Here is a 57,671-nt window from a genome sequence, read left to right on the forward strand (position 1 = left end):
ACCTTCATTGATGCATGGCGCCGGATTAAATTGGAGCTAACTAGAATTTTATCGTAATTATCCAAAAACAACCCTTATAACTAACTATAGAAATCTTCAAAGAAATGTAACTTACACATATAAGGTTAAAATAACGTAATCGGTTAACACGTAAATAACATACACAATTCCATGAAAACTCCAATTTGAATTAGAACAAAACACTTAGAGTGGTAACTTGATTTCAATTCAATGCAGAGAAAACAAAGAAGTACCCCCGACGCCAACCAAATCACAAACTTAACATGGCTATCACATCGATAAAATCAATCAACTCAAAACAAAACTTAAAAAAAGCACTCAAGCGTGTAGATGAGCTTTGGGACGTTGCTGAACCTAACACTCCTAAAGGAGAAGAGCTTGTTATGCTTACTCAATTAATCGAAGATTACAAGTTAGCAAACACTGTTTCTCAAAGGTGAATCGCCCCGAGTTTGCCAGAGACTCAATAACTTGAGAAACTGGAACTATGAAAAAATCAAATCGATATACATTATAATTTCGTGAACGTGCAATTAGGCTTGTTACCACACAACAGCATGAATACCCTTCTCTTTGGGCTGCGCTAGTATCGATTTCAGATAAACTGGGATGTACCCCAGAAACACTTAGAGCATGGGTCAAGAAATCTCAAGCTCAACCGTCTAAACCCTCTTCTAATACGCAATCAACTGAAGAAAGACTTGCCGCCTTAGAGCGCGAGAATAAAGCGCTCAAGCGAACGAATGATATCCTGAGGCAAGCTGCCGCTTTTTTCGCCCAAGCGGAGCTCGACCGCAAACAGAAGTAATAGTGGATTTTATTGATGCTTGCAGAGAGCATTACGGTGTCGAGTCAATTTGCAAGGAATTGCCGATTGCACCATCAACGTATTATTCTCATAAACAGATACAAAGAGAGCCTGAGCGACTGTCTAACCGCAAAAAGCGTGATGCTGAGCTGATGATACTCATTCGCGAAGTGTGGGAGGGTAATATGTCAGTTTATGGTGCAAGAAAAGTATGGAAGCCGCTACAGCTTGACGACCATCAAGTCGCCCGCTTTACAGTCGAGCGATTGATGCGAGTTATGGGAATTCAAGGTGTTCGACGGGGTAAAGCACATAAGACAACGATACCTGACGAGCAACAAGATAAGCCACTGGATTTAGTTAATCGTCAATTTACTGCTGAGCAGCCAAATCAACTTTGGGTCGCTGACATCACCTATGTTGCCACATGGAATGGGTTTGTTTATGTCGCTTTCATGATAGATGTTTTTTCACGATACATTGTAGGTTGGCGTATATCAACGACAATGCACACAGAACTTATTCTTGATGCGTTAGAGCAAGCTATTTGGCATCGTGGCAACCCCGGGGGGTTAATTCACCACAGCGACAGAGGCAGCCAATATTTGTCTATACGATACACTGAGCGACTTGCTGAGGCTGGAATTCAAGCGTCTGTAGGGAGTGTGGGTGACTCTTATGACAATGCATTGGCTGAAACAATAAATGGATTATTTAAAACAGAGATTATTCGCAGAAATGGCCCGTGGAAGAATGTTGATGCTGTTGAATACGCAACGTTAGAGTGGGTTAATTGGTTTAATAATCAACGCCTATTATCTTCAATTGGGTATATTTCACCAGCTCAATATGAAACAGACTACTATGATAATTTAAACGAGTCAGGTAAGGTGGCCTGACTTAAACAAACTAGTCTCCGATGAACTCGGGGCGATTCATGAGTAACATCCGTATTCTTTTTTATATAAGCGGTATTGTAAAATAAGCTTTATTTAAGCCCATATTCCACTTGCTTGATCCTTAACAAACTTTTCATTTATCTTACTGGGTGGTCAAGTTAACTAACCACAATACCACTGAAAAACAGTAAAACTTATTCGACAAGCGAAAGCCACTGCTCAAATTGCTTAATAGTAGTTTCATGCTTTCTTTTTAAGCCCAGTTCAGAGCACATCTCTTCTACAGGGTTTGAGCTATTATTACTTTTAGCAAAAGTTGCTAATCCTAGAGCTTCCTCAAAAGCAAGCTCTTTCCAGTTTCTCTCGTATCCAAACGCGTTCACACCACGCCAATGTATTAACTCGCAAGTATCTTCTGGCGATAACCAAACTGTTGGCGAGAAACCCGAATTCTCTTTAATTCCTGCCCATGGCTTTAAAAGCTCATAAATGTAATCAACTTGCTTTTTACTCGTACGTGTTAAGCCGTGTAAGTTAGCAATCTCCAATGCCAAAGTATGTAATGTGATACCGGGTCTTTCTTTCAATGTTTCTTGAGCAATTTCGGTTAACCGTGGCTTATACTCTTCTTTAAAGTAGTTGCTTGCATCAAGCACATTACTGGTAAGCTGTTGAGTATTTGCTACAAGAGATGTTTCATGTTGAGCTGAAGATGTTTTGCAATTGGTATTAGCAGCCGTTTTTAGAACTTCTGCTTCTGCTTCTGCTTCTGCTTCTAACAAACTATCCTTTTCTCTCTCAGTAGCAAGTATTTCATTTAACTTTAAATCTAACTTTTTAAGTGCGGTTTCTGAATCTACAAAATAATCCGTAGACCAGAGCCTAACGATATTCCAACCTAAACTTTCAAGGATTATTTGTCTTACGCGATCTCTATCTCTAGCTGCTGGTGAGCCGTGATATGTAGCACCGTCGCATTCGACACCAGCAATGTAGCATCCGGGTTTATCTGGATGAAGAATCCCTAAATCAACTCTGAACTTACTGACACCAACCTGTGTTTGGACCTTCCAACCCATGTTGCGTAATTCGTTTGCAACGGCTTGTTCAAAATCACTATCAAACTGATCCACTCCGTAACGAGCCGACGTACTTTCCGCAAGTGAAATAGGCCCTCTTTCAGCAAACTCTAAATAATGTTTTAAATGTTCGATAGCAGTTGAAGAGGTACGGCTCAAATCAATCATTGAAGAATCAAAACTACTGAAAATGACGACTTCAGTCGTTGCTCTCGTAATGGCAACATTAAGTCTGCGCTCACCACCTTGTTTGTTTAATGGGCCGAAGTTCATACTCATCGTTTTCGCTTCTGGCTCAGTAGGACCATAACCTAAACTAAGCATTATGATATCTCGCTCATCACCTTGAACTGACTCTAAGTTTTTAACAAAAACAGGCTCTCTAGTTTCTGCTTCATGAAAATACTTTTCAATTTTTGGGTTATTCCTTCTAGCATCATCGAGTAAGTCTTCAATAGTGCGTTGCTGCTCTGTGTTTAAAGTAACGACACCAATTGACAATTTCTGTTGCTGCTTGTTGAGCAATCGCTTAGTGATTTCGTTTACAACAGCCTGTGCTTCTTTGATATTGTTCCGACCCTTGCCCTTTGCATAAAGGCCATTAACCCGATGTAAAGAAACAGCTGACTCTTTTGTCTCTGATGATGGGTAAGTTACTAATGAGTTTTCGTAGTACTTGCTGTTTGAGAATGCAATTAGAGTCTCATGTTTGCTTCGGTAGTGACCCATCAACCTTTTTAACGGTAATCGAGCAGCTAAAGCTTGATCTAAAATAGATTCAAGATCTTCTTCATCTGGGGCATCGGAAGTACCGGCCGCGAAGAAGTTGGTTGGAGGCATTTGTTTAGGATCACCAACAATAATTACATTGCGCCCTCTTGCAATTGAGCCGACAGAATCCCATGTTGTCATTTGAGATGCTTCATCAAACACAACTAGGTCAAATCCTCTAAAGTCTGATGGCAGAAATTGAGCAACAGATAACGGTGACATCATCATACATGGAGTAAGCTCCAGCAATGACTCACCAAGCTCTTTAATCAAAGCTCTAATTGGGATATGACGAGTTTTTTTCTGGATCTCTTTCGACAAAACTCCGAAGTGACGGTCGTTTTTAGCATCTTTGATTTCACTAGTTGGCACTCGACTTGAAGCCAGAGCAATAATGTAATCACTTGTTACTTCAGCTACTTTTTCATCTAATTTACGGAATGCTTCAATAGTAGCTTCATGTGTTGAAGCCTTAAATTCTCTTAAAATTTCACTGTCATCAATCAAAAGAGGTGCAAGCCAAGAAAAATAAGCTAATTCAAATTGCTCTAGTAATTCAAAAGATGAAATAACACCTTGGCTTAATGCCTGCTCAACAGAGTCTAAACCTACGCTATTAGCTTGATCTTTGGCGCTAACCCATTCACACCAGCTTTTAAGTTTCGCTTGATTGTTTTTTATTACACTTAAGGCTTGACTTAATTCAGTTAAATTTGAACCTGAAGTATCTGTAACATTGAAATCGAGTAAGTTATTGTGCGCCTGTTCAAATTCTTTATAACTAGAGGCGAAATCATCTAATTTAGCCTCTAGTTGAGAGTTTTCAATAAAATCTCTGCCGTCAACAAATTGCTTTTTAATTACTATTAAAGCTTCTGTTGGGTCATTACATAACGAAAGAGCGCTATTTAACTTAGCTTTTACTTTTCTTCCGAACTCCACGGTAGCTATTAAGTCTTTCGAAGTTGTTAACCAACCTTTCCAAATACCTAACGCTTCAAGTTCACCATTAGTTTCAGAAATATCATTGGCAAGCTGCTTTGCTTCTAATAGCTCAGCTAAAATAGAAAGATCACTAAACTTCTTAAACCCAAACTCATTTGCTTGTTTATTAACTTTCCACTTAGCAAATAGAGATTTAAGCCAACTACTATTTGCAGCTTCATATTCTGAGTACCACCTGCTTATTGGAGCTTTCAATAGCTGACTAACTTCAATATTGCTACCTAGCTTGCTAATAAGCTCATCTAACTTTTCTTTTTTGAGAGCTAAGTTCTCTATAAGCTCAAATCGCTCGTTAAAGCCTGATTTTAAGACAAAAGTTATATCACGGTACTTCACAAGTTCTTTTAATTCATAAAATGAATTCAAGGCCAAGAAATTCTTGTTGTTCAGCTCAGGTGCATCGATGCCTAGGGTAGAAAGAGCCGATTGGAATTTATCTGTAATACTTTCAAATTCAATAAACCAAGCTTCAACTTTATTTATTAGCTGGCTTTGCCAAACATTTGACCATGCAGTAGCATTTATATAAGAGAAGCTAGTAAAGTCGAGTTCTTGAATATCTTCAAAGGCAATTTTAAGCTGCAAAACGATTTCATTTAGTGTGTTCAAGTCACTTTTTAAGGTTTTATCTGCACTTAAATCTAATGGCCAATTTAAGTTAAGTTTGACTTTCCCCTTATGAAGAGCAAGCCTTGATATTGCGTCTCGAACGGATACTCCTGACTGTGATTTTTTATGTAGCTCTCTCACATAATCATTTAACTTATCTTTTTTATCCTTTAGCTCAGAAACATGCATAGACCACGCATTAGGATTTAATCCCTCTCTTGATTGCCAAGCCTGAGCTAATTGCTCTAAAACGACCTTTTTGTTCGCTTTATTACTGTGAAGCTCTAAACATAGATGGTCCAAACCTACTTTTTGCAATCGCTTGTATACTACATTCAATGCAGCCATTTTTTCAGCTACAAATAAAACCTTCCGCCCCTTACCAATATTATGAGCGATAATGTTAGCTATTGTTTCGGATTTACCTGTCCCCGGAGGTCCTTCAAGTACAAAATCTTGCTCTTTTGCTGAAGCATCAACAGCAACTAATTGCGAACTATCACAATTAAGAGGCGTAAACACTTCAGCAGGGTCTATAGCCTCATCAACTTGATGTTGTTCAACAAACTCAGCAGATTGAATATAAGCATCTTTTGGACTTTCTACTAAGTGCTGAACAAATCGATTTTCTTTTAAGTCATCCAATCTGTCTCTTAAATCTTTCCACATCAAATATTTTGCAAATGAAAATGAAGATAAAACTAATTCCTCAACTACCTCAAATCCCTTTTGCTCACTGACAGCCTGCCTTACCTGACTCCAAATAAATGGAACATCTATCCCACTTTCATCTTCAGGCAGCTCATCTTTAAATACATTTAAGTTGATATCGTGTTCAGATAGCAAAAACTCGATCAAAGTAAGATTAAAGATTGCTTCCTCACCTTGTAATTGCTCAACATAAATGGGAGCTCGAGCACTTTTTCGAGTGAGGTTAACTGGAATAAGAATTAATGGGGCTTTAAAGCTTCGGGTATCCTCTGGGTTCTCTTTCCACTTAAGGAAACCCAGTGCTAAGAAAAGTGTATTTGAACCACTTTCTTCTAAATCATTTTTTGCTTTCCGAAACAGCTCGATAGCATTTTTTTCTACCTTTTTAGGAGGCTGATTAGCTAATAAAATTTTATTATTTAACTGATTAAGAGCGTACTCTTTATGTATTTCCGAGCCGGTTTGGAAACGAAATAACTCACTGTCTCGTTCTGAATCAAAATATGGACTTTCTTGAGTTGATAAGAATTTAAACTTTGTCCCATCCGCCAACATATCTTCCATATTAGCTATATCAGGACAATATAACTTTATACATACCGACTTATCATTGAAATTTAAAAGTTTATTTCTCTTAGTTAAATCAAGAAGCTTTCGGCACCATGAGTCAATGCGTGTTTCAGGGCTTTCTTCGACAACACGCTCTTCAGCACGAACGGGAGGTAAAGGAGGAACTTCAGGTAAAGTAAGTTCAACTGTTTCATCTACTGATTCAGTTTCAGCTTTAGCCTCTTCTATAGTTGATAACGGTTTAATTGACTGAGCTCGTGCTTGGCCAATATCTAAAACCATTACAAACTCTTCTTCTTTATCCTCGGCAAGTAAATTTCTGGCATGATCTTTTGCTTGTTCAAATGTAACAGGGGAAGCATTTGTTACGAGCGTTGTTTCAAACAAGACTAAATCTCGGTTATCCACGCGCTTTCTTATATCCTGTGGATCATCATTACAAAGAATTGGCAACTTCTCATCAATTAACCAAGCACCAGCAAAAGCATGCCCACTAGTGATAGCCACCACAGGATTTAGACCCATAGCTTCTATACAACTTGCAAATAAGACAGAAGAATCTAAACAAGCGGCCATTTTAGATTGGCTGATATCCGCTGCTAGACGAATTCGTTGGCCTGTTTTTGCGAAGCCTTGAGGAGGGCTGACATATGCTAACTTTTCTTGAAAAATGACATTCCAAAGCGCAGCAAGCATCAAATATGGCTTTTCTCTAGTGTTCGACTGATATCCATCTACTGAGCGTCCATGGCCACTACTTTCTAAAAGTAAAGCGACTTTTCTAACTAAAGACTCTACGTATAAACCATTTGGCTTTACAAAAGCCGCTAGTAAATCTGGCTGACGACTCTCTCCACCCCAAAAATTGGCGGGGAGAATACTCACTTTATGCTCACTACTACACAGGAGAAGGTTTTCATCATCCAGTAGCTCAAATTTAAGCCCTAGAAGAACTTCTTCGGTCAGGCCAAAAAGTGTTTCAAAAGGAAATTTAAGTTCTTTGACTGGTAATTTAACTGACTGTCCAGAAATCACTTCATCAATAAGCCACTCAGAGGAGTCTAACCAACCTTCAATAGCATTCAATCTTAACTTTAAATTACGATGGACTGGTTTGTCGTAACATTCCGGTACAATGATTTGGATATTACGCAAAACTGAATATGAATTTTGCTGTGCAGCTAGTGAAAAAGTAGAAATCACATCAACTTCTAATTCAATATTGCCTTGGTTTTGCTTATTAACTTCTTCCATGAGAGATTGTAACCCTTTGTTCTTGCTTAAGTAGCAGTAGTAGTTTTAACCAATGTAACTAGAACATTAGGATTGGTCAAGAAACGGGCGGCACACATTTAATCTATGTCAAAAAGTTTTTGGTTAACCTACACAGTTGAGTGGCTTAAAATTGTTGTGCAAAGAAGTGGCCAATACAACGACCCTTCCAGAACAAGGTATAACCTTAATATAGAAGTTTCTGCCTCAAAACTATTCAAAATACGAGCTATAAAGGTCCACTTTGAGCTAAAACAGACGGTCGTTCTAGCTCATTTTTGGACATAAACGCGTTAAAATATTTGAAGAGTCATGACTAAATTAAGGCATAAAAGTATGCCACTACATGGTAGTATTTAGTAAGGAACGCTGTGAATTCATTTCAGCACAATATGGGCACTAAGCCTAATAACTTGTGGCGTTTCTTTTTAACTGTGACAAGATATTATCATTCAATTTTAACCAATTAGTTTCGTATTCCCATGTCTTTTTGAAGTCGTCATTGCTCCTTGAACTTTCAAGCATTTCTCTAAAATCGAAAACACCTAGAAAATTATCAGCCGTAACATCATACCTTCCATAACCTCGGTTTTCAGGCACAATATATTTTAAAAAATTAGATTTAAAATCAGATATAGTGCTTACTAGTTCCTTTGAATCATTTAGTTTTTCTTCTAAGAATTCTTTTTCAAAACCTGTAATTGTGCCTGTCGCTTCTAAAGCACCAGATTGGTTTATAGCGATTCCCCAATTTTTATAGGCCAATGAAGGGTTCTGCCGATTTATATCTGAAAGAAGTGAGTCATAGGGAGACAGCATTTTTTCTACCGCCTTAGGCACACTACCTCCCGGCAAATATAATTCACCAGTAGCAACAGCTAGCTCATGCATATAGTCATCAACTGTTTTAGTTATGTCTATCTGGCTCGATGTCATCGTCAGCGGTTTGGTATACGTTTGGTTTAGCTCTGGAGGCGCGCTTTCATGATATACGTCATCCGCCAATTTTTTAAGCTCAGTTTCTAAAAGAGCCTTGCCATTTATAGGTGACTCTAAAGTCACATTTTGAATATTAAGTGGTTGCGGTAAACTTCCAGAATTAACCTTCATAATACGTCCCTGATTTAGTGATGTAATTTATATCGGCCTATTCTGATGATTCTTTACATTCATCGTTTTTTAAAAAAGGCAGCCAAGCTAATTGTATTATTATTAGGGATAGATTATTCTTTAAAAACTTAGGGGAGTAGTCTCTTGCATTTAGCAAGGAAACTGTCAACAGTCTCCGAGCAACATCGCTCGTGGCAGTTTCGAACCGTATCAGGTTTTGACAAGACTTAAGGCAATGGGTCATTTCGGGCAGAGGTGGTTTATTGCCTTATTATTCCAGTCTGCCCTAAGGGTAAATAATGAAACTACGTCACTGCCAAAGCTCACTTCATTTTGTAAATAGACCTGCCATACGCCTTTCAGGTATTGCTATAGAGGGGGCTCAGTCATGGTTTTAGCTATGACAGCTATTATTGCGGGGTTTATCTTACTCGTATGGAGTGCAGACCGCTTTGTTGAAGGAGCGGCATCTACAGCTGGTCATGCTGGCTTGCCTTCAATTTTAATTGGTATGGTTATTGTTGGTTTTGGGACTTCGGCTCCGGAAATGGTTGTATCAGCAATGGCTGCAAGTGATGGAAACCCTGACTTAGCGTTAGGTAATGCACTTGGGTCCAACATTGTAAATATTAGCTTAATTCTTGGTGTAACAGCCATCATTGCCCCTATCACTGTTCAGTCTAAAATTGTTAAAAATGAGCTTCCCTTACTATTAGTTGTCGTACTTTTTTTGGGGTATTTGCTGTATGACGGCGCTTTATCAGTGATTGATGCAAGTCTGTTGCTGGGCGGATTAGTCTTGTTCTTAGCATGGTCTGTGTACTCAGGTATGAAATCACCGAGTGATACCCTTAAAACAGAATTTGATACTGAGCTTAAAAGTCACGCCATGTCCTTAGGAAAAGCAATTTTCTGGCTCATCGTGGGCTTAACATTACTCATTATTAGCTCTCGCATACTTGTTTGGGGAGCGGTTGAAATTGCAACTGCGCTCGGTGTCAGTGACCTTATTATCGGCTTAACTATCGTTGCATTAGGGACATCTTTGCCAGAGCTTGCAGCTTCTATTATTGCCGCTAAAAAGGGAGAGCATGACATCGCAATTGGCAATGTTGTGGGGTCGAATATGTTTAACATCTTAGCTGTAATTGGTATCGCTGGTATTATTGAGCCTATCCCTCACATTTCTACAGACGTACTTTACCGAGATTGGAGTGTGATGCTTGTACTTTCCGTCATGTTGTTGGTTATGGCTTACGGTTTTGGCCGACAAGGCAGGGTAAACCGTTGGGAAGGTGGTGTCTTGCTTACTTCTTACATTGCTTACAATGGTTACTTAGTTAACAGCATCATTAACTAGCTTTCGTTATCAAATCATTTAGAAACAAACGCGTATATTATTTATATTTAAAGGGAAATCACCGATGGAAACCATCATAAACTTTTTTTCTGAGCACCAATTACAAATCATAGCGATAGCCAAGAATACATTGCTTACTATTTTCATTTTAATAGGAGCTAGTATTTGCTCAAAGCTACTTAAACGAGCTGTACATAAAGGTGTTTACCGATTGAGCAAGCATGATGAAATCATTACTAAGCTGCTTACCACGCTATCAGGCTATGTGGTTTATTTAATTGCAATTGTGATTATTTTAGATTTATTTGGAGTCAATACGGCCAGTCTTGTCGCACTCGTCGGTGCCGCAGGCTTAGCGATTGGTCTAGCCCTAAAAGATACGCTCAGTAATGTGGCTGCGGGGGTCATGCTACTTTTCTTAAAGCCTCTAAAAAAGGCAGAGTTTGTTGAAGTGTCAAGCTATACAGGGAGTGTAAAAGATTTAGGTCTATTTACCACTGTCCTTGAAACCGCCGATGGTGTTTTTGTATCAATCCCAAATAGCACGGTTTGGGCAAATGCGATAAAAAACTTTACGAGAAACGAAAAGCGTCGCATGGATATAACTGTGGGTATTTCTTATGGTGATTCAATTGAAGATGGACTTGCGGCATTAAGGGAGCTTGTTAGTGAAGAATCTCGAATTTTGATTGAGCCAGCCCCTCAGTATTTAGTCCACACATTAGCAGATAGCTCTGTAAACTTGCAGCTTCGTGCTTGGGTCGCTACACCACATTACTGGGATATATATTGGCAAACACAGCGTAAAATTAAAGATAAAGTGGAGAGCAAAGGGATTACTATTCCGTTCCCTCAACGTGATTTGCACATAATAAACGGCGATAAAAAATAATGAAAAACCTCGCTCAGTCCTAGCACGTTTTTCTATGATAGAGTGACAGGACTGGGCCTTTGCTTGAGAGCATAGCTCGCGTGTAATAATTTAAAAACAGAATTTACTATGCTCAAATATTGGTATAAAAACATTCCAGCACACCACAATAGTCCTGAGCTATTTTGGCGAAGCCGTTTGATCGCCCATTCTTTATTGATATGTACTGTGTACTTCTTTGTACTGACTGTTATCAATATCTTTAAATTCAACAGCTATGAACTCGCTTTGCTTGATGCGGTTGGGCTAACTTTGTCTATTTTACTATATGTTTGGTTCATTAAAAGCTCAAAAATTAAAGCGGTTTCATGGGCTGTGGTGTTATTGATTAACAGTTTAATACTGACATTTATTATCTCAATTAACGGCGCGGCCTATTCATTATTTTGGGCAACATTAATTCCTCCATTTTCATTTTATTTAGTAGGTCGAAATTGGGGAAGTTTACTTAGTGCGTTTGCTTTTGCAGTGTGTGCTTTTATAGTTTATGAACACTCACAGAATCCGGAACCTCTTAAAATTGGCCTTGGCTCTGTTTTTAATATTATTGAAGTTGCCATTGCTCACATTGTCTTATTTCGTTTCTATGAAAAAACTCGCTGAAACCGATAAACTCACTGGATTGTTTAATCGAGAAAAACTAGATAGAACGCTTTCAAGTTTACTAAAAAGCTCGAATTTTGGTTTCATACTACTAGACATTGATTATTTTAAAGAAATAAACGATACCTATGGTCACTTGGAAGGCGATAAAGCGCTTGTCATTGTTTCAAATAAATTAAAGTCAGTATCTCCAAGTAAAGCGTTATGTGCTCGTTGGGGTGGCGAAGAGTTTGTAATCATCATTGAAGGGGCAACCTTAGATGAAACAAAAGAGGTTGCAACGACCATTATTACAGATATAAATGGTATTTATTTTCACGAAAAAAGATTGTCAGTCAGCTGTGGAGTGACGATTAATCACAGTGATGATAATACGCTAACAGTAATTGAACGTGCTGATTTAGCTCTATATCGTGCAAAGAAAAATGGCAGAAATCGAGTTGAATATAATGAATGAAACTTGGATTAATTTTGTGGTCATTACGTTCATTAATGACCACATTTTGAATGTTTAAAGTTATCTTGCAGAGTGCTTCAATGACGACACAATGAATTGACACTTTTCTTGCTCAATACTTAGAGGGTGATTATTCATTAATTTAGAAATATCATAAGCTAAAAGGAAACTTCTACCACCATCTTTATCTAGCTCACCATAATCAATGTCCGTTTCTTTATAAAAGTCCTTGCTATGTGCCACTTCATTTCGGAGTTTTATTAAGTTAATCAAAGTCTGATAAATTTTACTTTCATTGTCTGTAATGAGCTTACCAGATGATAAAAGGAACCCTAATACATCTAACTTTTTACTTAAGTTCATTGAAAGAAACGCTGTTGCATGTCTTTTGTGATCAGCTTTAGGGAAATGACGAAAAGCCCATGAGATGATGCCTTCATTAAGCAAGCTTTCCAATGAAGGGGCAGCAACTAAGATAAAGGAGTATTTATTTGAATTGAAGAATGCATCATCATCTTCAGTGTGTGCCGGCAGATATTCTGCTGATTCAATTAGTCCTCTAGAGGAAGTAAATACAAAATGCATTTCCAAAATTCTGATGCCTCGTTGCTTTATAGCGCCCCGCACTGCAATGGCTTGTTATGTTTCAACTCGTTGAGTTTTGCTTTTGGCAAATTCTAAGGTCTTTATTAGTAACGTAAAGCCTGAGGCCATTAATAAGCCACCTACAATGAAATAAAATAATACAGGATTTTCATTAAGTTTAACGCTAAATCCAAATGCTGAAAATTGCATTTCGAAAATACTGAACAGGCTATAAATAAAAACTATAACGGATAAAATAAAAAGTAGTTTATTTCCAAATCTATAACTCATAAGTCAACTTTTCCCTTTGAAACATGACATGTCTATAGCGAGCGAATCGCGCGTTTTTCTAACACAGTGTCGCTCGCTTTTCTGAATGACTCATTTGTAACAAACTTCTTAACTAATTGCCATTAAGACTAAAATGCAGTAGTTCTAGCTTTTGTCTCAGGACAAAAAAGAGCGATTGGGTCGCTTTCCTGACTATGCAAGCAATATACTTTGACGAAATAGAAAAGCAATTTTGAATGGCCGAAGTTCGCTCTTTTGAGTAATTCGCCTAAACACGTCTTGGGGCAAAGGCAGCTTAAATTGCCGCCTTTTCTTAATTAACAATCTGTTTCTCTGGATATCTTGATAGCATCTTCAATCTCAATTCCGAGATATCTAATTGTGTTATCGATTTTTGTGTGACCAAGTAGTAATTGAACAGCGCGAATATTTTTGGTTCGTGCGTAAACCAAAGTCGCTTTGGTTCTGCGCATTGAGTGAGTACCATATAGATCAGAATCAAGCCCTAACTGCTCAGCCCAACTCCTGATTATAGACCTGTAATATGAATAGCTTATTGGTTGATTAGTGCGACGTAAACTCCTAAACAAATATTCACTAGGTTTCAATTTACCTTCTTGAACCCAACGGCTAATACTTTGTTGTGTTCTCGGAGTTATCTCAAATTGAACTTCGATCCCTGTTTTCTTTTGTGTCCATTGAACCCTCTCGAAAACTTGATCTTGGGTTGCGACATCTCTAACCCTTAAAGACAGTAGATCACATGATCTTAGTTTGCTGTCTATCGCCAAGTTAAGTAACGCCAGTTGCATCAAGTTATTTTGAATTTCAATGCGAGTACGTATACGCCAAATCTCTTCAAGTTTGAAAGGACGTTTCATCCCAGTAGCATTGTGGTTTAGTTTTTGTTTCATAGTGACCTCCTAATTAAAAGTCACTATTGATAATAGATAGATTGCCAATGACTAAGGTTTGGACAGAAACAATTCAGAGTCAAAGGACCGCTCTGTGCCAATAACCGCCACTCAAATATTAATCACCAACGCTTCACATTTTCACATAGCAGACGCTGGGTAAAGTTCATATAATTGGCTGGTAAGCTCGGCTAACAAAGCCGAGAGTTCTAATTGTGGCTGTAGCTGTGGTCTAATGATAGTCTGAAGACTTTGATTATTAGAATATAGTTGAACTTATGAAGCAATAATCAGCGATATTAAGTAAAAATGGGTTTTAAGCATTTTATTACAGTTTTTTAGGGGGTTATTTATCTAAATTAGAATGTTTGTCTAAAAAGGTTTTTTGTTCATTTGTTAATTTGTCACCAATACTTAGCACCACCTCATCAAACCATTCATCTATATCGCCGCTATGGGTAGCTTTGTATGATTGACGACATCTTCTGACCTGTTTAACTATTTGTATCGTATTGAGAGTATGCATCCAGTCACCATCTGGGGCTAAGTGTGGTGAAGAGCCTTTGCCTCGCAAATGGGCATAAAATTGTTGATATATTTTTGAAATGTTTTCAATTGAACAAAATTCATTCCCTTCGATTTTAGGGTAACAAACTGAATTTGAAGAACCGCTTACCAGAGGCCTAACTCTCACATTGCTATAGCTTTTTTGCAATGAAATAGAGTCATCGTTGTTAATGTGATAATTTCTTTCTTTTAGAAAGTCGTAAATGGGTAGTGGAGTAACAAATGCTCGCCCCTTATTTTTATTAAGTAAATGAGCGAAATCGCCAACTAAATCGACAGAAGTAACATATTCTAATTGCGTACCATATTCAGTTTTCTTCAAAGATGCCACAATATAATTTCCAGTAGCATTTAAAAGTGTATTTCCTGATTTTTTCCAGTATCGATTCAACTCATAAATAATGCTACGGTTTGATTTTCCACTAGATTGCCACTTTTCATCAGGGTAAATTGCACTGACTTTAATTTTATTATCTAATAAAAAAGAATATAGTGTGTCCCCCCTCCTACTCGGATAGGCGTTAACATCCGTTATCTTAAAAAAATTACCACTCATAAAAGCCTTAAATGAAGTATTTTAAGCAGCTCGAATTCTAACAGATAAGAGCGTAGTTTAAACAATAGCATAATGCTATAGAGTCGTATAATGAAGGTCAAATAAGTTAACTGAACGCCTGTTTTATTGAACTAAATATGCAAATCATAAATACAGCGACAGTCTATTTAACGCTCAAAGTAGACCTTTAGTGGTTTTACGTTAACTCACTTTGGGGCATTTTTAAGTTACGAGACAGCACAAAAATGGCAGTTTTTTGATTAATCCAAACTGAGTTTGTATAACTCTAGGACTTTATATTTTCATTATGGTTTTTCTATAGCTTTGGGGCAAATATACAGCTGTCACGCCTTATCAGAAAACCCAAAATACCAAAATTCTCCTCAACCCTAAAGCCCTTGCCAGACAAGACACTCTATTCCAATCTTGTCAGAAACCATTCCAGTTTTGGAACAGAAAGAACAACTTTCCTCTGTTTTTGATATAAATAATCCGCAATATGACAATAGTCATAATTCTGTCATCTAACTGATCAATAATTGACGCTAATTTAATCACCTAACGTAATGAAGAAGTAATGGACAGTGCCTTGGTGCAACTTTCGTTTGCACTCCCATCTAGTGAAGACCCTTTATGTGCTGCGCTTGCGCATACTATGGAATATGAACAATTGCATTTTGCGGCTAATGAGCAAAAGCATGTTGTATTTTGTTGTGTGCTGCCAGATGATGCCCATGAAGGTGATGTGATCTCTATCAGTGCAACGCGCCCTGATGCACGTGAGTCTGCGTATTTTACTGCGCACACATTAACGCAGCACGATCTAGAGCAGCACGTTATTATGCTTACGTTAGAGGATGTTACTCACAGTGGTGAATTTGTATTGCAATTAATGCTGCACGGCATGCATGCAACACTTAAAGACAGCGCCCAGTTTGATGTCAGCATTGCAGCAAGCACATCACCAGAGCTGCTAACTGGCGATCAATCTAAAAACAATGGCTTACGCCATTACATCAGTAATCTTGGCGCAAGCTTTTTAGCTTTTTTTTAATCAGCAAAGCTAATTTTACCCATGGTAATATCGGGGATCCCTTGCTCGGTATTACCAAAGCGTTGTTGCCCGCCCGACAAACATTCGTTCGCTAAAATAGCAAATAACACGGCTTCTTTTGCATCTGGGTTTATACCCAAAGAATCGGTGTTATTTATCACAGAAAGTTCTGGGCAATTAGCCAAAATAGTTTTCATTAATAATGGGTTATGAACCCCACCACCACTGGCGTATACAGCCACATCGGTCAAACCTTCACTGCATTGGTTAATTGCTTTAGCTATCATTACCCCTGAAAACTGCACTAAGGTTGTCATCACATCAAAGTGCGATAAGCTCTGCGTATTCGAGCGTGCTTGCGCCGCTGCTAAATAGTCTAGATTAAATACTTCTGGCCCTGTGGTTTTTGGAAACCCTAAAGCAAAAAATGCATCATCACACAGCGCAGCTAGTAAAGCTTCATTTACCGTGCCTTTTGCTGCAATAGCGGCATCTTTATCATATTGAAGTGGAGCAAAATAACGCTGTATATAGGCATCCATAATGGTATTACCTGGGCCAATATCAGAACTAAAAACCGCTCGTGCATCTGCTGATTTTGGTAAGTAGGTTAAGTTTGCAATGCCGCCCATATTAAGCAAAATTCGGTTTTCGCTGGTGCTTGTGAAATACAAGTAGTCACCATATACCGCAAGTGGTGCACCTTCGCCACCCGCAGCAATGTGCTTTTGTCTAAAATCACCTATGGTAGTAATGCCAGCAGTCACGGCTAAATGATCGCTGTCACCAATTTGTAGTGTTGCATTACCATATTCTGCACGCTTGTGTTGGTTTTTAGGGCAGTGATAAATAGTTTGCCCGTGGCTAGCAATCACATCAACAAGTTCTTTTGCTACTCCCCAGCTGGCTAACGTTTTGGCAACCATTTCACCATGTAATTGGCCAATCCAAGGGTTGAGTAAAGTGACTTCTTCAAGATCACATTCGCGTTTGGCGAACACTCGCTTTACACGCGTTTTATAATCATCGTCGTAGTCGACCGTGGTAAACTTTAATACTTCTACATGAGTGTTCATGCCCTGCCCTGATACTTCGCATAGCGCGATATCAAGGCCATCTAACGAGGTACCACTCATTAGACCAATTATTAATTTTCTTTCTTTTTTTGCGCTTAAATACAGTTTTTCAATATGTTGATGCATAAATAAATCACTTAAAATCAGCTTATTAGATGTAAATAAGCGGGTTGATGACTTGGAATAGTTTATATTTTAAAATAATAGATTTAAAGAATAATTATTGCAAAGACTTTTAAATTGCTTTAAAACTGTACCGGTGAGCTCCCCAAAAGGAGAACACACAAGCATCATAACAAAAAGTATGACTCATTAAATTAACTAAATGGTCTAGGTCATTCACCAACCTGCGTTGATTTAAATGATAAAACGCAAGGGAATCATCATGAAAGCAAATACATCAACAGGGCATCGCTCACTATTGCTGCTATCACCTTTAGCTCTCGCTGTAAGTTCAGTAATTAGTTATGCCCACGCAGAAGAAACTACTGAAGTAAAAAAACCTGAAGTGATCACCGTAACGGGTTCACGTATTCAACGTACTGAGCTGGTTTCAAGTAGCCCAGTGGTGAGCGTTGATGAAGCACAAATTCACCTAGACCGTGCAGTGAACGTTGAAGATATTACTGCAAAACTGCCACAAGCTGCGGCGGGTGCAAACAGCACCGGTGCCACAGTCGGTGACTCATTTGGCTCATCAACCATAGATTTACGCGGCCTTGGCCAAAACCGTACATTAGTACTTATTGACGGTACTCGCGCAGTACCATTTAGTTTTCGTAACTCGGTTGACGTGAACACCATTCCAGCGGGATTAATTAAACGCGTTGATGTATTAACCGGTGGTGCCGCAGCGGTTTATGGTGCCGATGCAGTAGCCGGTGTTGTTAACTTTGTTTTAGACGATGATTTTACTGGCGCTGAGTTCTCAACCAGTTACGAAAGTGCCGACGGCGGTAACGAAAAGCTTAACTTTGAAGCAATTTTTGGCGGTGACATCGCCGATGGCCGCGGTCATGTAACAGGCTATATTGGTTATACAGAGCGAAAAGAGCTATTAGCCGGCGAGCGTGACTACGCGCTTGAAAACTCAACGGCAATGATCAACAGCGGTGGTTATTATACTGACGTTGCATCTGGCAATAGCATTGGTATTGCTGACTCAGGAGCTGTAACAAGTGATCGTCAAACAACTGATTTCACAGCTGACCGTTATTTAACTCAACCGATGGACCGTTTTTCTGCGGGCTTATTATTTGACGTTGATGTAAGCGACAGTGCCATTGCCTATGGCCGCGCAATGTATTCTAAAGTGACCGTAAATGGTGCGGGTGCCAGTGGTCAAACACCGATTTTTGTAAACGAGCAAGTGACCCTCACGCAAGACAATGCGTATATTCCAGATGAACTACGTGACCAACTCACGTTTGATAGCGAAGGTAATGCCCTTGTTAATGTTGAACGTAACCTAGGTTTAGGTGTACAACACACCGAAGCGGTGCGTGATTCAATGCAATTTCAACTGGGTTTAAAAGGTGATTTAACTGACTACTTACGTTATGACGTATATGGCCAGTATGGCAAAACTGACGAAGTAGCCACCATATACAACAACGCATACCGTAATGATAACAGCGGTAATAGTCGCTTTGCTGCCCTTGCAAATTCAGTGGATATTTTTGATCCAAACCTTGATTTCAGCGACTTTAGCGATCCGCTGCTTTATACCACTCGCGACCGTACTCAAAGTGTGATCTCAGCAACACTATCGGGCGATTCTGGGTTCTTATTTGAATTACCCGCCGGTGCTATCGATTTTGCAATCGGTTATGAATACCGTAAAGAAACCGGTAAACAAACTCCAGGCGATGCATTTAGAAACGGCACCAGCTTTGCGTCTATCAGCGCATTTGATATGGATGCAAGCTTTAGCTCTGAAGAATTCTACGCCGAAATTTTAGTGCCTATCTTAGTTGATCAACCTTTTGCTGAAGAGCTTAGCTTTGAAGGTGCCTACCGTATTTCTGATTACTCAAATACCGAAGCAGAAGACACTTACAAACTAGGTATCAACTGGGCAATAAACAGCGACATTCGTATTCGCGCCAACCGCTTAACCGCATTTAGAGCACCTAACTTAGGTGAATTTGCCAGCCCAATCACAGCGCTATCGTTATCGTTATTTGACCAAAATAGTGACCAGTTTGTGCCACGACTAGCAGGGCGTTATAACGGCGATCCATGTTTACTTGGTACCGGTGATGCGACCCAATGTGCTGCGTTTGGTGCACCGCCAGTTGGTACTGAATTTGATTCAAGTACCGCAGAGTACACCTATGGTGGTAACCCGAATATTAAACCTGAGCAAGCTGAATCAGATACACTAGGCATTGTTTATACACCTAGCTATTTAGAAGGCTTTGATTTATCACTTGATTACTACAGTATTCGTGTAACAGATGCGGTAAGCCAAATTCAACCTGGTGCTGCACTGCAAAGCTGTTATGTTGATGACCCGAATCCAAATAATCCATTGTGTGGTGCGGTACTTCGCGATCCAAACACTGGTTTTATTAGCACAGCCATCGTTAATGACTTTAACTTAGCCGCTATTGAGCAAGAAGGTATCGACGTTGCAGCAAATTATGTGATTGATGCACCAGAGCAAATGGGTGGTCGTTTTAGATTCTCGTACCAAGGTAACTTTGTTACTAAACAAACCCGTCAGAACAACAGCACTGTACCTGAAGTAGACTGTAAAGGAACTTACGGCAGCGCCTGTTCGGGCGACTTCGCGAGTATCTTGCAAGCTGACTACAAACACCGCGCAAGCATTGATTGGCAGTTAGATAACATGAACTTCCAACTTGGCTGGCGTAGAATCGGTGAAGTAGAGTATGCTGTAGACCGTTCAGAAACAATCTCAGCACAAAATTACTTAGACTTTGCCGCTGCATGGCAAGTTAATGAGGAACTTGCTGTTAACTTTGGTGTCGATAACTTATTAGACCGTGAACCACCAACACCTGAAGTAGGCGCAAACCACTTTAACACAGTGAGTGATTATAGTGTGATTGGCCGCTCAGTCGGTGTTTCACTGAGATATGCTCCAAGCTTCTAATTAATCCTACTGTTTTAGCTACACAGGATTGATCCCCTCAAGCGCACCCTGCCCGGTGCGCTTTTTTATTTTAAACTGGCAGTAATTATATCAACAATAAAAAAGGGACAGTGAATAGATTATTGTTTAAGATATAGGCAATAGAGGTGCAAGGAAGATGCTATGCTCAAATCAATAAAGTCAAAAATTCCATTTATTTTTCTAATTAGTATTAGCCTTTTTTGGGGTATTTATTATCAGGGAAAGCATCCTCTAAATGACTTTGGAAATGCTAACTTTGAATGGTTATACCTACTTGATGCACTTATAGTATTACCTGTACTTTGCTTAATATTAATTAAAAATAAGAAAGAAGCGGCTTTTAAAGCATTGATGTTGTGCTCAATCGCTATTTTAGTGGGAAGTTACATCATTCCTGAGCAAAACAAGTTTTTAATGAATTACTTAGAACAAGGTCGTTACGGGCTTTTAGCTTTGATTGTAATTTTAGAACTAAGCGCTCTTATTACTGTGTATTTGGCAATAAAATCTGCTCTAAGCCAGCAGACAGATCCTGATATAGCTATTGAGCGGCCAATAAAAAAGCTTTTTAAACAAAGTGCTATTGCAAACTTTTTATGCTTCGAAACACGGATGTGGGCTTTCTTATTTTACGCTAAACACCTTAAACCTAGTTATTTCACTGGTGAACAACATTTTAGCTATCATAATAAAGATGGCGCACAAGCAAACTTACTTGGCTTTATTTTTATTATCTTATTAGAGCTGCCCATGATGCACTTATTTTTACACTTTGTGTGGTCACCAATAGCAGCAAACATTATCACTGGTTTAACTATTTTTAGCCTTTTATTCTTCGTTGCAGAGTACCGAGCGGTCGCAAAGCGTCCTGTTTCAATTAGTAAATCGCAACTCATTATCCGCTACGGGCTATATCCTGCTTACAATATTGCTTTAGCAAATATCAAAACTATTGATTTTAATACCGACTTCATTGCACGCGCACGCACAATCAAACGTTACAACTACTCTGGCTACCCGAATATTAAAATCACGCTCATTGAGCCTATTGGTGATATCAACACTGTTTTTCTAGGAGTAGATAACCCTCATCATTTTATAAACGTAATGAAGAAGGAACGAACTTATGCCATTCAACGAGCAAGAGCGCAGCGCGCTTTTAGCACTCAAAGGTGTGGGGCCAACGGTAGTAAAACGGTTTGAAGAAATTGGTATTGATTCGTTAGAGAAGTTAGCTGGGTTTGATGCCAACACCATTGCTGAGCGAGTCGCGTCGATGTTGCATTCAAGTTGCTGGCAAAATAGTCCGCAAGCAAAAGCTGCAATCACCGCCGCGATTGCACGAGCTAAGCAAGGCTAAAGCTCAATCACTTCTATTGCACCGCGCTTTTGCATGGTGACATACACTTTGTTTTGCGTCTCGTTGAAAGCCAAATTCGTTGGATGCTGGCCTTTTAATTGATAGCTATTTAAGAGCTTGCCGTTTGGCGAGACTTCAAGCACTTTCCCTGCGCCGTAACGAGTAATAAACACATGCCCTTGATTATTAACGCGCATGCCATCTAAGCCATGATCAGTAAATTTAATAAAAGCTTTCTTATTACTAATATTTAAGTTCTCATCTAAGTCATATTGCCAAACAACTCGCTGCACACTCTCGTTCACATAGAGCTTGGTGTTGTCGTTATTAACTGCCACTCCATTGGTAGTCCCCATGTTTTTTTCGAGTAAATGGGTGCTGCCATCTGCATTGATACGCCATAGCTGACCCGTTTCGTTCGCCCAGTTAGGATCACTTGCAAACAGCGCCCCACTTTTGGTGATAGCAATGTCATTGGGCTGATTCATTTTACTATTATGGGCGAACACTTCTGCTTTATTGCTGCCAGCAGGTACTTTTAAAATATTGTGGTTAACATAATCGGCAATAAACAAATTACCTTGTGAGTCAAACTGTAGGCCATTGCCAACGCTGTCATCGGGTAAGCGCACAAATAACGATGTTTTGCCCATGTTATCAACGCGGCCAATGGTTCCTTGCTGGGCATAGTTCACCGCGTATAAGGCACCGTTATACATGGTTGGCCCTTCAACGCCTTTCGTGAAAACGTTATCTTTAACAAAGTCTTGGCTATCAACTGCAAAGGTTAACGGTGAGTTTAAAAGTAATGTAATTGCCAGTGGCTTAAATAGTTTCATAGGTCTTCCTTTTACTCATCTAAACTCGTGTATACCGCTAAAATTGGGTATTCGTTTTCACCAAAAGATAAGGTCAAAGAACGCTTTTCGCCATCATCTAACTTAATACCTTCGTCAAAGCTCTGAGGATGAACACGACGCCCATCGGCAAACAGCGCCATAATATGGTCAGCCTGAAGAATTCGCGATCCCGATGCTTTGTTTTCAATCGTCACAACCGCTAAACGGCGACCACTCTCACTGCTCATTAATACACTATGGACAATACTAAATTGGCTTTGCTTAGGGTAACGCTTGGCATCATTCTCAAATGAAAAAGCACTGCCAGAGAGCATGACCGGATCCACTGATAGTACATCGGTATTGGCTTGACCAGAGGTTGCAAAAACCGCTGCACATAATAGTAAAATGCGCTTCATATCAATCCTTTTCAATTAACTCAGCCTAAAAACAGCATACACCGTTCCTATAACCAGTGCAAAACCGTGAATAACCCTATAATGAGCGTGTTACTCAGCAATTACAATTTTAATATTGATTTTTAATGTTATGCCCGCAAAACGTTAAAGGCGTATCTTAATTTACTGCTGACAAAAGGAGCTTAGTATGTCTGATATTCAGAATCGTCAATATATTCTTGAGACACGTCCAAAAGGCGTAGCGAATGATAAAAATGTTGTATTAAAAACAAACTCAGTACCTGCGCCAAAAGATGGTGAGGTATTACTTAGAACAATTTATCTATCACTTGATCCCTATATGCGAGGACGAATGAGCGATGCTGAATCATACGCTGATCCTGTAAAGATTGGGGATGTGATGGTAGGCGCAACCGTATGCCAAGTTGAGCAGTCGAACCACCCTGATTATCAAAAGGGCGAATGGGTATTGGCATACACAGGCTGGCAAGAATACTCAATAAGCGACACTGAAGGCTTAATGAAACTGGGGAAAAACCCTGAAAATCCTTCGTATGCACTTGGTATTATGGGTATGCCTGGTTTTACCGCTTACATGGGGCTTTTAGATATTGGTGAGCCAAAACAGGGCGAAACAGTAGTGGTTGCTGCAGCTACAGGGCCTGTCGGTGCAACTGTAGGGCAAATTGCTAAATTAAAAGGCTGTAAGGTCGTTGGCGTAGCTGGCGGTAAAGAAAAATGCCAACATGCCGTTGAAAACCTAGGCTTCGATGCCTGTATTGATCACAAAGCAAATGATTTTGCAGAGCAGTTAAGCGCAGCGTGTAATAATGGTATTGATGTTTATTACGAAAATGTCGGTGGCCATGTATTTGATGCTGTGTTACCCCTGCTGAATACAAAAGCACGTATTCCATTATGTGGTTTAGTATCACAGTACAACGCTACCGAGCTGCCGCCAGGTCCAGATCGCCTATCTATGCTTATGGGTCACATTTTAAAGAAACGCATTAAAGTGCAAGGGTTTATTATTTTTGATGACTACGCCCATCGTTATGAGGAATTCGCAAAAGACATGCAAACATGGTTAAGCGAAGGAAAAATCAAATATAAAGAGCATCTTGAAGCTAATTTCGAAAATACGCTGAACGCCTTTAATGCTATGTTAAATGGTGAGAACTTCGGTAAAACTGTCGTGCAAGTTCAGCAGCCAATTTAAATTTCGAGGTTTAGTCAGCAAGGCTACGCCATTATTAAGGATAACAAATGATTAAATTACACCATTTAAATAAATCACGCTCTAAACGTATTATTTGGTTACTGGAAGAGCTAGACGTAGATTACGACATTGTTGCTTATCAACGCAATAAAGAAACCTTCTTAGCACCTGATGAGTTAAAACAAATTCACCCGCTGGGCAAAGCTCCCGTTATTGAAGATAACGGCAAAGTAATTACTGAGTCTGGGGCAATTACCGACTACTTAATTAGTAAGTACGGCAAAGGTAAGTTTATGCCAAGCCTGCAAAGCGACAACTATGTTGATTATCAGCAATGGCTTCATTTTGCCGAAAGCTCAGCAATGGTCCCTTTTTTATTAAAATTATTTATTACAAAAGATGGCTGTAAAACCAACTTTATTGGTGATTATGCTGATCATGAAATTGGCAAGATACTGAGTTATGTTAATCAACAATTAAAAGGTAAGCAGTACTTAGTGGATGACACATTGACCGGTGCTGATTTTATGATGTCTTTTGTTGTAGAGAAAGCTGATGAGGCAGGCCTGCTAGTACATTTCCCTGAAATTAAACGTTATTTAGAGCAGCTAAAAACTCACGAAAGCTATCACACAGCAAACGAGTTAGAAGCAAAATACGGTTAACTCAATAAACAAAGGTACTGCCTGTACCTTTGTTTGCCGCAAAGCGTTGAAGGTGGACTACAGCCATACTTTTACTTCACCAATATTATCAATTAAGGCAGCGCAGCTACCATTTAAGCTACACACACTCGATTACGGCCTGACTTTTTAGCCTGATACATGGCTTCGTCAGCCCTTTCGATTGCCGCCTCGATATCGTCATCGGCATTTATTAACGCAACACCAAATGAGCCTGTAACATTAATATGTTTACCTTTGCCAATTTCAATTTTTAAAGCTTCAACGCCTGCTCTTAATCGCTCAGAAAGTGATTTGGCACCTTCTAGCTCTGTTTGCGGTAAGCAGACTAAAAACTCTTCGCCGCCATAGCGATATAGTTGATCGTACTCTCTTAGATGAGATTTAATACATTTAACAAGGGCGATTAACACCTTATCGCCCACTGCATGGCCAAACTCATCATTCACTTGCTTAAAGTGATCAAGGTCGATCATTATCAGTGCGCAGCTGAGCGATTTACGTTTGCAAAGCTCATGCTCTTTTTGTAGGTTTTCAACTAAGTTTGTTCGGTTTGATGCACCCGTTAAAGGGTCTCGGGTGTGCAGCAGTTCAGAGAATTCATCAATAAGGGTGTCAAATAACACTCGTAACCTATCTAAATCGGCATGAAACTGATCCAATAAATTAGCCGGAATAACAGACTTAGACTCTTTTAACGATAACAGGACTTTGGCACCTTGGTGCATCTTTTGATGTGCACAAGCAATGTCTGAAAAGTAAGGGTGAAGACTTATGGTCTGTTCGGGTAGCTTATTAAACCATTGCCCAAAACGACAAAGGTTATGAGCATTATCTGCTAAGTTTTGTTCATCTGCAGGTATGTCTGCAATTAAGCACCTTAATAAGTTTCTATACCATGACTGGTGCCACTCAATGGCCTGCTCGATTTCTGCAATCACGTCTTCAAGCTGTGTATTCGACAGAGAATTAATGCCCTGCTCGGTATTTTGATGCATAGCCAATGAAAAGACTTCCGCTTATTATTTTATTTCCTAAAACAGTACCTAAGGTCTGTTACAAACACAACTTAAAGCGTTGTTAAGCGATAGTTTATTCAACTAAGCGGTAACCTACGGCGGGCTCGGTTAAGATATGTTTAGGACTCGCCGCATTTTGTTCAAGCTTTTGTCTTAACTGACCAATATGTACACGCACATATTCATGGCGATTAATATACTGCTCTCCCCACACCTCAGATAAAATAGCGTTATGCGTTAACACCTTATCTTTTTGCTGAAATAACAACAGCAAAATAGCGTACTCTTTTTTAGTTAGTTTAACTTCTTCAGCGCCTTTACGGACCACATGTTTATGTGGGTCGATGTGAATATCGCCACATTGCAACGTTAGGCTTGGTATTGTTTGTGTGCGAAGTAGCACCCGAATACGTGCTAGTAATTCGTTTGCGCTGAATGGTTTAGTTAGGTAATCGTTAGCGCCGTTATCAAGGGCGGTGACTTTTTCTGTTTCGCCGTCGCGCGCAGAAAGTACCAGAACAGGGAGTAAACTCCACTGCCTAAACTCCACCAGCCAATCTTGCCCATCCATATCGAGCAAACCTAAATCAAGCAGCACTAAATCAAACTGCTGCTGGCTTAAAAGTGCAAACGCATCAAGCCCTTTCGCGCACACACTGACTTCATGGTTACTTGCTTTGAGCAAAGTTTTTAAAAAACTTTGCAGGGGCGGTGAGTCCTCTAAAACCAAAATATTAGCCACGGCTGTTACTCCAAATTAATTTAGCTGTTGCCTGCTTTGTCTGCTCATTGAGGGTTAATTCAAAGCGCCCCTGATGACATTTAGCAACCACATCGCAAATAACACTCCCTAGGCCAACGCCTTCATCTTGACTCGTCTCATGCTTATTAGCAAAAGGATTGGTTAACACAATTTGGTATTCGTCTTGTGTATCAATAAATTGCATGTTCGCCGAACCATCTCCGTAGCGAGCTGCGTTCTCGAGCATATTGGCAAAGGCAATTTCAAGTAAGGTTTCATCGCCAAAACAGATGCTTTGTTGCTGAGCTTCGATATGCAGTTTAAAGTTTTGTAGTTGTTGCTGACGGCGTGATTTAGCTTCGCTAATTAAGGTCAAAATGGGCAGTTTTTGCCATTTAATATTCTCAGCTAACTTATTCACTTTACTGAGCTCCATGACTTTATCAAAGTGCTGGTTAAGTATTTTACTTTGCTCATAAATGTTAGCAGCTTGCTCTTTGATAACCTCAGAGCTTAGTTGGATATCATCATCAGCCAACATGCTTGATGCGCCCATAATGGTCGCTAATGGCGTACGTAAGTCATGGGATAAACTCCGTAATAAGGTATTTTTTGACCTCTCTAGCTCCGCCTGTACTTTTATCGCCGCTGATTGCTCTCGCAGTAAGGTTTTTTCTTGAACCTGATACAGTAAAGAGCACGCAGTATTCGCCAAAGCCTGTTGCTCGGCATTAAGTGCTTTGGCAAACGTGATGCCGCCAAATTCAGCTTGTTGTTCATTTAAATAAATAAACTGCTTAGAGGCTGTTAGCTGCCAATCACACGCAACCTTTAAATGCGCGGCCATGGTTGTTAAGAACAGCTGCTTTTGCTCCTCAAGGCTATCGAGATCATTAAGCTTTTTTGCTAACTCATACAATAAGCGACTATTACTAGCATGGGCTTGCACATCGCGAACCTTGGTATTGAGCTCCCCAGCAAGGTGGCTTATCACTAAACCTACAATCAACATCACCAAAAAGGTGACCACATATTCAATATTTTCGATGTGAAAAGTAAAATACGGTACCACATAAAACCAGTCCGTGCAGGCAACACTCACTAAGGTGGTAAGCGCTGCAACACGGCGATTACTGCGCACCGCAACCCATGTCACCCACAGCAGCTGTAGCATCACAATATCGGTGGTTGTAAACAGTTCTCGAAACGGAAATATCGCGAGCACCACCACAAGTGGCATCAACACACTTAAAAATGCGGCTTTTAAATACTGTATTTTGAATACTGACTGCATCATCTTTTCACTTATTGTTTGTCCCTATTAGATTAAAGGGTTTTCAATTTTGTCACTATAAAGTTTTTATAAAGTTTTTTTATCTCAGCATAAAATCTTTATAAAGCTTTCAAGCTCTCTAAAGACTTCTGTTTTTTTGCCATTAGCATTTAGCGCGTACCCACAACAGCGAGAAAGACAATGGCTCAGTTTGCAGTAATCGGATTAGGACGTTTTGGCGTAACCGCCTGTTTAGAACTTTCAAAACAAGGTCATACAGTGTGTGCTGCCGATATTAGCGAAAGCACCGTTAATCACTATGCCGACCAACTCAGTTTTACCGTGGTGGTTGATGCCAGTGATGAAACACAATTAGCACGGCTCGATTTACCTAGTTGCCAAGCCGTATTGGTGGCCATTGGCGAGAATATTGAAGCCAGTATTTTATGTGTATTGCATTTAAAAAACTTAGGCGTAAAGCAAATTTGGGTAAAGGCCTGTACCAAAAGCCATCATCAGATACTAAGTAAACTCGGCGTTGACCGCATCATTCACCCTGAAGAAGAAATGGGCGTGAGGGTTGCACAAGCGCTTAACTACCCAATGGTTAATCAATATTTCCCGCTTAACCAATCCACGTTTATTGTTGAACTAGGCATTGATCTGCAGCTTTCAGGTCGCAAAATTGGCTGGCTCCTCAAAGAGCGTAATAGCGATATTAAACCACTCACTCTGCGACGTGATGATTACTTCAATACAGAACTGACTAACGACACCGAACTGCGCCACGGCGATAGTTTGGTGCTACTGGGCTCTAAAACTTACTTAACTAAATTAGCAAAACGGTTTCGTGCATTATGATTAACTGGCAAGCCAATGTTTATCCTAAACAATTTAGCGGTGTAAAGTGCCGTAAGCGGCAAAAAATAAACCCACCTTTAGTGCTCACTATCGGCTTTATTGTGTTAATTATGCTCGGCACGAGCTTGCTTATGCTGCCAATGGCAAGCACCCAACCGATCAGCTGGCTCGATGCATTATTTACGGCAACCTCTGCGGTTACAGTAACAGGGCTGGTGGTCATCGACACCGGTACTGATCTGACTGTATTTGGTCAAAGCGTGGTCATGTTGCTGATTCAATTAGGTGGCATTGGCTTTATGACCGTGGCGGTGATTTCAATTTTAAGTTTAGGAAAAACCCTAGGCTTACAGCAACGTTTACTCGCCAGCCGCGCTTTTGACACCAACGATTTAACCTCGGTGATCAAGGTTGCTAAGTATGTTTTAGTGTATTCATTAGTGATTGAGTCGGTGGCATTTTGCTTACTCTTTATTAGTTGGTTCGATGACTATGGCGTACTTAAAAGCGCCTATCACAGCCTGTTTTATACGATTTCGGCGTTCAATAATGCGGGCTTTGCGTTAAGTGGCGATAGCTTATCGGCATTCAAAGGCGATATCACCGTAAACGTGGTGATCACCGCTTTGTTTATCATCGGCGGTTTAGGGTTTACCGTACTGATTGATATCTACAAACAAAAGCGCTGGTCGTTACTATCAACCAACACCCGCCTGGTGTTAATTGCCACCTTAGTGCTCAACTGCATCGCATTTATATTGATTTTTTTCTTTGAACACGCCAATCCGGCGACATTAGCGCCGCTATCAACGTCTGAGCAAATATTAACGGCTTGGTTTCAAGCGGTGACTCCTCGTACCGCAGGATTTAATACCCTACCGATTGATGGTTTGAGTCAAGATTCAACGCTTTTGACTATGCTGCTGATGGTAATTGGCGGTGGTTCAGTCAGTACGGCGAGCGGCATAAAACTAGGCACCTTTGTGATCCTAATTTTAGCAATGCGCAGCTATTTAAAACAGCAAACCACGGTCACCGTGTTTAACCGTCAACTGAGCGACAAGCTGGTGATCAAGGCATTAAGCGTCATGATACTGTACTTATTTATCGCTTTTACCAGCATTATGATCATCACTAAGCTTGAACAAGGGTCGTTACTAGATATCACCTTTGAGGCAATTTCGGCACTCAGTACCGTAGGCCTTTCGCGAGGTATAACTGGAGATTTAAGTGCGCCTAGTCAGCTCATCATCATATTATTGATGTTGATAGGTCGGGTTGGGCCATTAACCTTTGCTTATTGTTTTGCTCGCCAGCACAGCCAACCTTTGACCTACCCGACTACCAGTATTCAAATTGGTTAAGTATACAGTTTTGACACTTTTTAGTGTTAAATTTGTGAACTTGAAAACCACTAAAATAAGTCTACAATAATGACATATAAATATGCCATTAATCATTACTTGAGAGATAAATTGAAAAAGTCAGATGCAATCAAAAAGCTATCAGAATTTGATAAACAAGGACGCTATATTTTTACAATGTCTGATTTTGCAAAGATTTTTTTTGATGATACTAATAGGAGCTTGAGAGCGGGGATCTCGCGACTCATCAATGATGGCTTTTTAATTAGAGTTGCAAATGGCATTTTTATTTACGCTCTTGCTCAGTCAAAAGGAAGTGATACGCTGGAGGTAATTGCAAAAACAATCCGCCGTGGTGAGTACAATTACGTTAGTTTAGAGTCTGCACTTTCAGAGTATGGAATTATTTCACAAATCCCCGTTGGCAGATTGACCATTATGACAACAGGACGCTCGGGTGAATATAAAACACCTTTTGGTACAATTGAATTTACTCACACTAAGCGAGACCGTTTAGATATTCTAAAAAACACAATGAAAACAGATCGCTCTTTGAGATTTGCAACGAAAAATACTGCTCTAAGGGATTTAAAAAGAGTTGGCCGAAATACTCATTTAATTGCAGAGGAAGCATAAGATGAAAACTGAACAAGAGAACTTTGCGCAACTGGTAAATCTCGCTATGCAAACCACAAATGTTTCTCATATGCGGGCTGTTATAGAAAAAGAGTTATTGCATTACGACATCCTATTTGCTCTCGAAAGAGGTGGATTTCTTGATAAGCTGGTATTTCAAGGAGGTACTTCTTTAAGATTATGTTACGGCGGAAATCGCTTTAGTGAAGATTTAGATTTTGCTGGTGGTAAAGAATTCAATTCATTCATGTTAAAAGATATCAAAGCATGTATTGAAAAGTATATTGGCGAAAGATATGGCCTTGAGGTGACTGTTAAAGAGCCGAAAGAGTTAAAAAAAGACCCTAAATACTCAGAATTAAAAATTGATAAGTGGCAAGTTGCAGTAGTAACTGCACCACAAAGAAAGGATTTACCCAAACAAAAAATTAAGTTAGAAGTTGCCAATATTCCGGCCTACACAAAGCAGCCTTTACCACTGAATGTGAACTATGATTTTCTGCCTGATGGATACAGCGATACACTGATCTTAGCTGAATCACTCGATGAGGTAATGGCTGACAAAATAATTTCATTACCAGCCACAACAAAGTATGTGCGACATCGAGACATTTGGGATCTTGCTTGGTTGCAACAGCAAGGGGCTCAATTAGATATTGAACTAGTTAAAAATAAAGTTGCTGACTATCAACTTGAGCAATATCAGTCCATGCTCTCTCATTTAATTGATAGGTTACCCGAACTTATCACGAGCCCTGAGTTTATCGGTGAAATGAAACGTTTTTTAGATACCGAAGTATTCGATAGAACTCTCGGTAAAGAAAAGTTTCAGTTGTACTTACAAAACACCCTGACAGAGTTATTCAAGACAGTTCTGTCAAAAATGTTTACCGAAGCTACAGAGCTTGAGTTTAAAATGTAAAACCCTGCTACAACTGCTGTAGCAAGGCTTTAATGTCACTGTATCGTTGTTGCTCGCAAAGGCCAAAACCTGATAGCTGTCTGACTTTGTTGCGGGTAAATAAAGGCACGCTCATGCCCGCTAAAAAGCGGCACTGAGTATCGATGCTGACATCACTAATCCCTTTAGCGGCTAAATGCTGTTTAAGCTCAGCAACTTTACTGGCAATCACATTTTGCGCAGGCATTTGATGCACTAATGAATAACTAAGTTTTACCTGCTGGCCTCTACACACTGAACAATGGCCACATTGCTGGGGTGCATTCTGGTCATCAAAATAGCGAGCTAAGTTATAACTTAAGCAGCTATCTAGCTCAAAAAAGCGTACTAAAGTGGCGATACGTTTAATTTCGGCCTGTTCTTTTTCGATAAAGTATTGGTGAAGTTGCTGTGCTAAATCAGCGTGGTTTATTACCGAGTTATTCACCTCATACACTTGCGTAATACGTTTAGTTTCAAGGGCAATATGACCTTTTTCGGCCAAATAATCGAGCGCTGCAACCACGCGCTTTCTATCAACTTGAGTGGCACGGGTTAACGCATCAAAATTAAGTGTGCCCCAAATTTTCTTAAACTCAGTATGTTTGAATACCTGTTGTAAAAATGCTTGTCGGTCAGCATCAAACTGGCTAAGTAGCTCGTTTTGCTCCGTTAGAAACTTATATTTAAAATCGGCGTAATAGGCATATAAAGGTGTAATAGCCCCTTGCATTTCTAACTGCACCAGTAAGGTTTTTAACGCTAAAGCACGAATATTACTTTCGCTCGATAAGCTGTACTCTTGCATTTCCCACTGGTTGTTCGTTTGCTCGTTACGAATGTTATTGATGACATAGTCAATCCCACTTTGCTCGGGAGTGTCGGCATAAACGAAGTTCTCAACAGTATTTAAGCCATCAAGGTTTGCTAAGGTAAAACAGTTTGACGGCGCACCATCTCGCCCTGCACGGCCAATCTCTTGGCTATAGTTTTCAATCGATTTTGGCAAATCATAGTGGATCACAAAACGAATATCAGACTTATCAACACCCATCCCAAAAGCAATGGTTGCCACGACGATATTGATTTTACCCGCCATAAAATCATCTTGAATTTGCCAGCGTTTATCATCCTCAAGGCCTGCATGATAAGCCACCGCATTAAAGCCCGCTCTTGCTAAGCCTTCGGCCACTTGCTCAGCGGTATGTTGTAAGGTGACATAAACAATCCCAGCTCCTTGTTGGCTGGCTATAATACTGGCTAATTGCTGAGGTTTTTCTTGGCTTGCAACACTGAGCACTGATAAATCGAGGTTGCTTCGGTAAAAGCCAGTTTGCACCACACATTCTGGGGCAATAGCAAAACGCTCACACATATCGCGCTTTACTTTTTTAGTCGCTGTAGCAGTGAGAAGTAATACCAGTGGAATATTAAGCTCTTCACGATAGCGCGGCAGTTTTAAATAATCAGGCCTAAAGTTGTGACCCCATTCAGATATACAGTGCGCTTCATCAACCACCAGCATCGAAATAGGCACTTGTTTAATAAATTCACGAAAGCGCTCATTCTTAAAACGCTCAACTGAGACCATTAAAATTTTCACCTTTCCTGCTCGCACATCACTCATTACCGTATGACTTTGCTCACTGGTTTGGCTTGAATCAAGGCTTGCCGCGTAAATACCTTTGCTATTTAAAAAGCTGATTTGATCTTTCATCAGTGCCAATAATGGCGAAACTACTAAGGTCAAATTAGGTAGGTGCATTGCAGTTAATTGATAGCACAAAGATTTACCCGAGCCAGTTGGAAAAATTGCCAACGACGATTGCTGATTTAATAACTGCTCAATGGTTTGTTGCTGACCTTGGCGAAACTCATTAAAGCCAAAGTATTGATTCAACGAAGTGTGTAGTGGTGTAGTCATCCTGATCCCTCACTGTCATTTCCCTTTTCAGGTAATGATAGGTCTCTTACTGCGAATTAGCCATGTTAACGTGTTTAGCTCAATCTCCCAAGGCCATTGATATAACTAAGCGCACTATATTGTTCTTAACAGGTACTGACAAAATCAGTAAAAAGGCGCACAATGGACGCGTTGCCGTGGGGTATTGATGGATGGACTTACAATACCTAAGCGCTTTTTCGCAAGAGTGTTTAGGTATTATACTTTTGAGGGCAACGTAATGATTAACCAACCTCCTAAAATCGTGATAATCGGTGGTGGCGCTGGTGGCTTAGAACTAGCAACACAATTAGGACACAAACTCGGGAAAAAACGCCAAGCAGAGATACTTTTAATCGATAAAAACCGCAGCCATATTTGGAAGCCGTTACTTCATGAAGTAGCGACGGGGTCGATTGATGCCGATTTAGACGGCGTTGTATACTCAGCTCATGCAGCAAAACATCATTATAATTTTCAACTCGGCAGCTTTTGCTACTTAGATCAAACCAACAAAACCATCACTTTAAGTGAGTTAAAAGACGAACTTGGCCACCGTATTTTACCTGAGCGCCAAGTCAGTTATGACTATCTTGTACTTGCTATAGGCAGTGTCAGTAACGACTTTAATACCCCAGGTGTTAACAAGCACTGTTTTTACCTTGATTCAAACCAACAAGCTGAGCGCTTTCAGCATGCTCTACTCGATAACTTCACCCGCTTACATCAAGATGACGACCCTCAGCACTCCTTAACCATTGCCATAGTGGGTGGTGGTGCAACCGGGGTTGAGCTGTCGGCAGAGCTTTATCATGTATCAGACATGCTGAAAATGTATGGCCTGAATAAAATGACCGCTAAACGCTTACACATTGATTTAATTGAAGCGGGGCCTCGGATTTTGCCAGCATTACCAGAGCGAATTGCAAACTCAGCTAAGCGTGAACTGGTTAAATTAGGGGTAACGGTGCGCGAAGGCACGCAAGTAAAAGAGGCCACAGAAAACAGCTTTATCACCAAAAACGATGAACATATCAAAGCCGACATTATGGTTTGGGCTGCGGGTGTAAAAGCACCTGATTTCATTAAAGACATTGGTATCTTTGAACTTACCCGCAATAACCAAATTAAGGTGAACCAATATCTGCAAAGTAGCGTTAACGAGGATATTTTTGTGATTGGTGATTGCTGTGCATTTACTCAAGAAGATGGCACGCAAGTGCCACCCAGAGCGCAATCGGCTCATCAAATGGCGCAATGTGTTGAAAAAAACCTTATAGCCACACTCAAAAACCAGCCTCTGAGTGCCTTTACCTACAGTGATCATGGCTCTTTAGTTAACTTGTCACGCTATAGCACGGTAGGCAGTTTAATGGGCAACCTAACCAGTAATAGCTTTTTTATAGAGGGTAAAATAGCGCGATTTATGTATATTTCGCTCTATCGTATGCATCAACGTGCCATCCATGGCAGTGCAAAAACCTTTGCACTGTGGATCAGCGAAAAAGTACTACGCGTTGTTAGGCCAAAAATGAAACTGCATTAAGCTACAGCATAAAGCCGGCAAATTAGTTGTTTGTCGGCTATTTGTGCACTTCGTCCCCAAGTCATTGACATTAAAATATAAAGCCATACACTTCAGGCAAAATTAATCCATGGATTGAATATGAAAAAAGGTATTTCACTAACCGTTTTTGCAGGGCTTTGTGCCTGTGGGACCTACCTGATATTAGATAAACCCACTCCCATCGAAGCGATAAGCAATGAAGTCTCGACATCTTCTGCTACTGTCGCTGAACAAAAGAAAGCTACGAGTTTCTTTGAACCATCAAGCCAGCCAAATAGTAAAGCATCAGAGCTGGCTAAGCTCAAGCTAGCCAAACGCCAGTGTAAGCAACAAAGTTTAAAAGCCACTCAAGTTGCAGCTGATCATAGTCAAATAGAAGCGGCGATTAAACAAGCACTAAAAGACGGCGACTCTCTTGAAGATATTTTAAGTTATTCAGAGCTGGTGAAAATATCTTACCGTTCATTTAATACCTTAGTTATTAACGCCATCAAAGAGAATGCAGAACAGCAATTTCAATATGCCTCATCAGTTAACATATTAAAAAGCTGGCAAGGGCTTGATGTCATTGATTATTTTGATACGGATACAATCAATCAACTAACGGCAATTAATGGACCCCTTAGTCAAAATACAGGTTCAATGATGTTTAATGTTCCATTACCTGAGCAAGTAAACAAAACAGCATTGTACAAACTATTAGATAACAACGATGATTTTAATACCTATTTAAAAACACCATTTAAAATCGGTCCATCACGGCTCATTTCACCATCTATTTTCTTTCTTGCTAATGCTCATACGCTTAGTTTGACTGAGTTTGAAAACGCAATATCCAGCAAAGAGTTTACTGTTAACGATATCGCTGTGGCTTTAAAAAGTAACTTACCTAATGATTATTTAACAGCACTGATCTCTCAAACAGCACAGCTAGGCGGCTCGCCTACAGCAATGAGTGATGACTTTATGGATGAACAACTGTATTTAAACCTTGCTGATGTGGCTGTGAGTGAATTTAACGTACCAATTTTAAAGTTGTTAAGTGAACGAGGTATTGAGCCCACTAATCAGCCAAATGTATTTACAGCGATGGATATAGCCATTGTAAACCTAAAGGGCAGCTCAAATAGCGAAGTACAGCCACTAGAGAGCAAACACTTAGAAATACTAAGTTATCTAAAAAATAAAGGTTATCGAGCTCACGGCGAGCTTGTGCGCGACACACCGAACGATAGGCTACTGATGCTTAAATCTTCATTCTTACCGAGTAGCCTTTTATTTGTTGGCGACCAAGTTGCTAATGATGCTTTTTCTCAGTTCAAAGATTTAAAGCTAATCCCAAATGACCAAGCATTTAAACGTAAAGAAAAAGATAACTCTGCAATATCAAAAGCACTCAGTGCCTATGAGAAACAAAAACAGCAAGCCAAAAAAATAACTCCTGAATGTGAAACGATAGATCAGCGGATCAATTCACTAGAAGCGATAAAAACACGCTCTCAAGCACTCGAAGAATTAGAAGCGCTCGAAGCGCAGCAAGGCTTACTAACTCCCGATACGCTTCAAGAAATCGACCCTGTGCAGGTTCATAATTGGCAATTCTTGCATTTAAATGAGTATAAATATCAAACCTCAACGCAGTATCAAACCTACAAAGAAGCACTTGTCGAAAAAGACTTTAATACTGTTGCAACGATTACCCAAACAGCAAAACTCAGTACCCACCAGACAAATATGTTGCTTGCAGCAACAATAGAAAACGCTCAACAATTGACGTCTATTTGGCAAAACAGGGTCGCTCCAACTGCACCTGAAAATCTTTTTGTATTTACTAAGTTACCATTAGCACAATGGCAAACATTAGCCGATAGTGGCTTTGATTTTTCATTAAAAGACATGCAAAACAACGATATGTATTTTTATGCAAGCATGCATTCAAAAGAAGCAGTTAAGTTTTTAATGAGCCTTGCTGTTGCACATGATTTTTCTAAACCTGGGCTTGATATTCTCGACCAAGCACTGGAGCAAAGCTATAACACACAAACCCTTGCAGACTATATGCCAAGCGCATTAAAACTTGTTGAGCAATATGAGCCTAACCACTTTCGTCGTGCCCAGCGTCTAAAAGTTTTTGTCCCTGATGTTTATGAAGAGCTTATTAAACTTGAGCCAAAACTTGCACCCAAAAATGGCACTGTAATGAATAACTATCAGTACAGCGCTTATTAAGCTCCTTAGCTATTTGAGCTGTAAATTAACCTATCTGTTTACAGCTCATCCGCGTATAATACCCACTTTTTGTGGGGCGCAAAAATTGAATATTATTACTCTAAGCGTTTTATCGCTTGCTATGTCGACTGATGCTTTTGCAGCTTCAATCACCAAAGGCAGTACGCTTAAAAATCCTCGTGTTCTGAGTGCAATCAAGCTTGGTTTATTGTTTGGCTGTATCGAAGCTATCGCACCGATTATTGGCTGGCTAATTGGCAGTGCCGGTGCAGATTACGTTGAAGCCTTTGATCACTGGATTGCCTTTGTGTTGTTAGTGGGTTTGGGTATTCATATGTTGCTTGAGAGTCGTAAAGAAGATGACGACGATGAAGAAGATGAAGTTACACCTAACACTAAGCGCTCTTTCATTGCCACATTACTAACCGCTGTTGGCACCAGTATCGATGCGATGACAGTAGGTATTAGCCTTGCTTTCATGAAAGTGAACATTTACTTAGCAGCCGCCATGATAGGCCTAGCAACCACAATTATGGTTACCATCGGCGCACTACTTGGTAACGTAATGAGTGGCTGGGTTGGCAAAAAGGCCGAAGCAATCGGTGGTGTTGCACTTATCTTTATCGGCTGTGGCATCCTATACAGCCACACCATGGCTTAACCTAACAGCTTATCAAACTCTTCTTTGGGCATGGGCTTATGAAAATAGTACCCTTGCCCAAGCTCGCAGCCTAAATCGATTAAACTATTTAAGTGTTGCTTTTCTTCAATACCTTCAGCCACAATTTGCAAATTCAAGGTATGCGCTAAGCTGGTGATGGTTCTAACAATGTCCATACTTTGCGTATCCGTGAGCATATCTCTCACAAAAGATTGATCTATTTTGAGTACATCGACGGGAAAGAGTTTTAAATACGACAAACTTGAATAGCCCGTACCAAAGTCATCTATGGCAATGGTTAACCCCAAGTCAGAGAGCTTACTAAGCATAATTTTTATTTCTTCAAAATCATGCATCAACGCGCTTTCGGTTACTTCAAGCTCTAACAGTTCACTGGCAAGCCCCGCTTGTTCAATGGTATCAGCAACGAGATTACAAAAATTACCATCGGTAAATTGTTTTGCTGCAATGTTCACGGCAACTTTTATATTATGCCCTTTATCGGCCCACTCTTTAGCCGCTATACAGCTTTGCTTAAGCACTGACTGACCCAAAGCATGAATAAGACCTGTTTCTTCAGCAAGGGGTATAAAATCCAGTGGTGAAATAAGCTTATTCTCGTCATCTCTCAGTCGCACTAGGGCTTCAACACCAATAATTTTTTCTGTCAAAAGCGCTAGTTTCGGCTGATAAAACACCTCAATCTTATCTTGCTCAATAGCATGTCTTAAGAGCTTTTCAACGCTTTGACGCTGCTTAAATTGATACTCTAAGTCATCGGAGTAATAACAAAAACGGTTCCGTCCCTGCTCTTTCGCACGGTACATGGCTGCATCAGCATGAGTCATCATCTCTTCTGCTTGAGTAGAGTCCGCAGGGTTAACACTCACCCCCACACTGACCGATAAAATATACTCTTGGCTATCAATACGAAACGGCTCATTCATGGTGTTAATAATGTCGCTGGCAATGGCATCTATCGCGGAGGTGCTCTGCACGTCAGGTAATAAAATCACAAATTCATCACCGCCAATTCTAGCTAACGTGGTGTTTAAATCGATGAGAGACTCAAGGCGCTTAGCCACATGTTTAATAATTAAATCGCCTTGGTGATGACCTAGAGTATCGTTTAAGTACTTAAAGTGATCGATATCAATCAGCATTAGAGCCACTTTCTTTTTCATGCTCGTAGCAACTTTACATGCATGAGTGACCCTATCATGCAATAACACCCGATTAGGCAAATCCGTTAGTAAATCATGATTTGCTAAATGACTCATTTTCACTGCCATCGCGATTGATTCACTGACATCATGAAACACGATAATACCGCCAATGATATTACCTTCAATATCTCGTATTGGCGCAGCTGAATCTTCTACCCTATATACTCGCCCATCAAGCCCGGTTAATTGACTATTTAACGCCATAGCAACTATACGCTGCTCTTTTAAAGCAACAGATATAGGATTGACGAGTGTTTTGTTAGATGTTGCATCAACGAGCTTCATTACCTCTTCAATATGGCGCCCTTTTGCTTCTTCAGCGTGCCAACCTGTTAATCGCTCAGCAATAGGGTTCATAAAGTTAATAATTGCATTATTATCCGTAGCTATTACGGCATCACCAATAGAATTAAGCATAACCCGTAAACGTTCAGATTCATTCGATAACAGCTTTTTTGTATGGGTAATTGAGGTGATGTCCGAAAGAGTAAGAATGACACCTACAACTTCTCGCTCTTTTATTCTTAAATTTACTTGCGCTCTAACATATTCAATCTTATTGCGAGGGCTGGCCAACTGAATATTTAAAACTTCTTGCTCTATGCCCTTAGTCAAGCAGCGATGAAAAGCCTCATACAATTCATCTGGTAATACATCTTTAGCGAAACAACCTAACATTTGCTCGCTGCTTTTTGAAAACCAATGGCTGGTTTCATCATTACTAAAGAGGTTTTCCTCGGTATTTGACCAGTAAGATATATACACAGGTACTTGCGCAACGAGTGTCGAAATATCATTTTTTGCAGCCAGTATTTGCGCCTCTTGGTGTTTAAGCTTTAACTGGTTTTGTACTCTCAGGCGACAAATGTTTAAATCAACGGGTTTATGAATAAGATCTATTCCTCCACTTGCAAAACTTTGATATTCAAAAATTTGCTCATTATGAGAGGTAACGAAAATCACATGACTTTGCGCGGTTTTAGGGTTGTTTTTAAGTTTTTTACACACCTCAAAGCCATTCATGCCGGGCATTTCTATGTCGAGCAAAATCACATCTGGCTGAAAGAAAACTGCTTTCTCAATGGCTTGAGCACCATTATCGCAACAAACTATCTCACCAAGGTCGCTAAGCGACTCCGCCATTATCATCAAACTAGTCGGCTCATCATCCACTACAAGCACTTTATTATGTGAATTTTCATGATGAGAAAAAAGCATATCCATCGCCTCTGTAAATAGTACTTAAAAAACTCTAGTCCTATCTCACCAGACGTGCCAACATAAAAAATAATTTTTTAATTCTTAAGTTGTAGAAAATCCCAAAATCCGGTCTATGCTTTATTCATCGCGTGGAGGGAATAGTTTGCAACCGGTAGCTAGTCGCACAGATTTAAAGCTAAATGATTCTGTTATTTTGATTGTTGATGATGAACCAATTAATACAACCGTAATAGAAAGTTTGCTCTCGCCCTTCTATAAAACTCACACTACAGATTGCGGTGAAAACGTGCTGCACCTGTGCGAAACCGTTAAGCCAGATTTAATACTGCTTGATGTGATGCTTGGTACTATGAGCGGCCTAGATGTTTGCAAGCAATTAAAAAAACACTCCCAATACAAAGATATTCCGGTGATATTTATTACCGCCATCATGGATCAAGATGACCAAAATCGCTGCTGGCAAGCAGGCGCCGTCGATTTTGTATCAAAACCGGTTTATGGCGTCACATTACTTAATCGCGTAAAAGCGCATTTGACCTTAAAAAAACAAGCTGATTTGCTCAAAAACCTATGTGAACACGACAGCCTCACTGGTTTAAACAACCGACGATTTTTACAAAACACCCTTGATCAAAACATTCGTTTAGCCATCAGAAACGATAAAGCCCTTTCAGTTTTAATGCTCGATATTGATTACTTTAAACAATACAACGACTCTCTTGGTCATCAACAAGGTGACGAGTGTTTAAAACGTGTTGCTGATGAAATCAAAAAAAGTGTTAACCGCCCAACTGATACCACTATTCGCTATGGCGGTGAAGAATTTTTATGTGTATTGCCAGACACCGATATTCAAGGGGCACAATTTATTGCCCATAAGCTTTTGGCAAACATTCGTGAACTAAATATTGAACACCCACATGCAACCTCTGGAGTACTCTCTATTAGTATTGGTAGCGCAACATTTTCTGGGCATGAAGCCATCGACACTGACGAGCTAATTCGCTGTGCCGATAAAGCGCTCTATCAAGCCAAGCATCAAGGGAGAAACCGCTGTGTTTGTATACTTGCTGAACCCAGTTTTAGCTTTTGAGCTAAATCAAACCTTACTACCGACTCACGTTTGCGGTATGGAGGGCTAAACCATGGATTACGAAGTATTACACCAGAAAAAAGCGACAACCTCTGAAGGACGCTTTTTAGTGCCATTAGCGGTTGCTTTTATCGGCGCCATTATGTGCTCAGCAATCTTCTTTTTCGAACTACAACTTCATAAAAATATTAAAAACAGCGTTGCAGAAAGACTGAGAGAATCAAGCGCTACCGTAGATGTGCAAGTCCATGAAAAAATAAATAAATATAAAAACGATTTACAGTTTTTATATTCCACTCCACCTATAGCAGGACTTGCCAGAGCTGCAGCAAATGGTGGTAACGACCCGCTTGATAACACTACCTCAGAGCAATGGAAAAAACGTTTAGAAACGATATTCGTTGCATTTTTACAATCAAATTCTGAATTCGAGCAATTACGCATCATCAGCACCCAACAAGCAGGACAAGAACTTATCAGGGTAGACAAAGCTGCCGGTGGTATTGTTGTAAAAGCAGATAATCAGTTACAGGATAAAAGTGGCCGTGATTACTATCAGCAAAGTTCGCAATTGTCACAAGGTGATATGTATTTATCAGCAATAACACTTAACCGGGAATATGGAAAGCTCGATTATCCTTATAAGCCTATGCTGCGAATAGCCTTACCCATTTTTGATGAAAATATGCAGCGCTATGGGCTGATTATTGCAAACATTAATACATCTCAGTTATTTGCATCTCTTAATGCGATGGTACAAGCACCAAGCTCCTTAATCCTAACAGACAGCGAAGGCTACTTTTTAGTTCACCCTAATGAAGACTTTCGCTTTAGCCGTGACTTAGCACCAAACAAACGCTGGGACTCAGTGTATAAATCTGAACCTGCCTATTTAGAAAATATACTCAGTATTAGCTCTAACTTTGCTGGTAAACAACAATACGAAGCGTTAACTAAGCGCATTCCATTTACTGGAGATTTAGAAACCGGGTTTATAGATGCCCACATTATGCTACCTCACTCTGAAATTAATGCGATGGAACGCGAGCAAAGGATCAGCACTTATGCGTTTTTGTTGGGCGTATCTGCTTTTTTGGTGTTTGTACTTGGATTTTTGCATCGAAATTTAAAGCGTAATCGCGAGCTTGCCGAGGCAAGAGCGGTGTCTTCAGCCATTATTAGCGGCTCAAAGGATGCCATTATTGCGGTCAGTGATATTGGCCTAGTGTCTAGTTGGAATAAAGCGGCCACTGAATTGTTTGGTTTTCAGAGGGAGCAAGTATTAGGAGCAGATATAAACAAACTGAATCTATTTTCAAATATTAATATCCAAGAAATCTGCAGCTCCCTTAAAACCAATAGAAAGCAACATGAAATTGAAGTCGACTATCAGCAAGCCAATCAACACACGACTCATTTAGCACTCGCTTTTTCAGCTATTTTTGATGAACATCATCAACACAACGGCACAGCCATCCTCATTCGCGACACTACCGTTGAAAAGCAAGCGAGCGACAAAATTAAGCAAATAAATAACGAACTCGAAATTAAAGTCGCACAAAGAACTGCCCAGCTAGAAAAAGCCAGCCAAGTTAAAAGCGCTTTTATATCAAATATCAGTCATGAGATGCGAACACCACTAAACGGTGTTATTGGCACACTCAATTTAATAAAACGAGAGTCACTAAGTAATCAACAACAGCATTATTTAGAAATGACAGAGGTAAGCGTTAATAGCTTAAATGTACTTATTAACGACATTCTTGATTTATCAAAAATTGAGGCTGGCAAACTCGACTTGGACAAAAAAGCGTTTAACCCTATTAAGTTTTTTGAAAGCTTAAGTGGCAGCATGGCTGTTAAAGCCCAAGAGAAAAACCTTGAATTTATTTTAGATATTGCCGATGTTGAGTACAGCTCGATTGTTACAGACCCTCATCGCTACTCACAAGTGATTACCAATTTAATTAATAACGCAATTAAATTTACTAAAACGGGCTTTATAAAATTTACCGCAACAAGCAAACGACTTAGCGATGATAACGTTGAGCTATGCTGCACAATTCAAGATACAGGGATTGGTATTGCGCCTGAAAATCAAAATAAATTGTTTAGTGCTTTCACCCAAGCCGATAACAGTGTGGCTTCGCAATATGGAGGCACAGGGCTTGGTTTATCGATATGTAAGCAACTAGCTAGTTTACTGAATGGACAAATTTCCTTTGAATCAACCGAGGGGAAAGGGAGTACTTTCACATTTACCATTCAATTAGACAGCCAAAATGTAGAAAAACGCCAACCAAGCAGCCGCTTAAAAGACAGCGTTTTTGCTGTGTCGGTCAAACAACCTGAGCTTGAACGAAGCCTAACAAAACTAATCTCTCATTGCGGTGGACAGCTCACGAATGTTGACCTAGAAAGCTTTGAAATTAACGATAATATGACCTTTGATACGCTAATTTTAGAGCCTGGCAATCCGTTACTCGCAAAACTTGATAGCTATAGTGAAAATACCTATGACCATAGCCTGCCCTTTAAATTAGTGGTGCTTATAAACCCAACCGAACCACCACCGCAAGCTAAATTCTGCACCTTTATGCGCTTATCTAAACCTGTGCTTATCTCTGAGTTTTTACTTAAACTAGCTGATGAACGACTCATAAAAGAGCAGCCTGCTCAAGACACAACACCACTTCGTCGCGAGACTGATACGCAAATTCACATAGATGTTGATATTGCTGGAGCAAAAATCCTGATCGTTGATGATAACGATATAAATGCTGCAGTTGCCAAAGGCACATTAATGAGCTTAGCACTGCGCTTTGAAATGGCGTCGAATGGTCAGCAAGCCATTGAAATATTGGCCAGTGCACCTGAAGACGACCCATTTAACTGCGTATTAATGGACTGCCAAATGCCCGTGTTAAATGGCTATGATGCAGCAGCACAAATACGCAAAGGTGCTGGTGGAGAGTACCATAGCGAGATCCCAATTATTGCCATGACAGCCAATGCCATGCTCGGTGAGCGTAAAAAGTGCTTAAATGCAGGTATGAGCGATTACATCACAAAACCAATCAGTGCCGATAAGCTCATCACCACCACAGCAAAATGGGTTGCATCAACGTACCCTAAACATCATACAGCGCCAAAAACGATTGCTGTGCCTGAGGTAAATCAGTCGCCCGCTATACTGCAAGAAGAATTAATCGATGAAGAAAAACAGCATTGGAATCGCGAAGCAGCCCTCGGTCGTTTGATGAATAACGAGGTGCTATTAAACAAAGTGAGTAAGATGTTTTTAGAAAGCTCACATAAAAAAATAACGCTGCTAACACAAGCAATCAAAGACAAAGACTACCATGCGATTGCAACCACCAGCCATGCCCTAAAAGGGACCTGTGGCGATGTGGGTGCAGCCAAATTGCACCAGCACTTTACTGAGCTAGAGGTACTGGCCGCAAGTAAGGGCAATACGCTAAAAGATATTCAACTTAAGCTACTCGAAATCGAAAAAGACTACGAGATTTTGTTAGAAATTTTACAAAAGCATACCGTAGCTAGAGTCGGCTAATTTTATTAAGTGCAAATAAATGGGCTTTGAAAATCAAAGCCCATTTTTCATTAAAGCGCCGCATATTTGTCTTCTAATTTTCATAAAGTGGGAGTATGTTTATACAAACCACTAAAGGAATGACGCTATGACCGCTAAAACGCTGATTTTCAACTTTGATGGCACAGGCAGCGAACCTCGTGATGCTGAACAATTCAGCGCTGCACACTTCAAAGAAGACGCCAGTATTTCTAATATTCTTAAACTTCATTTACTTTTTGGTGGCGCACTCAATAGCGAGCCCGAAACACCATTTCCAACTCAACTTAGCTTTTATTATCAGGGTATAGGCACCCAAGGTAGCCGCTTTCGACGTTTATTCAATCAAGCCCTTGCACCAAGAGGCGATGATGTTGCCAGCATTTTAAATCGTGCTATGAGCGACTTTAAAAGCTACTACACTGTAGGTGATAAAATACTACTAACTGGTTTTAGCCGAGGTGCTGCTCTTGCTAGGCGCTTTGCCAAATGTTTAGAGCCACTTATTAGTGATGATGTTTACTTATGTGTATTTGATACCGTTGCATCTATTGGTTTTTCAAAAGTAACAAAAGCAACCCGCGGTGCTGAGCATGTTATTTTTGAAAACTACACACTTGCAAGCAATATAAAAGCAGCCCTTCATTGTGTCGCACTTGATGAAAAGCGCCGTGCATTTGAACCCACACTTATTAATAGTGCACCGCATGTACAAGAGATCTGGTTTGCGGGCGCTCATTCAGATGTGGGTGGTGGCTATTATCGTGATGGTTTAGCCGACATTTGCCTGCGCTATGCGATTGAGTGGCTGATAGAACAAACCGTTGCATTAAACTTACTTACCAGCGCGGATATCAATTACAACACTCTGCTCCCAGCAGAGCATCGTAACCTCATTGCCCAAGATGATGTCACCGTTACACCAGATCCGCTGGCACTGAGTCATCAGCAAAACTATTTTTGGTTTAACCCTTTGTTTAAACTTGTAGATCGCGAATGCTGTGTATTGGTTGATAACGAACAAAGCACGCTCGCGCCAACCATTCATTACACTGTCGCAGAGCGTATTAATCGTTTAACTAGCTATCGCCCTGAGTCGTTAAAGAGCCTTCATTACGACGTACTTTATAATGACGAAACACGCTTAAACTTTAAAGGCTTAAGCCCACATATTGCGCTTGATAAACAAAATATGACGGTGCTGAGCATAGACGAAAGTAAAGATGTGTTTGTGTATGGCGCCGAAAAATACAACCACACAGGCTTAATGTTAGAGCAAGGTGGTACTTACCGATTTACGCCTTATCCAGAACAAACTTGGTATGACGACGGCATTAGTTGCGGCCCTGCGGGCTGGCACCGTGACAATATCCAACTTGGGGTGAAAGAAATCCCAATGGCCGTGCTTGAACCGTTTAGACGTTTACCCCACGCACAATGGTTTGCGTTGATTGGCGCTATTGATACCAACGACGAACATTTGTTTGAAATTGCTGAGGGTGCTGATATTCGTATTGCTAAATCAGGCGAGTTTTGCCCTTTTGCTAACGACCTAAACCGCTTTTATGGGGCGAATGCGGGACGGATTAAACTGCGGGTGACTCGTTTAGGATAATTTAGTGTTTGGGATAGTTTAGTACTTAACATAGCGAGCGATGATCTCAGTTATCGCTTGCTGGTTGTTTAAAATTGCTGAGTTAATAGCCGCTCTGTCTTCTGCTAACAGGGTTGTTTCACTCAGCATAAAATAAACGCTGTCATTATTGACAATATACGGATGCAGCTCGATACCCTGCTGATTATTTTTTTGAATTAAATATAAACCAGCTAGTTCATCATCAACAAAAAAATCGACCCGCCTAGCAACTAGCATTGCGAGACGCTGACGCAAAGATGACACAGTAACGAGTTGTTCTTTATATTTTGCGTCTTCTTTAAAATGAGTGAAGTCAGGGCCAAAGTAACTACCACTGTTAGTTAAAATAACTTGCTGATGTTCGAGCAGCCCTTGTAAATCAAGAGATTCTAACCGGCTATGCGGGTACCAAAACAAGCGCATCACTTCATTACGGTAAGGCTCTGAAAAGAAACTAAAAGAGTCACGTTCTGTGCTATAGCTTGCTGCCGGTAGTAAATCGACTTTACCGTGCTTAAGCTCTGCAAAGCCCCGTTTAGATGAAGGCATAACAACGTATTTAGCGCAAAATCCTGCCTCTTTTAGCACTAAATTAACCACATCAATATCAATGCCGGTGAGCTTGCCATTTTGCTTAAAAGCATAAGGTGCCCACTGCTGACTAATCCCCACTTTTAAGGTTTTATCACAGCTAAAAGCCGAGTTACTCAATACAGCAACAACAAGTAAAAACAGCGCTTTTAACCCCATTAAGCCACCTTAGTTTAAATACTTACAGATCATATTATTCAAGTATGGTTGATAATGTCTGAAAGACCAATGTGTGAAGTGGGAAACCATAAGTTAGCGAGTTTCAAGGGGAAAGAGTAAAGTTGCGAGGTACGAGATACGAGATACGAGGTGCGAGTCTGTAGCAGCGATTTTACATCGCGTCCTAGCACCCAGAACCTAGCGCCTATGTTTTCCCCCGTAGGCGTGAAACTTGTTTCGCGCGGCTGAAGGTTGACCGCTCTTATTCATGTTTGATTCGGCACTAAAGTACCTCCTACAAAGCTTAAATCGCTGAGAAGAACACTCGACCTGACCAACCCCACAGGTCGACTGACCGCTGAAGGCTGAAAGCTGAAAGCTGAAAGCTTCTTTCCCCTTTCCCCTTTCTAACTTTACTCTTTCTAACTTCCCCCCACAAAAAAGCAGCCATGCGGCTGCTTTGAAGGGAAATCACATTTTAATGATGGGCATTAAATGTGGTTATTACACTTAAAGTGCTTTCCATACATCCGCGACACCTGGCTCGTCTCCTTGAGTCCACCATTTCGCTTCGTATTTATTACCTTGGTAAGTGACTTGGTCGCCACCGTTGTAGATACCCGCAGCTTGCCAGACAACATCACCATTTCCGTCGGTTGGTTGTGAAGTTGCTTCCCATGGGCCGCCTAAATCAGGGCGCTCACCTTGTGTCCACCACTTAGCGGTGTATTCTACGCCATTATAAATCACCGTATCACCACCAACATAAGTCGCCGCTGCATCCCATGTGGTTTCACCATCTGGCGGAGTTGTTGTACCAGAATCTGTCACGGTGACATTAAAGCTCACTGCAGTTGCTGTTTGACCATCGCTTACCGAAACCGATACAACATAACTAGTATCTGCATCAACGCTGCCCGCTTGTAAACTTACATCAGCACCTGAACCCACTAACGTTAAGCCTGCAGGTACTGTCCAGCTGTATGAAAGCGCATCGCCATCAGCATCAGATGCCGAAACCGCTACAGCCACACTCGCCTCTTCAGCCACTGTTTTATCTGCAATTGCCGCAACCACAGGGGCTTGGTTCTCACCTGTTGTTGGTGCTACAACATTCACTGTAACGTTACGGCTTACACTTGCCTGGCCATCGCTCACACTCACAGCAACCGTGTATTGCGTATCAGCAGTCACTGATGGCGCTGTGATTACAAGGGTATTTGAATTTTCACCGGTTACTGTTAATGCGCTGTCAGCTGTCCAGCTAAAGCTTAGTGGATCGTTATCAGCGTCAGTTGCCGATGCACTAACAGATACACTTTCGCCAGAGTTTACAGATACTGTGCTTGATACAGAAAGCACGGGCGCTCTATTGCTAGGCTCAGTGACTGTACCACCTAACCCCTCATGCATTGCATTAAGAATATCACCATTATCAGCATCAATTTCCCATGCAAATAGGCCACCTAGGTTATATTGATTCACATAAGCACCTTTTGCCAAAACTGAACGACGGTTATCGTATGTAATTAATTTACCGTTGCTACGATTCCATACATAAGCGGCTTCGGCTTGTTCGTCATAACCTGTTTCAAACCCATTGATGCCATTTTCTGCAGCGCCCAACATGTAAGTTTTGATGCCTTTATAATCAATAACACCGTCTTCCCATACACCTTGCGCTGTAGTGCCTTTAAGTTTGCCATTACCAGGGGCTGTCATTGGGTTATCAGCGATAGTCGCGTTTTCTGGATAAACACCTTCCCAGCCACGGCCATACATAGCAGCACCTACCACGATTTTCTTCGATGGTACGTTTTGCGCAAGTAGATTTTGCACTGCATTATCAGTTGTATAAGCAGGACCTTTATATGGAACGCCTTCTTCATCAACACCCGTGCCATCACACTGACCAACACGGAAATGCGATGAACAATAAAGCGCAGCCTGATGGCCCGTTACATTGCTCCATGCACCATAATAGTCGTAGCTCATTAAGAAAATGTAATCCATATATTGTTGAGCTTGTGAGTAGTCGACATCTTCAATTTTGTCGTAACCTGCACCAATCGCTGATGTTAACTCATACTCACGACCTGTCTCGGCTTCAAGCTTATCAAGCATCGCACGCAGCTCTTGCATTAACGCAACATATGCTGGGCCGTCAGCAACTGGGTCGCCTAAGTTTGGATTAGCACCCTGACCACCTGGGTATTCCCAGTCAATATCAACACCGTCGTAGAACTTCCACGTTCTTAAAAATTCTTCCATTGATGCCACAAACGTGTCGCGATTTGCTTTATCGGTAAAGTAAGCAAATGGGTCTGATAAAGTCCAACCACCTACTGATGGTAAAATTTTCAGATCAGGGTAACGCTGCTTTAACGCCATTAATTGCGAATACGTACCACGAATTGGGTCATTACTATCAACACCTGGTAGTGCTTTTTGAATCGCAGCCCATGGGTCGTGGATCACCACTTCAAAATCTTGCGAGCCTTCACACGCCGTATTTAGCGCGTTTTTAGGACCGCCAGTTAATGAGTCATTAGGTCCACAAATTGGAATAAACCCATACAAGATATGACTGAGGTTTTGCGCTGGAATATTAGTTACATCATAATCACGGCCATAAATACCCCATTCTACAAAGTAGGCACCGGTTACAAGACCGTCTTTGGTACCAATATCTTGGTTGTTTGGATCATAATCCATCGGCAATGGCGCTAAGTGACCGCCATCTGTATCGGCAATAACAATTGGCTTACCTTCACTGCGAGCACAGGTGGTACCACCTTCACATAGTTCTACATATAATGTGTGACGACCTGCTTTATCATACGGGAAGCTAATAACACCACTTTTAGTGCCTGCTGCGAGCGAGCCTTCATTAACCAACATATCATCGAAGTACACTTTATAGCTGTCGCCGCCATCCCCACTCCATGCGTTCCATTCAATGCTGATAGTGACTTCATCAACGCGGTTCACCAAGCTCTTATATGAACCTGTACCTTCAAGATCAACCTCAACAAATGAGTACTCTTGTGGCTCCCAAATAATGGTTGGTGTTGAAGGAGCTGCATTCGCTGCACTTGCAAAGAGTGCAACACCAATGGCTGCGCTTAATTGTTTTATATTCATGATTCTCTCTTATCTGTTTTTATATAGCGTTACGCTGTTATTGATAAAGTTTGAACTACAAAACTTTAGATTTCTGTCCATACTTGGCTGGCACCCGGTACATCTCCTTGGGTCCACCACTGCGCTCGATAGCGCTGTCCTTGATAGGTTACTTCGTCGCCGCCTTGATAGGCTTTGCCGCTGTTCCACTCGATTGATGCACTGCCAGATTCAAGCTGCCATGCATCACTTCTGTCTGGTTGTGCGCCTTGATTCCACCATTTCGCGCTGTAAACGCCGCCGTTGAAACTCACTTTATCGCCCGTGTTGTATTGGCTTGTGCTATTCCAAGCAGGCACGCTCGGATCAACAGGATCAGGGTCGACCACAGTGCTATTAAGTACAGTCACGGTAAAACTTACTTGGCTTGTGAGCTCGCCATCTGACACCGATACACTTACGGTGTAACTTGTATCAGCATCTACAGCGGGGGCGTTTAGCGTGATGTTGGCATCGCTACCCGTAAAGCTCAGTGGTGCAGGTACATCCCAGCTATAAGTTAAGGTGCTTTGCTGATCATCAAAGGCGTGCAGGTGTATCGCGGTGCTGCTCTCTTCTTCGACTTGAAGGTCATCTGGTTGATGAATAATTGGCGCGGTATTGTCAGGAGACGCTTGTACGCTTAGTGCAAAGCTGTAGTTTGCATTCGTTGTAAAGACTTGATTAGTCATTAAATCAGACGCATCAAAGGCAATATCTCCAGTGCTATTTTGCACGCCAATATTAACTAAGTGCGCGTAATTAAGGTTTAACAGCGCTGCAAATTCAGCCTGCCAATTAGCTTGATTATCAGCTGTGATCTGCATTTGTTGAGTAAGTAACTCTTGGCCATTTTCATCAAATAACCGAGCTGACACACTACCACCAACCTCAGCATCTTGTCCTTGACGAACAAAGTAGCTGATTACTGTCCAATCGCTTGGCTCTGTCGGGGTCGCATCGCTAACGATATTAATATCGCTACAGTTGTAGAAGCCTTCGCCACCGGCATCATCTCGTTGCCAACGCGTGTATAAAATGGCATCGCCACTGCGCCCTTGTGGAATAGACACGCTCATTTCATAGTAACGATCGTTGTTAGCATCAATACTAAAATCAAGATTGCCGTACTCTTCAACAAGCTCTAGATCATCCCAAGTAAGCACTTGAGTCGCACTATCAAAGCCCGGTTTTGTTAAGTAAAACTGCCAAAAACTCGGGTTATGCGGCGTACTCGCTAAAAAGCGCACTAAAATATCGCCATTTGCATTAGGGATAACCTCACTGCGTTGCCAATGCGCTGAAGGTAAATCCATGCCGCGTTTTTCTGGGTCGCCTGCGGCACATAATCGGCCATCAGGTACACTTTGCTTTACTGCCTCTAGGTTTGTGTAATCAATAGTATTAGCTGAAAATTCAATATCTTGCACAAACTGCACATGTCCTGCTTCAACAAATGCTGCGCGGCAAGCGAGGTTAGGGATCCCTGTGCCATCAGCAGGCCACCAGTACCCGCCATCAGCATTACAAAATGCTTGGCGTGCCTTTGGGCTTTCTAAGAATCCGTGGGCATTCACATGGCTTGATGCACAGGCAATCAGCATGCTGGTTGCCACTGCCGATAAAGACAATGCCTTTGATTTCATTACTTTCATTGTTGTTCTCGCTGTAGAAGTGCGGAGCAAAATCCTTGCTCCGCTTAGTTGGTTAAAGCGTGCAACTCACCGTCCAGTCAGCAGATGTGCCTGGCTCTGTGCTCGTCCACCACTTTGCTTCGTAAATTACGTTGTTGTGATTCATTAGGTCGCCGCCAACAGCATGGCTTGGATTACCAGCCCAATCAGTTTGCGGCCAATTTGGATATACAGGGATGCTTGCTACATCAACACCATTACAGCTTCCCTCGCCACCCGTATCACCACCGGTGTCACCGCCAGTATCACCACTGCCAGCAGTGCCATCTGGTAGCATTGGGTATTCGTATTTGAAGGCGTAGGTTTTGCCATTTTTCTCAATCGTGAAGTTAGTTGGCCCCGTAATTGGCATGTAGTACATAACTTGTGCCTCAACGGTTTCACCTGTGTTAAATGACTTTTCGATACCGCCCCACTCATTCACTAAGGTGATTGAAAAACGATGGAACTCATTTTCAAAGCCGCCGATATTATCGCCAGCTGCATTCGAGCCATTCGCTTCAACAGCCATGCCGAGCTTTTCTTGTGCATTCCAATTTGATTTGAAAATTGCCGAGGTAGAAACGGGCACATCAAAGCTGATTTTCGCGCCGCTTAAGTCGATATCTGAGTTATTCGTGAATGCGAATGTAGGTGAAATTGGGTAGTTATCATCACCAATTGGGAAGTCTTTCACTGTAAAGCTTACGTCAACCGCTTCGCTTGGCAGGGTAAAATCGACATTGCCTTGATGAGTGTTGTAAGCCACACCACTTTGGTTAAATTTATCGTAAGCAAGTGTGGTTAAGCTTGAGCCCATGAAGTACTCACCTTTCGCTGAGTCATAATCATAGTCACCGGCAAGTTCCCAGAACATGATGCCGCCAAGGCCATTGTTGATAACATAATCAACTTTGGTTGCCATTGATTGCTCATCTTCAATTGATAAGAAAACCTTTTTCTCTGCATTCCAAAGCCATGGAGCAACTGCTACATCATCGTAGTAACGTGTGTAAGTACCTGTTAACACATCATCTGCATCGGTTTCTGGCGTTAGACCATAGATTTCAAGGTAAGAAGGGTTAATGCCGTTTTCGAGATTTTTCGCATGCCATAGTGGGTTCGAACCTGCTGGCATTTCTTCACCCACATCGTTCTTATCGTGCCATAGGTTATCTATGCCAAGTGCACCATTACCGCATTGGTTTTTCTCACCAACGCCAGTCCCTTTCGCACATTTTGATTGATCTGGCAGCGCTGCTTGGCCCCATAAACCATTAGTACCACCCGACACATCTTTAAAGCCACGAGTGTAATATGGAATACCAATATTGATTCGACCCGCAGAAACCGCGCCGCGGAAATAACGCACAGCCCAATCCGTATTTAAGTAACCAATTCCTTCAAACTCAGCGGTGGTATAAACGCCCCATTGCGCTAATTCAGAATCAAGACCGGTATCAAACAAGGCTGCGTTATGGCCTACATGTGAATTCCATGCACCATGTAAGTCATAAGACATAATGTTAACGTAATCGAGATACTTCACGCTTTGGAATGTTTCCATGCCACGTAATAAGTAACCTGAAGATGGCGAAGCAATCGTTAACAAGTAATGCTTACCTGCCTTTTCACCTGCAATATCAAGTTCTTCACGTAGTTTTTGCATCAATACTCGATACGAGGCATTAAGGCCTGCGCGACGCGCATTAGAGATAGGAAAATCATCAGGGTGGCCTGAGTCATTCATTGACGATGGGTATTCGTAATCAATATCGACACCATCAAAACCGTAGGTTTCAATAAACTCAACGGCACTTTTCGCAAAGGCATCAATCCCCGCTTGGTTCACTGAGCCATCGGCATTGGTTGTCATCGTGTAGAAACCACCGCTGTTTACGCGAGTACCGTCTTCACCAAAATAACCACCTGTTTCAGCCCAGCCACCTACAGAGATTAAGGTTTTTACATCTGGGTGTTGTTTTTTGAATTTATTGAGTAAGTTAAAGTGACCTGTGTAACTAAAACTTGGATCCATTTCAGCGCCTGTAACGCCCGGCCAAGTCATGTTTGTCGCTGGGTTGCCAGCTGCATTTGGATCACCAATCGAGACCTTGTTATTGCCATCAACATGCGCAAAGGCATAGTTAATATGGGTGATCTTGTCCCAAGGAATATCGTTAACTAAGTAGCTTGGCTGACCATTGGCGCCATTTCGCCAACTCGTAAAATAACCAATAACTCGGCGTGGATGATCGGCGCCCATTTTCTCGCGGCCATTTTCATCATACACGCTACAGTATGGGGTATTCACACCCGGTGTTTGGTATAAGCCTTGTGGTTTACAATCTGTACCTGGTTCTGTTGCTTCAACAACATTAACAACTTTGCTTTGTGTATCCGTCGCGCCTTCGTTATCGGTCACCGTTAAGGTAAATGAAAATTGCCCAAGTGCTGGAGCCTGCCACGTATAACTTGAAGAAGCGGCACTTGCTTGATGAACTTCAGTGCTGTTTTCAGTTAACGATAACGCAGTCACTTGGCCATCGCTATCAGTGCCAGAAAGCGCAAACACCAAACTGTCACCCACAGTTACTTGTGATGGCAGTGAGCTAAATTCAATGCTTGCCACTGGCGCTTGGTTAACCGGCTCAACGTCATCAGACACACTCACTGAATGTGCAACCGCTGTAGAGGTTAGCCCTAAATCATCCGTTGCGACCGCGCTAATCACATGGCTGCCTTGCGTTGCTTGCCAGCTCGCTGAATAAGGTGCGCTTGTCACAACACCCAGCGATGTACCATCAACAAAAAACTCTACACTTGCCACGCTACCATCAGGATCAGCAGCGACCGCATTAATGACAACGCTGTCACTTACAGTAAATAAAGAACCCTCTGCGGGTGTTAAGCTGCTAATTTGAGGTGCTTGACTCTCATTGACAACGCTGTCACAAGCACCCAATAAACGCCACTCTTGATCGACACCAGAAGTCTCCACAGGGTTGGTTTGCGTCCACCACTTAGCTTCATAAGCGCTACCTTGTGCCTGAACCCGATCACCACCAACATGAGTTTGCCCTTGTTGCCACACTTCTAAGTTGCTGCAATCAATCGCAGCCTGTGCTGTAAAGCCGTATAAACCTAGTGACAGCGCACTCAGTTTAAAGGCATTTTTTATTAATTTATGCGAGCTCATTCGCTCCCTCCGCCCAAAGTTTTAATAACATTTGTTTTACAAATTCAACTTTAAAGTAACACAAAGCGCTATTACGTCAAGCTTACATTTACCTATAAAGGGTATAATAAACACACTTTTTGATGTATGATTTAGTTAAAAACACTAAAAAAGAATTAATTATTTTTATCGAAAAGCAAAAACGAGAGTGATTCTACCGAGTAAAAATGAACATAAAATTAACAATATTTTAACCACGAAAAGCACGCCACTCCTAGTTTGTATAAAAAACAAGCAACACTTGTGTGAGGGTAGGCGAAAATAATTATCGTATCGATTATGGGTATATAACGAATAAATTAGTTTTCAGGTAAAAATTTCTATAAAAATTGAGTGAAAATTATTCTTAACACGAAATTTAGTCATAAAAAAAGCAAACACTCAGTGTTTGCTTTTCACAAAAATCCTATTTGATCACAACTTAATTAAGCAGCGATTAAATAGGACTCTCGTCCTGCATGTTTTGCCTTACGTTGATATGCACCTTTACCTTTTTTAGGTTTCTCTACTTTTGCGGTGAACAGCTTAGATGTCACCATTGCGGCGTACACGTTATCGTTAATTACACCACGACCAGTATCAACTAGGCCTTGTGTACGTTGTTTCTTTTTGCTCATTTTTTGCTCCTATTTAAAGTGTTGCGAGTATATACCTAGCCTAGCGCTACGCAAGTATTTTTAAGGAAAAAACGATGATTTTTTACCCCTTATTTTGTCTTACTCGTTTTGACTAAACACCATGCCTTGTTGTCATTTTACTGACTAAATTCGTATTTTGATTGCATTCATTACCTAACTGCTGGCAAAACTAGCGAAAACAACCATAGTTAATTAAAAACAAACAGGATTACGATGACTGACTTTCTCTTAATCGCCTATATTTTCCTTATTGCAGGCATTATTGCCGTGCCTATTGCCAGCAAGTTTGGGCTTGGCTCAGTGCTAGGCTACTTACTCGCAGGTATTGTTATTGGGCCAACACTGACATTTTTAAATGTTGATGTGATTGCCATTCAGCATTTTGCTGAGTTTGGTGTGGTAATGATGTTATTTATTGTTGGCTTAGAGCTCGAGCCCAAAGCGCTTTGGTCAATGCGAAAACAACTTATTGGCCTTGGTGGCGGACAAGTGATTTTATCAGCTGCCGCGTTTACTGGGATTGGTTTAGCATTTGGCCATGCTTGGCAAACAGCACTTACAATAGGCTTAATATTATCGCTTTCATCGACCGCTATTGTACTGCAAACGCTTTCAGAGCGCGGGCTTTTAAAATCAGATGGCGGCCAAGCCTCATTTAGCGTATTACTCACCCAAGATATAGCCGTTATTCCTATGCTTGCGTTTATTCCCTTGCTTGCTTTACCTGAATTAGCACCCGCCATTGCAGATACAGCCCATGCAAGCGAAGACGGTCATGGTGGCTTGAGTTTGGTAGCAAACCTTGAGAGCTGGCAAGCAGCGCTGGTTACTTTAGGTATGATTGCGCTCGTCGTTTTTGGCGGTAACTACTTAACCGCACCGATTTTTAGATTTGTTGCACTTGCACGGCTTCGCGAGTTATTTACCGCTACAGCCCTATTCTTTGTTATAGGTATCGCTTTAATGATGTCGTTAGTTGGCTTATCACCTGCACTTGGCACCTTTTTAGCAGGTGTTGTGCTTGCAAATTCACCTTATAAACATGAGCTTGAAAGTAATATCGATCCCTTCAAAGGGCTATTACTTGGATTATTCTTTATCACCGTTGGCGCAAGTATCAATTTTCAATTACTCGCAGATAACCTAACTACAATCGTGCTATTAACCGGCGCACTGATTGCAACTAAAACAGTTGTGCTATTAATTCTAGGCCGCATTTTTGGCTTAAGAGGCGCCGCACTTTGGTTGTTAGCACTAGGGCTTGCACAAGCTGGTGAGTTTGGTTTTGTACTACTGG

Annotated in this window: 41 protein-coding genes and 1 other annotated feature (1 of these 42 running past the window's edge); of the genes, 23 read left to right on the top strand and 18 right to left on the bottom strand. The window is 40.9% G+C overall.

Annotated features, from left to right (window positions below):
• Window positions 1-284: 284 nt before the first annotated feature.
• Together HUS61_RS15605 and HUS61_RS15610 are read left to right on the top strand one after the other, a co-directional pair.
• Window positions 285-461 (top strand): hypothetical protein, encoded by a 177-nt coding sequence (locus HUS61_RS15605; protein ID WP_175083068.1) that lies wholly within the window; start codon window positions 285-287, stop codon window positions 459-461.
• A gap of 92 nt (window positions 462-553) precedes the next feature.
• Window positions 554-1,728 (top strand): IS3 family transposase gene (locus HUS61_RS15610; protein WP_244269400.1). Its coding sequence is split into 2 segments (ribosomal slippage): window positions 554-788 and window positions 788-1,728, totalling 1,176 coding nucleotides; the frame shifts between segments, so codons are not numbered across the junction.
• Window positions 787-903: a sequence feature (AL1L pseudoknot), on the top strand. (Overlaps the previous gene by 117 nt.)
• A 194-nt stretch (window positions 1,729-1,922) precedes the next feature.
• On the opposite strand, the gene HUS61_RS15615 is transcribed toward HUS61_RS15610, so the two are convergent.
• The gene (locus tag HUS61_RS15615; RefSeq protein ID WP_175083069.1) at window positions 1,923-7,727 is read right to left on the bottom strand and encodes a DUF4011 domain-containing protein; all 5,805 of its coding nucleotides are present in this window, start codon (window positions 7,725-7,727) and stop codon (window positions 1,923-1,925) included.
• Between the two features lie 423 nt (window positions 7,728-8,150).
• Window positions 8,151-8,855, bottom strand: a complete 705-nt coding sequence (locus tag HUS61_RS15620; RefSeq protein WP_130052460.1) for a hypothetical protein — start codon at window positions 8,853-8,855, stop codon at window positions 8,151-8,153.
• 388 nt (window positions 8,856-9,243) lie between these two features.
• Here HUS61_RS15620 and HUS61_RS15625 point away from each other — a divergent pair, with 388 nt between their 5' ends.
• The 4 genes from HUS61_RS15625 to HUS61_RS21700 all read left to right on the top strand — a co-directional run bounded on the left by HUS61_RS15625 (window position 9,244) and on the right by HUS61_RS21700 (window position 12,206).
• Window positions 9,244-10,215 (top strand): calcium/sodium antiporter, encoded by a 972-nt coding sequence (locus tag HUS61_RS15625; RefSeq protein ID WP_175083070.1) that lies wholly within the window; start codon window positions 9,244-9,246, stop codon window positions 10,213-10,215.
• Window positions 10,216-10,426: 211 nt separating this feature from the next.
• Window positions 10,427-11,107: a mechanosensitive ion channel family protein gene (locus tag HUS61_RS15630; protein ID WP_235576289.1), complete on the top strand. Its 681-nt coding sequence runs from the start codon at window positions 10,427-10,429 to the stop codon at window positions 11,105-11,107.
• Between the two features lie 207 nt (window positions 11,108-11,314).
• Window positions 11,315-11,749 carry a hypothetical protein gene (locus HUS61_RS21695; RefSeq protein ID WP_258536030.1) on the top strand — a complete coding sequence of 145 codons (435 nt, stop codon included), beginning with the start codon at window positions 11,315-11,317 and terminating at the stop codon, window positions 11,747-11,749.
• On the top strand, window positions 11,733-12,206 hold the full coding sequence (locus HUS61_RS21700; protein WP_062565911.1) for a GGDEF domain-containing protein: 474 nt from the start codon (window positions 11,733-11,735) through the stop codon (window positions 12,204-12,206). The genes HUS61_RS21695 and HUS61_RS21700 overlap by 17 nt, the downstream gene beginning before the upstream one ends.
• Window positions 12,207-12,266: 60 nt before the next feature.
• Here the strand turns inward: HUS61_RS21700 and HUS61_RS15640 are convergent, their stop codons facing one another.
• The 3 genes from HUS61_RS15640 to HUS61_RS15650 form a co-directional block, all read right to left on the bottom strand.
• Window positions 12,267-12,797, bottom strand: coding sequence for a hypothetical protein (locus HUS61_RS15640; protein WP_175083071.1), 531 nt, complete (start codon window positions 12,795-12,797; stop codon window positions 12,267-12,269).
• A 602-nt stretch (window positions 12,798-13,399) separates the two neighbouring features.
• The gene (locus HUS61_RS15645) at window positions 13,400-13,996 is read right to left on the bottom strand and encodes a tyrosine-type recombinase/integrase (protein WP_062565915.1); all 597 of its coding nucleotides are present in this window, start codon (window positions 13,994-13,996) and stop codon (window positions 13,400-13,402) included.
• Between the two features lie 346 nt (window positions 13,997-14,342).
• Complete coding sequence (locus HUS61_RS15650; RefSeq protein WP_175083072.1) at window positions 14,343-15,119, bottom strand: hypothetical protein; 777 nt, start codon at window positions 15,117-15,119, stop codon at window positions 14,343-14,345.
• A 577-nt stretch (window positions 15,120-15,696) separates the two neighbouring features.
• Between HUS61_RS15650 and HUS61_RS15655 the strand changes: the two genes are divergently transcribed.
• Window positions 15,697-16,173 carry a hypothetical protein gene (locus HUS61_RS15655; protein WP_175083073.1) on the top strand — a complete coding sequence of 159 codons (477 nt, stop codon included), beginning with the start codon at window positions 15,697-15,699 and terminating at the stop codon, window positions 16,171-16,173.
• On the opposite strand, the gene HUS61_RS15660 is transcribed toward HUS61_RS15655, so the two are convergent.
• Window positions 16,170-17,375, bottom strand: coding sequence for an anhydro-N-acetylmuramic acid kinase (locus HUS61_RS15660; RefSeq protein WP_175083074.1), 1,206 nt, complete (start codon window positions 17,373-17,375; stop codon window positions 16,170-16,172). The two genes, HUS61_RS15655 and HUS61_RS15660, sit on opposite strands and share 4 nt — an antisense overlap.
• 259 nt (window positions 17,376-17,634) lie before the next feature.
• Between HUS61_RS15660 and HUS61_RS15665 the strand changes: the two genes are divergently transcribed.
• The 3 genes from HUS61_RS15665 (at window position 17,635) to HUS61_RS15675 (ending at window position 21,751) form a co-directional block, all read left to right on the top strand.
• Entirely contained in the window at window positions 17,635-20,370 is a 2,736-nt protein-coding gene (locus HUS61_RS15665) for a TonB-dependent receptor domain-containing protein (RefSeq protein WP_175083075.1), read from the top strand.
• Window positions 20,371-20,532: 162 nt separating this feature from the next.
• Window positions 20,533-21,594 carry a hypothetical protein gene (locus HUS61_RS15670; protein WP_175083076.1) on the top strand — a complete coding sequence of 354 codons (1,062 nt, stop codon included), beginning with the start codon at window positions 20,533-20,535 and terminating at the stop codon, window positions 21,592-21,594.
• On the top strand, window positions 21,518-21,751 hold the full coding sequence (locus HUS61_RS15675; RefSeq protein WP_175083077.1) for a helix-hairpin-helix domain-containing protein: 234 nt from the start codon (window positions 21,518-21,520) through the stop codon (window positions 21,749-21,751). The genes HUS61_RS15670 and HUS61_RS15675 overlap by 77 nt, the downstream gene beginning before the upstream one ends.
• Here the strand turns inward: HUS61_RS15675 and HUS61_RS15680 are convergent.
• Both HUS61_RS15680 and HUS61_RS15685 read right to left on the bottom strand, forming a co-directional pair.
• Window positions 21,748-22,590, bottom strand: a complete 843-nt coding sequence (locus HUS61_RS15680; protein ID WP_175083078.1) for an SMP-30/gluconolactonase/LRE family protein — start codon at window positions 22,588-22,590, stop codon at window positions 21,748-21,750. The genes HUS61_RS15675 and HUS61_RS15680 overlap by 4 nt on opposite strands.
• An 11-nt stretch (window positions 22,591-22,601) precedes the next feature.
• Window positions 22,602-23,009, bottom strand: coding sequence for a hypothetical protein (locus HUS61_RS15685; RefSeq protein WP_062564723.1), 408 nt, complete (start codon window positions 23,007-23,009; stop codon window positions 22,602-22,604).
• Between the two features lie 187 nt (window positions 23,010-23,196).
• Here HUS61_RS15685 and HUS61_RS15690 point away from each other — a divergent pair, with 187 nt between their 5' ends.
• Both HUS61_RS15690 and HUS61_RS15695 read left to right on the top strand, forming a co-directional pair.
• Window positions 23,197-24,228, top strand: a complete 1,032-nt coding sequence (locus HUS61_RS15690; protein WP_175083079.1) for an NADP-dependent oxidoreductase — start codon at window positions 23,197-23,199, stop codon at window positions 24,226-24,228.
• A 47-nt stretch (window positions 24,229-24,275) separates the two neighbouring features.
• The gene (locus tag HUS61_RS15695; protein ID WP_175083080.1) at window positions 24,276-24,893 is read left to right on the top strand and encodes a glutathione S-transferase family protein; all 618 of its coding nucleotides are present in this window, start codon (window positions 24,276-24,278) and stop codon (window positions 24,891-24,893) included.
• Between the two features lie 113 nt (window positions 24,894-25,006).
• Here the strand turns inward: HUS61_RS15695 and HUS61_RS15700 are convergent, their stop codons facing one another.
• From HUS61_RS15700 to HUS61_RS15710, 3 genes are all read right to left on the bottom strand, one after another.
• Entirely contained in the window at window positions 25,007-25,909 is a 903-nt protein-coding gene (locus tag HUS61_RS15700) for a diguanylate cyclase (protein ID WP_175083122.1), read from the bottom strand.
• 94 nt (window positions 25,910-26,003) lie between these two features.
• The gene (locus HUS61_RS15705) at window positions 26,004-26,672 is read right to left on the bottom strand and encodes a response regulator (RefSeq protein WP_175083081.1); all 669 of its coding nucleotides are present in this window, start codon (window positions 26,670-26,672) and stop codon (window positions 26,004-26,006) included.
• A complete protein-coding gene (locus HUS61_RS15710) occupies window positions 26,665-27,969 on the bottom strand; it encodes a DUF4118 domain-containing protein (RefSeq protein ID WP_258536031.1) in 1,305 nt (434 codons plus the stop codon). Before HUS61_RS15710 ends, HUS61_RS15705 begins: the two co-directional genes overlap by 8 nt.
• 177 nt (window positions 27,970-28,146) lie before the next feature.
• On the opposite strand from HUS61_RS15710, the gene HUS61_RS15715 reads away from it, so the two are divergent.
• The 4 genes from HUS61_RS15715 (at window position 28,147) to HUS61_RS15730 (ending at window position 31,728) form a co-directional block, all read left to right on the top strand.
• Window positions 28,147-28,806 (top strand): TrkA family potassium uptake protein, encoded by a 660-nt coding sequence (locus HUS61_RS15715; protein WP_054553462.1) that lies wholly within the window; start codon window positions 28,147-28,149, stop codon window positions 28,804-28,806.
• Window positions 28,803-30,170 (top strand): TrkH family potassium uptake protein, encoded by a 1,368-nt coding sequence (locus tag HUS61_RS15720; protein ID WP_175083082.1) that lies wholly within the window; start codon window positions 28,803-28,805, stop codon window positions 30,168-30,170. Before HUS61_RS15715 ends, HUS61_RS15720 begins: the two co-directional genes overlap by 4 nt.
• Window positions 30,171-30,239: 69 nt before the next feature.
• Window positions 30,240-30,806: a type IV toxin-antitoxin system AbiEi family antitoxin gene (gene abiEi, locus HUS61_RS15725; protein WP_258536032.1), complete on the top strand. Its 567-nt coding sequence runs from the start codon at window positions 30,240-30,242 to the stop codon at window positions 30,804-30,806.
• A gap of 1 nt (window position 30,807) precedes the next feature.
• Window positions 30,808-31,728, top strand: a complete 921-nt coding sequence (locus tag HUS61_RS15730) for a nucleotidyl transferase AbiEii/AbiGii toxin family protein (RefSeq protein WP_175083083.1) — start codon at window positions 30,808-30,810, stop codon at window positions 31,726-31,728.
• 7 nt (window positions 31,729-31,735) lie between these two features.
• Here HUS61_RS15730 and HUS61_RS15735 read toward each other — a convergent pair whose 3' ends face one another.
• The gene (locus HUS61_RS15735; RefSeq protein WP_175083084.1) at window positions 31,736-33,670 is read right to left on the bottom strand and encodes an ATP-dependent DNA helicase RecQ; all 1,935 of its coding nucleotides are present in this window, start codon (window positions 33,668-33,670) and stop codon (window positions 31,736-31,738) included.
• A 259-nt stretch (window positions 33,671-33,929) separates the two neighbouring features.
• On the opposite strand from HUS61_RS15735, the gene HUS61_RS15740 reads away from it, so the two are divergent.
• The 3 genes from HUS61_RS15740 to HUS61_RS15750 all read left to right on the top strand — a co-directional run bounded on the left by HUS61_RS15740 (window position 33,930) and on the right by HUS61_RS15750 (window position 38,145).
• Complete coding sequence (locus HUS61_RS15740; protein ID WP_175083085.1) at window positions 33,930-35,234, top strand: NAD(P)/FAD-dependent oxidoreductase; 1,305 nt, start codon at window positions 33,930-33,932, stop codon at window positions 35,232-35,234.
• A gap of 120 nt (window positions 35,235-35,354) precedes the next feature.
• Window positions 35,355-37,484 carry a hypothetical protein gene (locus tag HUS61_RS15745; protein WP_175083086.1) on the top strand — a complete coding sequence of 710 codons (2,130 nt, stop codon included), beginning with the start codon at window positions 35,355-35,357 and terminating at the stop codon, window positions 37,482-37,484.
• 85 nt (window positions 37,485-37,569) lie between these two features.
• Window positions 37,570-38,145 (top strand): manganese efflux pump MntP family protein, encoded by a 576-nt coding sequence (locus HUS61_RS15750; RefSeq protein ID WP_175083087.1) that lies wholly within the window; start codon window positions 37,570-37,572, stop codon window positions 38,143-38,145.
• Here HUS61_RS15750 and HUS61_RS15755 read toward each other — a convergent pair.
• Complete coding sequence (locus HUS61_RS15755; RefSeq protein WP_175083088.1) at window positions 38,142-40,589, bottom strand: EAL domain-containing protein; 2,448 nt, start codon at window positions 40,587-40,589, stop codon at window positions 38,142-38,144. The genes HUS61_RS15750 and HUS61_RS15755 overlap by 4 nt on opposite strands.
• Window positions 40,590-40,734: 145 nt before the next feature.
• Here HUS61_RS15755 and HUS61_RS15760 point away from each other — a divergent pair, with 145 nt between their 5' ends.
• The 3 genes from HUS61_RS15760 to HUS61_RS15770 all read left to right on the top strand — a co-directional run bounded on the left by HUS61_RS15760 (window position 40,735) and on the right by HUS61_RS15770 (window position 46,892).
• On the top strand, window positions 40,735-41,685 hold the full coding sequence (locus HUS61_RS15760) for a diguanylate cyclase (RefSeq protein WP_258536033.1): 951 nt from the start codon (window positions 40,735-40,737) through the stop codon (window positions 41,683-41,685).
• 52 nt (window positions 41,686-41,737) lie between these two features.
• A complete protein-coding gene (locus HUS61_RS15765) occupies window positions 41,738-45,259 on the top strand; it encodes an ATP-binding protein (RefSeq protein WP_175083090.1) in 3,522 nt (1,173 codons plus the stop codon).
• Window positions 45,260-45,386: 127 nt separating this feature from the next.
• Window positions 45,387-46,892 (top strand): DUF2235 domain-containing protein, encoded by a 1,506-nt coding sequence (locus HUS61_RS15770; RefSeq protein ID WP_175083091.1) that lies wholly within the window; start codon window positions 45,387-45,389, stop codon window positions 46,890-46,892.
• A gap of 18 nt (window positions 46,893-46,910) precedes the next feature.
• On the opposite strand, the gene HUS61_RS15775 is transcribed toward HUS61_RS15770, so the two are convergent.
• The 5 genes from HUS61_RS15775 to arfA all read right to left on the bottom strand — a co-directional run bounded on the left by HUS61_RS15775 (window position 46,911) and on the right by arfA (window position 56,353).
• The gene (locus tag HUS61_RS15775) at window positions 46,911-47,663 is read right to left on the bottom strand and encodes an ABC transporter substrate-binding protein (RefSeq protein WP_175083092.1); all 753 of its coding nucleotides are present in this window, start codon (window positions 47,661-47,663) and stop codon (window positions 46,911-46,913) included.
• 510 nt (window positions 47,664-48,173) lie between these two features.
• Window positions 48,174-50,807: a glycosyl hydrolase family 18 protein gene (locus HUS61_RS15780; RefSeq protein WP_175083093.1), complete on the bottom strand. Its 2,634-nt coding sequence runs from the start codon at window positions 50,805-50,807 to the stop codon at window positions 48,174-48,176.
• Window positions 50,808-50,872: 65 nt separating this feature from the next.
• Window positions 50,873-52,480 (bottom strand): lytic polysaccharide monooxygenase, encoded by a 1,608-nt coding sequence (locus HUS61_RS15785; protein ID WP_175083094.1) that lies wholly within the window; start codon window positions 52,478-52,480, stop codon window positions 50,873-50,875.
• A 52-nt stretch (window positions 52,481-52,532) separates the two neighbouring features.
• A complete protein-coding gene (locus HUS61_RS15790; protein ID WP_175083095.1) occupies window positions 52,533-55,697 on the bottom strand; it encodes a glycosyl hydrolase family 18 protein in 3,165 nt (1,054 codons plus the stop codon).
• Between the two features lie 464 nt (window positions 55,698-56,161).
• Window positions 56,162-56,353, bottom strand: a complete 192-nt coding sequence (arfA, locus tag HUS61_RS15795; protein WP_175083096.1) for an alternative ribosome rescue factor ArfA — start codon at window positions 56,351-56,353, stop codon at window positions 56,162-56,164.
• Window positions 56,354-56,587: 234 nt separating this feature from the next.
• On the opposite strand from arfA, the gene HUS61_RS15800 reads away from it, so the two are divergent.
• Window positions 56,588-57,671 carry the 5' portion of a monovalent cation:proton antiporter-2 (CPA2) family protein gene (locus HUS61_RS15800; protein ID WP_175083097.1) on the top strand. The gene runs 788 nt beyond the window's last position, so only the first 1,084 of its 1,872 coding nucleotides appear in the window; it begins with the start codon at window positions 56,588-56,590; the stop codon falls past the right edge of the window.

It is taken from the genome of Pseudoalteromonas sp. 0802 (genome assembly GCF_013350085.1).
Lineage (GTDB): Bacteria > Pseudomonadota > Gammaproteobacteria > Enterobacterales > Alteromonadaceae > Pseudoalteromonas.

Bases quoted from the DNA above. Each gene is read 5' to 3' on its own strand.
- HUS61_RS15755 (WP_175083088.1), bottom strand. From the start codon at position 40,589: ATGCTTTTTTCTCATCATGAAAATTCACATAATAAAGTGCTTGTAGTG.
- abiEi (WP_258536032.1), top strand. From the start codon at position 30,240: ATGACATATAAATATGCCATTAATCATTACTTGAGAGATAAATTGAAA.
- HUS61_RS15675 (WP_175083077.1), top strand. From the start codon at position 21,518: ATGCCATTCAACGAGCAAGAGCGCAGCGCGCTTTTAGCACTCAAAGGT.
- HUS61_RS15765 (WP_175083090.1), top strand. From the start codon at position 41,738: ATGGATTACGAAGTATTACACCAGAAAAAAGCGACAACCTCTGAAGGA.
- HUS61_RS15710 (WP_258536031.1), bottom strand. From the start codon at position 27,969: ATGATGCAGTCAGTATTCAAAATACAGTATTTAAAAGCCGCATTTTTA.
- HUS61_RS15700 (WP_175083122.1), bottom strand. From the start codon at position 25,909: ATGCATCAAAATACCGAGCAGGGCATTAATTCTCTGTCGAATACACAG.
- HUS61_RS15745 (WP_175083086.1), top strand. From the start codon at position 35,355: ATGAAAAAAGGTATTTCACTAACCGTTTTTGCAGGGCTTTGTGCCTGT.
- HUS61_RS15615 (WP_175083069.1), bottom strand. From the start codon at position 7,727: ATGGAAGAAGTTAATAAGCAAAACCAAGGCAATATTGAATTAGAAGTT.
- HUS61_RS15685 (WP_062564723.1), bottom strand. From the start codon at position 23,009: ATGAAGCGCATTTTACTATTATGTGCAGCGGTTTTTGCAACCTCTGGT.
- HUS61_RS15740 (WP_175083085.1), top strand. From the start codon at position 33,930: ATGATTAACCAACCTCCTAAAATCGTGATAATCGGTGGTGGCGCTGGT.
- HUS61_RS15775 (WP_175083092.1), bottom strand. From the start codon at position 47,663: ATGGGGTTAAAAGCGCTGTTTTTACTTGTTGTTGCTGTATTGAGTAAC.
- HUS61_RS15680 (WP_175083078.1), bottom strand. From the start codon at position 22,590: ATGAAACTATTTAAGCCACTGGCAATTACATTACTTTTAAACTCACCG.
- HUS61_RS15735 (WP_175083084.1), bottom strand. From the start codon at position 33,670: ATGACTACACCACTACACACTTCGTTGAATCAATACTTTGGCTTTAAT.
- HUS61_RS21700 (WP_062565911.1), top strand. From the start codon at position 11,733: ATGAAAAAACTCGCTGAAACCGATAAACTCACTGGATTGTTTAATCGA.
- HUS61_RS15720 (WP_175083082.1), top strand. From the start codon at position 28,803: ATGATTAACTGGCAAGCCAATGTTTATCCTAAACAATTTAGCGGTGTA.
- HUS61_RS15785 (WP_175083094.1), bottom strand. From the start codon at position 52,480: ATGAAAGTAATGAAATCAAAGGCATTGTCTTTATCGGCAGTGGCAACC.
- HUS61_RS15620 (WP_130052460.1), bottom strand. From the start codon at position 8,855: ATGAAGGTTAATTCTGGAAGTTTACCGCAACCACTTAATATTCAAAAT.
- HUS61_RS15660 (WP_175083074.1), bottom strand. From the start codon at position 17,375: ATGCATCAACATATTGAAAAACTGTATTTAAGCGCAAAAAAAGAAAGA.
- HUS61_RS15655 (WP_175083073.1), top strand. From the start codon at position 15,697: ATGGACAGTGCCTTGGTGCAACTTTCGTTTGCACTCCCATCTAGTGAA.
- HUS61_RS15715 (WP_054553462.1), top strand. From the start codon at position 28,147: ATGGCTCAGTTTGCAGTAATCGGATTAGGACGTTTTGGCGTAACCGCC.
- HUS61_RS15645 (WP_062565915.1), bottom strand. From the start codon at position 13,996: ATGAAACAAAAACTAAACCACAATGCTACTGGGATGAAACGTCCTTTC.
- HUS61_RS15605 (WP_175083068.1), top strand. From the start codon at position 285: ATGGCTATCACATCGATAAAATCAATCAACTCAAAACAAAACTTAAAA.
- HUS61_RS15780 (WP_175083093.1), bottom strand. From the start codon at position 50,807: ATGAATATAAAACAATTAAGCGCAGCCATTGGTGTTGCACTCTTTGCA.
- HUS61_RS15670 (WP_175083076.1), top strand. From the start codon at position 20,533: ATGCTCAAATCAATAAAGTCAAAAATTCCATTTATTTTTCTAATTAGT.
- HUS61_RS15625 (WP_175083070.1), top strand. From the start codon at position 9,244: ATGGTTTTAGCTATGACAGCTATTATTGCGGGGTTTATCTTACTCGTA.
- HUS61_RS15730 (WP_175083083.1), top strand. From the start codon at position 30,808: ATGAAAACTGAACAAGAGAACTTTGCGCAACTGGTAAATCTCGCTATG.
- HUS61_RS15770 (WP_175083091.1), top strand. From the start codon at position 45,387: ATGACCGCTAAAACGCTGATTTTCAACTTTGATGGCACAGGCAGCGAA.
- HUS61_RS15690 (WP_175083079.1), top strand. From the start codon at position 23,197: ATGTCTGATATTCAGAATCGTCAATATATTCTTGAGACACGTCCAAAA.
- HUS61_RS15695 (WP_175083080.1), top strand. From the start codon at position 24,276: ATGATTAAATTACACCATTTAAATAAATCACGCTCTAAACGTATTATT.
- HUS61_RS15650 (WP_175083072.1), bottom strand. From the start codon at position 15,119: ATGAGTGGTAATTTTTTTAAGATAACGGATGTTAACGCCTATCCGAGT.
- arfA (WP_175083096.1), bottom strand. From the start codon at position 56,353: ATGAGCAAAAAGAAACAACGTACACAAGGCCTAGTTGATACTGGTCGT.
- HUS61_RS15665 (WP_175083075.1), top strand. From the start codon at position 17,635: ATGAAAGCAAATACATCAACAGGGCATCGCTCACTATTGCTGCTATCA.
- HUS61_RS15790 (WP_175083095.1), bottom strand. From the start codon at position 55,697: ATGAGCTCGCATAAATTAATAAAAAATGCCTTTAAACTGAGTGCGCTG.